Source organism: Streptomyces sp. UW30 (assembly GCF_008042075.1).
Lineage (GTDB): Bacteria > Actinomycetota > Actinomycetes > Streptomycetales > Streptomycetaceae > Streptomyces.
The window spans coordinates 1093000-1135880 of the sequence record NZ_RDBN01000053.1 but is presented as its reverse complement, the minus strand read 5'-3'; the positions used below and the strand labels follow the sequence as shown (position 1 = coordinate 1135880).

33 protein-coding genes and 1 pseudogene are annotated in these 42881 nt (G+C 71.1%); 19 read left to right on the top strand and 15 right to left on the bottom strand.

Annotation, left to right across the window (positions count from 1 at the left end; genetic code table 11):
- Together EAO75_RS39445 and EAO75_RS39440 are read right to left on the bottom strand one after the other, a co-directional pair.
- A partial coding sequence (locus EAO75_RS39445; RefSeq protein ID WP_222724019.1) for a Zn-ribbon domain-containing OB-fold protein occupies nt 1-229 on the bottom strand: 229 nt, incomplete at its 3' end.
- 7 nt (nt 230-236) lie between these two features.
- The gene (locus EAO75_RS39440; RefSeq protein WP_187284761.1) at nt 237-1394 is read right to left on the bottom strand and encodes a lipid-transfer protein; all 1158 of its coding nucleotides are present in this window, start codon (nt 1392-1394) and stop codon (nt 237-239) included.
- A gap of 95 nt (nt 1395-1489) precedes the next feature.
- Here EAO75_RS39440 and EAO75_RS39435 point away from each other — a divergent pair, with 95 nt between their 5' ends.
- Nucleotides 1490-3055, top strand: coding sequence for a FadD3 family acyl-CoA ligase (locus EAO75_RS39435; RefSeq protein ID WP_147999867.1), 1566 nt, complete (start codon nt 1490-1492; stop codon nt 3053-3055).
- A gap of 24 nt (nt 3056-3079) precedes the next feature.
- Here EAO75_RS39435 and EAO75_RS39430 read toward each other — a convergent pair whose 3' ends face one another.
- The 3 genes from EAO75_RS39430 to EAO75_RS39420 form a co-directional block, all read right to left on the bottom strand.
- Nucleotides 3080-4441 (bottom strand): O-antigen ligase family protein, encoded by a 1362-nt coding sequence (locus EAO75_RS39430; protein WP_147999866.1) that lies wholly within the window; start codon nt 4439-4441, stop codon nt 3080-3082.
- A 181-nt stretch (nt 4442-4622) separates the two neighbouring features.
- Nucleotides 4623-4817, bottom strand: a complete 195-nt coding sequence (locus EAO75_RS39425) for a hypothetical protein (protein ID WP_147999865.1) — start codon at nt 4815-4817, stop codon at nt 4623-4625.
- Nucleotides 4818-5032: 215 nt separating this feature from the next.
- Complete coding sequence (locus tag EAO75_RS39420) at nt 5033-7993, bottom strand: AfsR/SARP family transcriptional regulator (protein WP_147999864.1); 2961 nt, start codon at nt 7991-7993, stop codon at nt 5033-5035.
- 186 nt (nt 7994-8179) lie between these two features.
- On the opposite strand from EAO75_RS39420, the gene EAO75_RS39415 reads away from it, so the two are divergent.
- Nucleotides 8180-9418, top strand: a complete 1239-nt coding sequence (locus tag EAO75_RS39415) for an amidohydrolase family protein (protein ID WP_147999863.1) — start codon at nt 8180-8182, stop codon at nt 9416-9418.
- 95 nt (nt 9419-9513) lie between these two features.
- Here EAO75_RS39415 and EAO75_RS39410 read toward each other — a convergent pair whose 3' ends face one another.
- The gene (locus EAO75_RS39410) at nt 9514-10392 is read right to left on the bottom strand and encodes a hypothetical protein (protein ID WP_147999862.1); all 879 of its coding nucleotides are present in this window, start codon (nt 10390-10392) and stop codon (nt 9514-9516) included.
- Between the two features lie 323 nt (nt 10393-10715).
- Here EAO75_RS39410 and EAO75_RS39405 point away from each other — a divergent pair, with 323 nt between their 5' ends.
- The 6 genes from EAO75_RS39405 to EAO75_RS39380 all read left to right on the top strand — a co-directional run bounded on the left by EAO75_RS39405 (nt 10716) and on the right by EAO75_RS39380 (nt 17749).
- Nucleotides 10716-11621 carry an LLM class F420-dependent oxidoreductase gene (locus EAO75_RS39405; RefSeq protein ID WP_148000546.1) on the top strand — a complete coding sequence of 302 codons (906 nt, stop codon included), beginning with the start codon at nt 10716-10718 and terminating at the stop codon, nt 11619-11621.
- Nucleotides 11622-11629: 8 nt separating this feature from the next.
- A complete protein-coding gene (locus EAO75_RS39400) occupies nt 11630-12400 on the top strand; it encodes an SDR family NAD(P)-dependent oxidoreductase (RefSeq protein ID WP_147999861.1) in 771 nt (256 codons plus the stop codon).
- Between the two features lie 102 nt (nt 12401-12502).
- On the top strand, nt 12503-13621 hold the full coding sequence (locus EAO75_RS39395) for an LLM class flavin-dependent oxidoreductase (RefSeq protein ID WP_147999860.1): 1119 nt from the start codon (nt 12503-12505) through the stop codon (nt 13619-13621).
- 83 nt (nt 13622-13704) lie between these two features.
- Nucleotides 13705-15435, top strand: coding sequence for an N-acyl-D-amino-acid deacylase family protein (locus EAO75_RS39390; protein ID WP_147999859.1), 1731 nt, complete (start codon nt 13705-13707; stop codon nt 15433-15435).
- The gene (locus tag EAO75_RS39385) at nt 15432-16895 is read left to right on the top strand and encodes an aldehyde dehydrogenase family protein (RefSeq protein ID WP_147999858.1); all 1464 of its coding nucleotides are present in this window, start codon (nt 15432-15434) and stop codon (nt 16893-16895) included. Before EAO75_RS39390 ends, EAO75_RS39385 begins: the two co-directional genes overlap by 4 nt.
- A 62-nt stretch (nt 16896-16957) precedes the next feature.
- Nucleotides 16958-17749 carry an alpha/beta fold hydrolase gene (locus EAO75_RS39380; RefSeq protein WP_147999857.1) on the top strand — a complete coding sequence of 264 codons (792 nt, stop codon included), beginning with the start codon at nt 16958-16960 and terminating at the stop codon, nt 17747-17749.
- A gap of 15 nt (nt 17750-17764) precedes the next feature.
- Here EAO75_RS39380 and EAO75_RS39375 read toward each other — a convergent pair whose 3' ends face one another.
- Nucleotides 17765-18160 carry a nitroreductase/quinone reductase family protein gene (locus tag EAO75_RS39375; RefSeq protein WP_147999856.1) on the bottom strand — a complete coding sequence of 132 codons (396 nt, stop codon included), beginning with the start codon at nt 18158-18160 and terminating at the stop codon, nt 17765-17767.
- Between the two features lie 113 nt (nt 18161-18273).
- Between EAO75_RS39375 and EAO75_RS39370 the strand changes: the two genes are divergently transcribed.
- Complete coding sequence (locus tag EAO75_RS39370) at nt 18274-19101, top strand: endonuclease/exonuclease/phosphatase family protein (RefSeq protein WP_147999855.1); 828 nt, start codon at nt 18274-18276, stop codon at nt 19099-19101.
- 19 nt (nt 19102-19120) lie between these two features.
- On the opposite strand, the gene EAO75_RS39365 is transcribed toward EAO75_RS39370, so the two are convergent.
- Complete coding sequence (locus EAO75_RS39365; protein ID WP_147999854.1) at nt 19121-20638, bottom strand: CehA/McbA family metallohydrolase; 1518 nt, start codon at nt 20636-20638, stop codon at nt 19121-19123.
- Nucleotides 20639-20859: 221 nt separating this feature from the next.
- Here EAO75_RS39365 and EAO75_RS39360 point away from each other — a divergent pair, with 221 nt between their 5' ends.
- The 4 genes from EAO75_RS39360 (at nt 20860) to EAO75_RS39345 (ending at nt 26280) form a co-directional block, all read left to right on the top strand.
- The gene (locus tag EAO75_RS39360) at nt 20860-21711 is read left to right on the top strand and encodes an LLM class F420-dependent oxidoreductase (RefSeq protein WP_147999853.1); all 852 of its coding nucleotides are present in this window, start codon (nt 20860-20862) and stop codon (nt 21709-21711) included.
- 38 nt (nt 21712-21749) lie between these two features.
- Complete coding sequence (locus EAO75_RS39355; protein ID WP_147999852.1) at nt 21750-24347, top strand: bifunctional FO biosynthesis protein CofGH; 2598 nt, start codon at nt 21750-21752, stop codon at nt 24345-24347.
- 124 nt (nt 24348-24471) lie between these two features.
- Complete coding sequence (locus tag EAO75_RS39350) at nt 24472-25023, top strand: hypothetical protein (RefSeq protein WP_147999851.1); 552 nt, start codon at nt 24472-24474, stop codon at nt 25021-25023.
- Between the two features lie 93 nt (nt 25024-25116).
- Nucleotides 25117-26280: a DUF418 domain-containing protein gene (locus EAO75_RS39345; RefSeq protein WP_147999850.1), complete on the top strand. Its 1164-nt coding sequence runs from the start codon at nt 25117-25119 to the stop codon at nt 26278-26280.
- Between the two features lie 7 nt (nt 26281-26287).
- Here the strand turns inward: EAO75_RS39345 and EAO75_RS39340 are convergent, their stop codons facing one another.
- Nucleotides 26288-26782: a DUF2165 domain-containing protein gene (locus EAO75_RS39340; protein WP_147999849.1), complete on the bottom strand. Its 495-nt coding sequence runs from the start codon at nt 26780-26782 to the stop codon at nt 26288-26290.
- Between the two features lie 38 nt (nt 26783-26820).
- A complete protein-coding gene (locus EAO75_RS39335; protein WP_261989605.1) occupies nt 26821-27633 on the bottom strand; it encodes a pentapeptide repeat-containing protein in 813 nt (270 codons plus the stop codon).
- A 373-nt stretch (nt 27634-28006) separates the two neighbouring features.
- Here EAO75_RS39335 and EAO75_RS39325 point away from each other — a divergent pair, with 373 nt between their 5' ends.
- Nucleotides 28007-30517 (top strand): tetratricopeptide repeat protein, encoded by a 2511-nt coding sequence (locus EAO75_RS39325; RefSeq protein WP_147999848.1) that lies wholly within the window; start codon nt 28007-28009, stop codon nt 30515-30517.
- 221 nt (nt 30518-30738) lie between these two features.
- Here the strand turns inward: EAO75_RS39325 and EAO75_RS39320 are convergent, their stop codons facing one another.
- Nucleotides 30739-31725, bottom strand: coding sequence for a hypothetical protein (locus tag EAO75_RS39320; protein ID WP_147999847.1), 987 nt, complete (start codon nt 31723-31725; stop codon nt 30739-30741).
- Nucleotides 31726-31889: 164 nt separating this feature from the next.
- Here EAO75_RS39320 and EAO75_RS39315 point away from each other — a divergent pair, with 164 nt between their 5' ends.
- Nucleotides 31890-32237 carry a DUF6247 family protein gene (locus EAO75_RS39315; RefSeq protein ID WP_147999846.1) on the top strand — a complete coding sequence of 116 codons (348 nt, stop codon included), beginning with the start codon at nt 31890-31892 and terminating at the stop codon, nt 32235-32237.
- 380 nt (nt 32238-32617) lie between these two features.
- Complete coding sequence (locus EAO75_RS39305) at nt 32618-33733, top strand: ADP-ribosylglycohydrolase family protein (protein WP_147999845.1); 1116 nt, start codon at nt 32618-32620, stop codon at nt 33731-33733.
- A 96-nt stretch (nt 33734-33829) separates the two neighbouring features.
- On the opposite strand, the gene EAO75_RS39300 is transcribed toward EAO75_RS39305, so the two are convergent.
- Together EAO75_RS39300 and EAO75_RS39295 are read right to left on the bottom strand one after the other, a co-directional pair.
- Nucleotides 33830-35404: a sodium:solute symporter family protein gene (locus EAO75_RS39300; RefSeq protein WP_147999844.1), complete on the bottom strand. Its 1575-nt coding sequence runs from the start codon at nt 35402-35404 to the stop codon at nt 33830-33832.
- Between the two features lie 151 nt (nt 35405-35555).
- Complete coding sequence (locus EAO75_RS39295) at nt 35556-36341, bottom strand: SDR family oxidoreductase (protein ID WP_147999843.1); 786 nt, start codon at nt 36339-36341, stop codon at nt 35556-35558.
- 95 nt (nt 36342-36436) lie between these two features.
- Here EAO75_RS39295 and EAO75_RS39290 point away from each other — a divergent pair, with 95 nt between their 5' ends.
- Nucleotides 36437-37276: a hypothetical protein gene (locus EAO75_RS39290; RefSeq protein WP_147999842.1), complete on the top strand. Its 840-nt coding sequence runs from the start codon at nt 36437-36439 to the stop codon at nt 37274-37276.
- A gap of 14 nt (nt 37277-37290) precedes the next feature.
- Here the strand turns inward: EAO75_RS39290 and EAO75_RS39285 are convergent, their stop codons facing one another.
- Both EAO75_RS39285 and EAO75_RS39280 read right to left on the bottom strand, forming a co-directional pair.
- Nucleotides 37291-39147 (bottom strand): MFS transporter, encoded by a 1857-nt coding sequence (locus tag EAO75_RS39285; protein ID WP_147999841.1) that lies wholly within the window; start codon nt 39145-39147, stop codon nt 37291-37293.
- Between the two features lie 196 nt (nt 39148-39343).
- Nucleotides 39344-40480 (bottom strand): serine hydrolase, encoded by a 1137-nt coding sequence (locus EAO75_RS39280; RefSeq protein ID WP_410092699.1) that lies wholly within the window; start codon nt 40478-40480, stop codon nt 39344-39346.
- Between the two features lie 11 nt (nt 40481-40491).
- Here EAO75_RS39280 and EAO75_RS39275 point away from each other — a divergent pair.
- Nucleotides 40492-40677: pseudogene (locus tag EAO75_RS39275) on the top strand (D-alanyl-D-alanine carboxypeptidase); the annotation flags it as partial.
- A gap of 1299 nt (nt 40678-41976) precedes the next feature.
- Entirely contained in the window at nt 41977-42732 is a 756-nt protein-coding gene (locus tag EAO75_RS39270) for a GOLPH3/VPS74 family protein (RefSeq protein WP_147999840.1), read from the top strand.
- Nucleotides 42733-42881 lie beyond the last annotated feature (149 nt).

Genomic DNA, 42881 nt, shown 5'->3' with positions numbered 1-42881 from the left:
GCCCGAGTACGCCGAGCAGCAGGGGCGGGTGGGGGACGACGTACGACCAGATCCGGCCGTGCCCGCTCATCCGCCGCCATTCGCTCGCGAAGGACTGGCAGTGCGGGCAGCAGGGGCGGGGCGGGAAGCGGAGTTCGCCGCAGTCGGCGCAGCCCTGGACGCGCAGCTCGCCCTGGGCGGCGTACTGCCAGAAGGGGGCGCCGTCGGGGTCGGTGACGGGGGAGAGCATCCTTCGATCAACTCCTCAGGAGCAGCGCGGAGGTGGGGACGCCTTCGCCGGCGGTGACGAGGCAGGTCGCGGCGCCGGGGACCTGGGCGGTGCTGGTGCCGCGCAGCTGCTTGACGCCCTCGTTGATGAGGTTGAACCCGTGGACGTAGGCCTCGCTGAGCCCGCCGCCCGCGGTGTTCATCGGCAGCCGCCCGCCGATCTCCAGGGCGCCGCCCTCCGTGAACGCCCCTCCCTCGCCCCGGCCGCAGAAGCCGTACCCCTCCAGCGAGAGCGGTATGAGCGCCGTGAACGCGTCGTAGATCTGGGCGACGTCCACATCCTGTGGAGTGAGGTCGGCGTGCTTCCACAGATGGCGGGCGGCGGTCCAGGCGGGGCCGGTGAGCGGGTCGTCGTTCCAGTAGTTGACCATGCCGTGGTGCTGGGCGGGCAGGCCCTGGGCGGCGGAGTGGACGTAGACGGGGGTGTGCCGGCAGTCGCGGGCGCGTTCCCTGCTGACGATCACGCAGGCCAGGGCGCCGTCGGTCTCCAGGCAGTTGTCGAAGAGGCACAGGGGTTCGCTGATCCAGCGCGAGGTCATGTACATCTCGCGGGTCAGCGGCCGGTCGTACATGATCGCGTCCGGGTTCTGGTTGGCCCGGTTCCGGCAGGCGAGGGCGACGTTGAACAGGTGGTCCCGCGTCGCGCCGTACTCGTGCATGTAGCGGCGGGCGAGCATGGCGATCTCGTCGACGGGGCGCAGCAGGCCGTAGGGCCGGGTCCACTGGGCCGGGGTGGGCAGTTGGGCGGTGGTGTTGCGCCAGGGCCGGGGCCCGCTGCCCCTCTTCCGCGACCGCCAGGCCACCCCGACCGTCGCCTGCCCGGCGGCGATGGCGGCGGCGAGATGCGCGACGGTGGCACACGAACCGCCGCCGCCGTAGCCGACCTTGCTGAAGAAGGTGAGGTCGCCGAAGCCGACGGCCTTCGCCAGCTCGACCTCGTCGGTCTCCTCCATGGTGTAGCTGGCGAGTGCGTCGACCTCGCCCGGGGATATTCCGGCGTCGTCCAGAGCGGCGACGACGGCACGGCAGGCGAGGGTTCTCTCGTCCTCGTCGAGCCGTTTGGCGAAGGGGGTCTGTCCTATGCCGACGATCGCGGTGGCGTCCTTGAGGCCGATGCCTGACGACATGCTGCGCGCACCTCCGCATGCTGAAGCGGCTGCTGACAGGGCGTCAGGCTACAGCTAATCTGACGGGTAGTCAGCTAGTGGGTCTGGAGGCTGTGGTGCGCGGTGACTTGGAGTGGGGCAGCATCCCGGAACTCGTCCGGTCCGCGGCCCGGCGGTACGCGGACGTCGAGGCGGTCGTGGAGGGCCGTACGAGGATCTCGTACGCCGAGCTCGGTGCCCGCGTCGAGCGCTCCGCGGCGGCGTGCGTCGCGAACGGCATCGAGCCCGGCGACCGGGTCGCCATCTGGGCCCCGAACACCCTGGACTGGATCACGGCCGCGCTCGGCGCGGTGTCGGCGGGGGCGGTGCTGGTGCCGCTGAACACCCGCTTCAAGGGCGGGGAGGCGGCCGATGTGCTGCGCAGGAGCGGGGCGCGGCTGCTGTTCGTGACGGGCACGTTCCTGGGGACGTCGTATGTGGCGTCGCTGCGGCGGGCGGTCGCGGAGGGGCCGGGGCTGGAGGAGCTGGAGCAGGTGGTGGTGCTGTCCGACGACGCCCCGGCGGACTTCCGTACCTGGAAGGACTTCCTGGCGAGCGGGGACGCGGTGGGCGAGGCGCGGGTGCGGGCGCGTGCCGAGGCCGTCGAGGGCTCCTGGGCGTCGGACATCGTCTTCACGTCCGGCACGACGGGCCGCCCGAAGGGCGCGGTGATCACGCATGCGCAGACGCTGCGGGCGTACGAGGTGTGGAGCGACCTGGCGGGCCTGCGACAGGGCGACCGCTACCTCATCGTGAACCCCTTCTTCCACACCTTCGGCTACAAGGCCGGGGTGATCGCCTGCCTCATGCGGGGCGCGACGATGATCCCCCAGCCGGTGTTCAACGTCGGCACGGCGCTGGCGAACATCGCGGCGGAACGGGTGTCGGTGCTGCCGGGGCCGCCGACGCTGCATCAGTCGCTCCTTGACCACCCGGCACGGGACACGCACGACCTGTCCGCGCTGCGGCTGGTGGTGACCGGCGCGGCGGTGGTGCCGCTGCGGCTGGTGGAGCGGCTGCGCGGGGAACTGGGCGTGGAGACGGTCCTGACGGCGTACGGCCTGTCGGAGGCCAGCGGCATCGTGACGATGTGCCGGCGCGGCGACGACCCGACGGTGATCGCGTCGACGTCGGGCCGCGCGATACCGGGCACCGAGGTCCGCGTCGAGGCCCCGCCCGGCGAACCCGGCGAGGTCCTGGTCCGCGGCTTCAACGTCATGCACGGCTACTACGAGGACGCGGCGGCCACGGCCGAGGTGGTGACACGGGACGGCTGGCTGCGGACCGGGGACGTGGGCGTGCTGGACGGCGAGGGCAACCTCCGGATCACCGACCGCATCAAGGACATGTTCATCGTCGGCGGCTTCAACGCGTACCCGGCGGAGATCGAACAGATGCTGGGCCTGCACCCCGATGTCGCGGACGTCGCGGTGATCGGCGTACCCGATCCCCGGCTGGGGGAGGCGGGGAAGGCCTTCGTGGTGCGTCGTCCGGGTGCCGTGCTGACCGGGGACGACCTGATCGCCTGGGCGCGGCGGGAGATGGCCAACTTCAAGGTCCCGCGGACGGTGGAGTTCGTGGGCGAGCTGCCGCGGAACGCGAGCGGGAAGGTGGTCAAGGGGGAGTTGCGGGGGAGGAGTTGACGAGCCGGCCGGACCGGGTGGTCGTCAGCTCGCGGCGCCGATGCGCTGCGGGGCCCCGTGCCGTGGGCGCTTGAGCTGGGTGGGCACGGGCGCGGGCAGCGTCTCGGTGGTTCCGCGCCAGGTGGCCGGGGCCTGCGCCATGACCACCGCCAGGGCGCACCAGAGCAGGGCGTCCATCCGGTCCAGGTTGGCCGGGTGGTCCATCATGCTCATCAGGAAGAAGCCGGTGAGAGCCGCCAGGCCGACCGTGCCGATCACCGACTTCGCGCGGGCGGCCCGGGCCGCGGACGACACGGCGATCACGGCCACGGCGGTGATGGCGAGGAGCCCGAGAGGGCCCGCCTCCACCAGCCAGTTGAGCCACAGGTTGTGGGCGTGGACGAAGGCCCGGTCGCCGGGCGCGGCGGCGGATATGACCGCTCCGGAGCGGCCGAGTCCGACGCCGAGGGGGTTGTCGGCGGCCAGCCCGAGCGCCGCCTCCCAGGCCTGGCCGCGCACGCCCAGTGCGTTCCCGGCGCGGGACACGGCCCAGATGGCGCCGGCCGCGGCGAGCAGGGCCAGTGTGCCGAGGGCGGCGAACAGCCGGCGTTGCGCACGGTCGGCGAGGCGGGGCGCCAGCCAGTAGGCGCCGCCGAGCACGAGGAGGCCGGCGGCGCCGGCGACGTACCCGGCGCGCGAGAAGGTGGTCAGCAGGGCCCCGTAGCCGATGACCACGAGCAGGACGACGGCGGTGCGGGCCGTGCGCTCGTCCACAAGGACGGCGGCGAGCAGGGCGAACGGCAGGAGCAGTACCAGGAACGCGGCCAGCAGGTTCGGGTTCGAGAAGGTGCCGGTGGCGCGGATGAGGATGCCGTCGCCGCCCGCGTCGCAGGCGATGTCGGTGAGCAGTCCGGTGCGGCAGAAGCCGGTCGGGGTGTCGTTGGTGAACTGGGAGAAGGCACTCGTGGCGGCCGCCGCCACGCCGGTCAGCGCGAGGAGTCCGATCGCCCGCCACGACTCGGGCTGTGCGCGGCGCACGCCCACGACCAGGTAGTAGCAGGCGATGACGGTCAGCAGGCCGCGCAGGGGCGCCGTGGGCTGTCCGCTGCGATACGTCGCCACGACCGAGGCGGCGATCAGCAGCCCTGTGGGAAGGTCCAGCCGCGTCCGGAAGTCCCGCAGCCGGGCCCGCGTACGGCCCCGTACAGGGACCACGAGGGCCAGCAGGCCGAGCAGCAGGGCGAGCCGCGTCGGGGTCAGGATCCCCGCGAGCGGGTCGTCGGGGAAGAAGTCCGTGGCGGAGTCGAGCAGCACGACGGCCACCGCGCCCAGCGGGACGAACTCAACGAACCTGACGATCGCCGACGGCTGTCCGGGGCCCACCGCCGCGCTCTGCTCGGATGCCATGACACCCGAGCGTGGCGGCCGGGTGCGAAGGTGGGGTGTCGGGAGGGGGAACGGCGCGCAGAGGCTGCGGGGACGCGTTGGTGCGCCCGCCTCACGCCGGGACCCGCGGGCACCCCGGACACACCTCGGCCGCGGTGGCTCCCCCTCCGAGCCGCCGCGGCCGATCCCCGTGTGCTGAGGCCTACTTCTTGCCCAGGTCGAAGGCAGGCCCGGCCGGCATCGCGTTGTTGAGGGTGGTGATCTTCTCGTCCTCGGTGGCGGGCCCGCTGGGCATGGCGTTGTTGAGCGTGGTGATCTTCTCGTCCTCGGCGGCCGGCTCACTCGGCATCGCGTTGTTGTCCGGAGAGACGGGCGCGTCCTTCTTCTTGTCGCTCATGGGCTCGTGTTCCTCTGTTCGGTGATGAGTGAGGAACGCCCGCCCGGGGATTCCCCCGCGGATCGCCGGACGGGCGTTCGGAGCCGCACAGTAATCGGTCGGGCTCCGGGTCGGACCGCCTGCCCCCCGACGCGACGGTCTGACCCGTACGAGACTGCCGGGCGCCGATAAACGAACGCTGAACGCCCCCAATCCCCAGGTCAGGGAGGCCAGTCCTAGGCGGCCGCGGCCGAGCTGAGCAGTGCGCGCACCGCGTTGGCCTCCGCGGCGCCGTTCTGCTCGAAGAGGTTGAGCGCCTCACGCCAGCACGCCGAGGCCCGGTCCGCCTGTCCGAGGGCGGCGAGCGAACGCCCCAGGAGCGTCAGCACGTTGCCCTGCATCCGGTCCCCGCCGATGCAGCCCAGCGCGAGAGCCTGTTCGGCGTGCTGGGCGGCCTGTGACGGGCGGCGGTCGGCTGCGTGCACCTCGGCGATGCGGAAGTGGGTGACGCCCTCCCAGAGCCGCTGCCGATGGTCGTTGAAGATGCCGAGGGCGTCGGAGAACTGGCTGAGCGCCTCGGTGTAACGGCCCGCCCGGGTCAGGGCGACGCCCAGCGCGAAGTGTCCGTTGGCCAGGCGTACCGTCCGGCCGATCTCGGTGTGCACGGCGAGACCGCGCTGCGCGATCTCCACGGCCTTCACGATGTTGCCCATGCCCAGGTGGGCCCGTGACAGGTTGCCCAGGACGGTGGCCTCGAAGGGCCGGTTCCCCGCTGCCCGCAGACCTTCGAGGGCCTGGTCGAAGAAGACCTTGCCCTCGGCGAACCGGCCCTCGTGCAGGCAGATGAGCCCCCGGTTGTTGGCCACCCAGCTCACCGCGGTGGCGTCCTGCGCGCTTCCCGCGAGCTCCATGGCGACGCGGGCCTCCTGCTCGGAAGGCTGAATGCGTCCGGAGACCAGCAGCACATCGCTGAGGACCGTACGTGCCCGGCCCTCCGCCCGCTCGTGGCCCACGGCCCGCGTCGCCTCACACGTGGCCCGCGCCGTCATCTCGTACTGATGCGAGTTGGCCCCCGACTCGGTCAGGTCCTTCGCCGCCCAGAGCAGATCGACGGCCCGGGGCAGCCGGTCCGTGCCCGCCGCCTGCCGTACGCAGGCCAGCAGCTGCCCCGCCTCCGTGTACAGCCAGTCGAGGGCCGCAGTCGCCTCCGAGAAGCTCAGGCCCGGATAGCGGGTGGGCTCCAGGTCGTCGGTCAGCCGGTCCCCGGGGTGCTCGATCTCGTACACCAGCGCGGTCGTGGCCAGATAGAAGTCCAGCAACCGCGACAGCGTCGCGTCCCTCTCGTTCGGTGGCCACTCGTCCCGTTCCGCGCACGCACGCGCGTAGAGTCGCACCAGATCGTGGTACCGGTAGCGGCCGGGTGCCGCCGACTCCAGCAGTGAGGTGTCGACGAGGGCCTCCAGCAGGTCCTCGGTGTCCTCCGGCGGAAGGTCGAGCACCGCGGCGGCCGCGGCGAGCGAGATGTCCGGGCCGTCCGCCAGGCCCAGCAGCCGGAAGGCGCGGGCCTGGGCGGGGTCCAGGGCGCCGTACCCCAGCTCGAAGGTGGCCTTGACCGCGAGGTCGCCGGCCTGGAGTTCGTCCAGGCGGCGGCGCTCGTCGGCGAGCTTCGCAGCCAGCACCGACACCGTCCACGTGCGGCGCGCCGCCAGCCGCGACGCCGCGATACGGATCGCCAGCGGCAGGAACCCGCACGCCGCGACCACGTCCAGCGCGGACTCGCGCTCGGCCGCCACGCGCTCCTCGCCCACGATCTTCGTGAACAGGGACAGTGCCTCGTCCGGGGACATCACGTCCAGGTCGACCAGGTGGGCGCCGGCGAGGTCCACCATCCGCACCCGGGACGTCACCAGCGCCGCGCAGCCCTCCGTGCCCGGCAGCAACGGCCGTACCTGGGCGGCGTCGCGCGCGTTGTCCAGCAGCACCAGGACCCGCCGGCCGTCCAGCAGCGAGCGGTACAGCGCCGCCCGCTCCTGGAGCGAGTCCGGGATCGCCGAGTCCGCAGTGCCCAGCGCCCGCAGGAAAGCGCCCAGCACCGTCTCCGGCTCCGCCGCGCGCGGGCCCGCGCCCTGGAGATCGACGTAGAGCTGCCCGTCGGGGAAGGCCGCGCGCGCCTGGTGGGCCACGTGCACCGCCAGCGTCGTCTTGCCCACCCCGCCGATGCCGGCCAGCGCGGAGACCGCCATCACCCGGCCCTCGGCCGAGGCGAGGACCTCGCTCAGCTCCGAGACGAAGGTGGCACGGCCGGTGAAGTCGGGGACGGTGGCGGGCAGCTGGGCCGGGCGCACCGGGACGGACGGCGCTTCGGCCGCCGGTGCCGACGGCTCCGCCAGGGCCGGGTCCGCCTGGAGGATGCGCTGCTGGAGCTCCTTCAGACCGGGACGCGGGTCCACTCCCAGCTCGTCCGCGAGCAGGCGCCGCGTGTCCGCGTACACGGCCAGCGCCTCCGCCTGCCGGCCGCTGCGGTACAGCGCCAGCATCAGCAGCTCCCGCAGCCGCTCGCGCAGCGGATGCTCCGCCGTCAGCGCCGTCAGCTCCGAGACCGCCTCCGCGTGGCAGCCCTGCTCCAGGTCCATGTCGAGGCGGGATTCGAGGAGTTGCAGGCGCCACTCCTCCAGGCGGACGCGCTGCGCCTCGGCGTACGGCCCCGGAACCCCCGCCAGCACCTCGCCGTCCCACAGCGCCAGCGCCCGGCCCAGCACGTCCCGCGCATGGCACAGATCCCCGGCGCTGCGCGCCTTCTCCGCCTCCGACGCCAGCTCCTGGGCCGCCGCCAGATCCAGCGCGCCCTCGGCCAGCCCGCGCACCGCGTAGCCGCCCGACTCGCTCACCAGGACCCCGGGGTCCAGTACCTTGCGCAGCCGGGAGGCGTACGTCCGGACCGCCGCCAGCGCCTGCGAGGGCGGCTCCTCGCCCCACAGCGCGTCGATCAGCTCCGCCGCGGTCGCCGTACGGCCCTCGCGCAGCAGCAGGGCGGCGAGCAGGGCGCGTTGCTGGGGTGAGCCGGTCGGAAGTTGTTCCTCGCCCCGCCAGGCGCGCACCGGACCGAGCACGCCGAAGCGCAGCGCCGCCGCCGGCTCCGCCGCATCTGTCGAGGAGGCGGGACGCCTCTGCTCCGGCACTCGCGGTACCCCGTCCATCGCAGTCCCCCTAGGACCCGTTTACATCTCCGCCAGTTTGCCTTGTTCATGGCAGATGCGTCAGCCGTGGAGAGAGTGATCACAGCCAGGCGCGCGGGATATCACAAGGCCCTCACGCGCTCTTCGCACGGCAGCGGCCCCTCCGGCATAGCTGACGGACCGTCAGATCGGCGCTACCGTGACGCCATGGACACCGAGACGACGTTTCCCCTGATCATCTCCGTCGACGACCACACGGTGGAGCCGCCCACGGTGTGGCAGGACCGACTTCCGAAGAAGTACCAGGACATCGGACCGCGCATAGTCCGCGCCCCGCTGAAGGAAATGACCTTCCTGGGCGGGCGGTTCAAGCCCGTCATGGGCCGGCCCGGCGACGACGGGCCGATCGGCGACTGGTGGGTGTACGAGGACCTGCACCGGCCCCTGACCCGCCTCGACACCGCCGTCGGCTACAGCAGGGACGACATCAAGCTGGAGGTCATCACCTACGGGCAGATGCGGCCGGGTTCGTACGACGTGCCCGCCCGCCTCGCCGACATGGACGTCAACCACGTCCAGTCCGCGCTCTGCTTCCCGACCTTCCCCCGCTTCTGCGGCCAGACCTTCACCGAGGCGCAGGACCACGAGCTGGGCCTGCTGTGCGTGCGGGCCTACAACGACTGGATGGTGGAGGAGTGGTGCGGCCCGGACGCGCGGGGCCGGCTGATCCCGCTCACCCTCATCCCCCTGTGGGACGCCGAGTTGGCGGCTGCCGAGGTCCGCCGCAACGCGGCCCGCGGGGTGCGCGCCGTCGCCTTCTCCGAGATACCCCCGCACCTCGGGCTGCCCTCCGTCCACACCGAGGACTGGGACCCCTTCCTCGCCGCCTGCGACGAGACCGGCACGGTCGTCGCCATGCACATCGGTTCGTCCAGCCGCATGCCCTCGACCTCCGCCGACGCCCCGCCCGCGGTCGGTTCGACGATCACCTTCGCCAACTGCTGCTTCTCGATGGTCGACTGGCTGATGAGCGGCAAGTTCGAGCGCTTCCCGAACCTCAAGGTCATGTACGCCGAGGGCCAGATCGGCTGGATCCCGTACATCCTGGAGCGCGCCGACGTGGTGTGGGAGGAGAACCGGGGCTGGGGCGGGGTCGCCGACAAGGTGCACCGTCCGCCGTCCGAGCTGTTCGCCGACCACGTCTACGGCTGCTTCTTCGACGACGCCTTCGGGCTCAGGAACCTGGACGCGATAGGGGTCGGCAACGTCCTGTACGAGACCGACTACCCGCACTCCGACTCCACCTGGCCGAAGTCCCGCGAGGTCGGCGAGGCACAGATGGGACACCTGGACGCCGACGTGGTCGACCGGATCGTACGGCGCAACGCGATCGAACTGCTGGGGCTGACCGACGACGGGCTGTGGCCGGGCGGCGCGTGTGTGTGACTGSCTGGTCGGCGGCGGGGTGTGGTCGGGCGGTGCATGGCGGAGCCGCGGCCCCCGGGAGGGGACCGCGGCGCGCGTGTGGTCGTCGGGTGGCGTCAGCCGAGGAACACCGATGAGATCGTGTCGTCGAAGCCGACGGTGGCCAGGTCGGCGATGTTGCCCTGGACCACCTTGGACTCGCCCTTGCAGTCCTTCTCGGACCAGATCTTCAGGGAGCCGGAGGCCTGGAGGGAGGAGGCGGCGTCGTCCCGGCCGACGTTCTGGCACCCGGCGCCGGCCAGGCCCTCGGACGGGTCGCCGAAGTTGATCTCGTCGGAGAGCGTGACGCTGGTCGCGGGGGCGGCGGAGCTCCCGTCGCCCTGCTCCGGCTGCTCGGCGGCGGCGCCCGCCTTCTGCCCGTCCGGAGTCACACCGAACCAGGTGCCGCCCACGCCCTGCCCGTTGGTGTCGCCGGGCTTCAGGTCCTTGCTGAAGCGGTAGACCGGCCAGCCGCCGACGGTCACCTGGAGGTTGCCGTCGTCCCGCTTGACCACGCCGACGTCGGACTTGTTCACACCGTCGATGAAGATCTTGCCGCCGGGGGCGACCAGGACCGGCGGCCAGGTGGTGGCGCACTCGCCGGAGCAGTTCGACTTGGACGGGTCCGCGGTGTCCTTGTCGAAGCGGTAGAGGGTGAATCCGGCGCCGTTGACGACGACCGGGTTCAGGTCGCCCGCCTGCGACGCGCTCAGCTGCACCCACTTCTTGGCGACCGGCTTGCTCGCGGGCTTGCCCGGGCTCGTGGCCCAGTCGCCGGTGCCGGGGGCCGCGTTGTTCTGCTTGGCCGTGCCGCTGTCGAAGTTCAGGCTCTGCAACGCGAGACCGGCGCCCTCCTTGGCCGCGGAGGCGGCGTTGTCGGCGCCGTTGCACGCGGTCAGCAGCAGGGCCGCGGCGGCTGTGGTGGCGGCGATCGCGGCGATGCGGTTGCGGATCATTTCGGACTCCCCGTGTTTCGGACCGTGTTGCGGGGCCCGGACCTCCCGAGCCGCCACCCAGTACGAGCCCCGCTCGGGCCGCCCTCACCCGGTGACACGCCTGAGACACGAACCGGACGGACCCCGGTCAATCGCACGAAGGTCGCAATATTCCGGGCGCCGCCGATACAGAGAGCGCCGCCCCGACCCTTGTCTGTTGCGGCGCCAGACCGGACGATGGCGCCCGAGCACGAAGGTGACGGTCCGTCAGTTCCTGAAACTCCGGAGTCCGAGGAGGATGCGTGTCCATCCAAGTCCCGCCGGACGGGCGGACGCTGTTCGGGATGCAGCTCCCCGTCCAGTCGCAGAGCACGATCTACGCGGAGTCGTGGGAGGCGGGTGCCGGCCCCGACGACCTCGTCGCCATCGCCCGCGCCGCCGACCGCGCCGGCTTCGCCTACGTCGCCGCCTGCGACCACGTGGCCATCCCGCGCCGTCTGGCCTCCGCGATGAGCACGGTCTGGTACGACCCGGTCGCCACGCTGGCCTTCCTGGCGTCCGCCACCGAGCGCATACGCCTGCTCAGTCACGTCGCGATCGTCGGCCTGCGCCACCCCCTGCTGACCGCGAAGCAGTACGCCACCCTCGACCACCTCAGCGAAGGGCGGCTGATCCTCGGCGTCGGGGCCGGGCACGTACAGGAGGAGTTCGAGGTGCTCGGCGTCGACTTCGAGCGGCGCGGGTTCGTGCTGGACGAGACGATCGACGCCCTGCGCGCCGCGCTCGGCCCGGACGAGTTCCCCGAACACCACGGCAAGCTCCACGACTTCGAGGGCCTGGGCCAGCTGCCGCGCCCCGCACAGGAACGCGTCCCGGTCTGGGTCGGCGGATCGTCCCCGGCCGCCTTGCGCAGGGCCGCGCTGAAGGGCGACGGCTGGCTGCCGCAGGGCGACCCGCGCGACCGGCTGCCCGCACAGATCGCGCGGATCCGGCGGCTCAGGGAGGAGGCCGGCATCAAGGGGCCGTACACCGTCGGTGCCATCGCCGAGCCCCTGTACGTCGGCACGCCCGCCTGGGACGTGGGGCGCCGGACGCTGACCGGGCGGCCGGAGGCCCTCGCCGAGTCGCTGCGGGCGTACCGGGCGATGGGCGTGGACCAGATCCAGGTGCGGCTGCGCAGCCGGGGCCGCAGCGAGCTCGTCGACCAGATCACCGCGTTCGGGGCCGAGGTCGCGCCCCGCCTCGACTAGGGAGACCCATGGGCAAGCTGGACGGACGGACGGTCATCGTCACGGGTGCCGCGCGCGGACAGGGGGAGCGGGAGGCGCGGCTGTTCGTGGCGGAGGGCGCGAGCGTCGTCGTGGCCGACGTGCTCGACGATCAGGGCCAGGCGCTGGCGAAGGAGCTGGGGGCGCACTACGTCCACCTCGACGTCGGCCGGGAGGAGGACTGGCGCGCCGCGCTCGCGGCCACGAAGGAGACGTACGGCCGTGTCGACGGGCTCGTGAACAACGCCGGCATCCTGCGGTTCAACTCCCTCGTCGACACGCCCCTGGATGAGTTCATGCAGGTCGTGCGGGTGAATCAGGTCGGCTGCTTCCTCGGCATCAAGACCGTGGCCCCGGAGATGGAGGACGGCGGCACGATCGTCAACACCGCCTCCTACACCGGGGTGACGGGCATGGCGGCCGTGGGCTCGTACGCCGCCACCAAGCACGCCATCCTCGGCCTCACCCGCGTCGCCGCGCTGGAGCTGGCGCCGCGGGGCATCCGGGTCAACGCGATGTGCCCCGGCGCGATCGACACCGCCATGTCCAACCCGGCGCAGCTGGACCCGGAGGCGGACGCGCAGGAGACGAGCCGGGCCCTGGACGCGCTGTACCGCAAGCTCGTGCCGCTCGGCCGGATCGGCAAGCCGGAGGAAGTGGCCCGGCTCGCGCTGTTCCTGTCGAGCGAAGACTCCTCCTACATCACCGGGCAGCCGTTCGTGATCGACGGCGGCTGGCTCGCCGGCGTCAGCGTCATCTGACTGGCCATCAGCTATTGACCCGTCATGCGGGTGATGCGACAGTCGGCCCATCGAAAACTGACGGTGTGTCAGAAACATCTGGACCGGGGACGGTGAACCTCCTTGGAATTCGGGCTGTTCGTACAGGGATACGTGGGCAAGCGCGCCGAGACCGACCCGCTCGCCGAGCACAAGGCGCTGATGGAGGAGACCGAGTACGTCATCCAGGCGGACAGGTCCGGCTTCAAGTACGCGTGGGCGTCCGAGCATCACTTCCTGGAGGAGTACTCGCATCTGTCGGCGAATGACGTGTTCCTGGGGTACCTGGCGCACGCGACGGAGCGCATCCACCTGGGCTCGGGCATCTTCAACCCCCTCGCGCAGGTCAACCACCCCGTGAAGGTCGCCGAGAAGGTCGCCATGCTCGACCATCTCACCGGCAACCGCTTCGAGTTCGGCAGCGGGCGGGGCGCCGGGTCGCACGAGATCCTCGGGTTCATACCGGGCGTGACCGATATGAACTACACCAAGGAGATCTGGGAAGAGACGATCGCCGAGTTCCCGAAGATGTGGCTCCAGGACGAGTACGTGGGCTTCCAGGGCAAGCACTGGCAGCTGCCCCCGCGCAAGGTGCTGCCCAAGCCGTACGGGAAGTCGCACCCGGCGATGTGGTACGCGGCCGGGTCGCCCGCCTCGTACGCCATGGCGGCGAAGAAGGGGCTCGGGGTCCTCGGGTTCAGCGTGCAGAAGGTCGCTGACATGGAGTGGGTGCTGGAGCAGTACAAGACGGCGGTCGTCGACGCGGAGCCGGTCGGGGACTTCGTCAACGACAACGTGATGGTGACGACGACGGCGATCTGCGCGCCGACGCACGCCGAGGCGATCGAGACCGCGGTGAACGGGGGGCTGCACTATCTGCCCTCGCTGGTGTTCCGGTACCACGACACGTTCCCCCGTCCCGAGGGGTTCCCGGTGTGGCCGGAGACGCTGCCCGAGTACACGCCGGAGTTCGTGGAGCTGCTGATCGAGGAGGAGTTGCTGATCTGCGGTGACCCGGACGAGGTGCTCACGCAGTGCAAGCGGTGGGAGCAGGCCGGAGCCGATCAGTTGTCGTTCGGGCTTCCGGTGGGGGTGGCGAAGGAGGAGACGCTGCGGACGATTCGGTTGATCGGGGAGCACGTGATTCCGAAGATCGACACGGATCCCGTACATCGGACGTCCCGGTTCCGGGCGGCCGGGTAATCGCCGTTGCGGGGTGCGGGTCGTTGGTGGCTGCCCCGCACCCCTGGGTAGGTCGGATCACCGCAGCTCCAGGAGGCGAGCCCATGCTCGATCACGTCATCAAAGGCGCCAGCGTCGTCGATGGGACGGGTGCGCCCGGCTACACCGCTGACGTCGGCATACGCGACGGTCGTATCGCCGTCATCGGCACCGTCACCGAAGAGGCCCGCACCAGCGAGGACGCCACCGGGCTCGTCCTCGCCCCCGGCTTCGTCGACCCCCATACCCACTACGACGCCCAGCTGTTCTGGGATCCCTATGCGACGCCCTCGTTGAACCACGGGGTGACGACCGTCGCCGGCGGGAACTGCGGGTTCACGCTTGCGCCGCTGAACCCGTCCCGTCCCGACGACGCCGACTACACCCGTCGCATGATGTCCAAGGTCGAGGGCATGTCGCTGGTGGCGTTGGAGGAGGGGGCGCCCTGGAGCTGGAGTTCGTTCGGGGAATATCTGGACGCGCTCGAAGGGCGGATCGCGGTCAACGCGGGCTTCATGGTGGGGCATTGCGCGCTCAGGCGGTACGTCATGGGGCCCGACGCGATCGGCGGGCAGCCCACCGACGAGCAGCTGGCCGCCATGCTCCGGCTCTTCCACGACGCCATGGACGCCGGTGCCTGGGGGTTCTCCACCACCCAGTCCTCCACCCACTCCGACGGCGACGGGAAGCCGGTGGCCTCCCGGCACGCCGGGCCCGCCGAGCTGCTCGCGCTGTCGAAGGCCGTGGGTGAGCACGAGGGCACACAGATCGAGGCGATCGTCGCGGGCTGTCTGGATCAGTTCAGCGACGCCGAGATCGACCTGTTCGTGGAGATGAGCGCCGCCGCCGGGCGGCCCCTGAACTGGAACGTGCTGACCATCGACTCGGCGGTTCCCGAGCGGGTGCCCCGGCAGTTGCTGGCCAGTGAGCAGGCGCGCAAGGCGGGCGGCCGGGTCGTGGCGCTGACCATGCCGATCCTCACGCCGATGAACATGTCGCTGGGCACGTTCTGCGCACTGAACCTGATCCCCGGGTGGGGGCCCGTCCTCGGGTTGCCCGTGCCCGAGCGGATCGCGAGGCTTCGTGACCCCGATGTGCAAGTCGAGCTGCTCCGGCACGCCGGGTCCAAGGAGGCCGGTGTCTTCCGGCGGCTGACCAACTTCGGGCGGTACGTCATCGGCGACACCTACAGCGAGGCCAACCGCGGGCTGACCGGGCGGGTCGTGGACGACATCGCCCGCGAACGCGGCCAGGAACCCTTCGAGTGCCTGGTGGAGATCTGCGCCGCCGACGATCTGCGGACGGTCCTGTGGCCCATGCCCACCGACAACGACCCCGCGTCCTGGGCCATGCGCGCCGAGGCCTGGCAGCACGAGGACGTCATGCTCGGCGGCTCGGACGCCGGGGCGCATCTGGACCGGATGTGCGGGGCGCCGTACACGACCCGGTTCCTCGGTGACTGTCTGCGCGGGCGCGGCCTCGCGAGCCTGGAGCAGGCCGTGAAGATGCTGACGGACGACCCCGCACGGCTCTTCGGGCTGCGCGAGCGCGGCCGGATCCAGGAGGGCTTCCATGCGGACCTGGTGCTCTTCGACCCGGAGCGGATCGACGCCGGCAAGGCCACCCTGGTGCACGACCTGCCGGGCGACAGCCCACGGCTGGACTCCAAGGCGATCGGAGTACGGGCCGTGTGGGTCAACGGGGTCGAGGCGATCCGGGACGACGTGGTGAGCGGGGCCGTGCCGGGGCGTGTGCTGCGCTCGGGGCGGGACACCAGGACGGTGGCCACGAGGTGAGCGGCCAGGGCGGCGGTCGGCAGCGGTTGTTCGTGGGGGGCTCCTGGGTCGAGCCGGACGGTGGCGACTACGCCGTCATCGATCCGGCCACCGAGGAGACCGTCGGGCGGGCTCCGGAGGCCTCGCCGGATCAGGTGCTCGCGGCCTGTGCCGCGGCCCGCGAGGCCTTCGGGGCGTGGTCGCGCACGGCGCCTGAGGAGCGGGCGGCCGTGCTGGCGCGGGCGGCGGACATCATCCACGCCCACTTCGTGCCGTACGCCGAACTGGCCCAGGCCGAGACCGGCGCGACCACGGGCACGGCCCGCGCCATGCAGGTCGGTGTCGGGGCGGCCCGGTTCCGGCGCTACGCGCGCGTGGAGCCCGCCGAGTGGGCCGTCGCGCCGCAGATCAACGAGGCCGGGCCGATGGGGAAGGCCGGTGTCATGGGTGCGCTGGCTGTGCGGCAGCCCGTCGGGGTGGTCACCTGCATCACCTCGTACAACAACCCCTGGGCCAATCCGGCGGGCAAGATCGCGCCCGCGCTGGCCATGGGCAACACCGTGGTCGTGAAGCCCGCCCCGCAGGATCCGCTGTCCGTCTACCGGATGGCGGAGGCCCTGGAGGCGGCGGGCGTGCCGGCGGGTGTGGTGAACGTGGTCTCCGGGCGCCGCGTGGAGGTCGGTGAGGCCGCAGTGTCGTCCCCGGACGTCGACATGGTGAGCTTCACCGGGTCCACGGCCGTCGGGCAGCGCATCGCCGAGGCGTGCGGGCGGGACATGAAACGGCAGTTGATGGAGCTCGGCGGGAAGGGCGCGGCCCTCGTCTTCGACGACGCAGACCTCGGGTCGGCGGTGGCCGGGATCGGGACGACGTTCTCCTTCTACAGCGGGCAGATCTGCACCGCGCCGACGCGGGTGCTGGCGCAGCGGGGCGTGTACGACCGGCTCGTCGAGCAACTGTCGGCGTATGCGGGGCGGTTGACGGTCGGGGATCCGCGCGAGGCGTCCACGGTCGTCGGGCCGGTGATCTCGGCCGAGCACCGGGACCGGGTGGAGTCGCATGTGGAGACCGGCCGCAAGGAAGGCGCCGTGGTGGTGGCCGGAGGTGAACGGCCGCCGTACGAGCGGGGGTTCTATGTCGCGCCGACCCTCCTCGCGGACTGCACCAACGACATGCGGGTCGCCCGGGAGGAGATCTTCGGGCCGGTCGTCTGCGTGATCCCCTTCGAGGAGGAGGAAGAGGGCATCGCCCTCGCCAACGACACCGACTACGGGCTGATCGACTACGTCTGGTCCGGTGACGTCGCCCGCGCCTTCCGGGTCGCGCGGCGGCTGCGGGCCGGCGGGGTCGGGGTCAACACCGTCGGGCGCAACATGGAGGCGCCGTTCGGCGGGTTCAAGCAGAGCGGGGTGGGGCGCGACGTCGGGTCGTACGCCCTGCACGCCTACAGCGAGGTGCAGGCGATCGTCTGGCCGGGGTGAGCCGCGGGGATTGACCGGACGGTGACTGTCGCCCGGGCGGCGAGGCGGGCAGAGTCTGCCGTATGGGACACATGGTGCAGGTCAAGGGCGGCGAGGTCTGGGCGCAGGACTCGGGGTCGGACGACGGGGCGCGGCCGCCGGTTGTGCTGCTGCACTCGGGGGTCGGTGACTCCCGGCTGTGGGAGCCGGTCCTGCCCGGCCTCCCCGCCGGACATCGGGTGATCCGGTACGACGCCCGCGGCTTCGGGAACTCGCCGGCGCCCACGGTCTCCTACTCCCAGGCCGAGGACCTCAGGAGCGTGCTGGACCACTTCGAGGTGCGCCGAGCGGTCCTGGTCGGCTCCAGCATGGGCGCCCGCACGGCCATCGACCTGGCGCTGGACGATCCAGGGCGGGTGGCGGCCCTGGGCCTGTTCGCGCCCGGCGTCGCCGGATACGAGGGCCTGGAGGTGCCGGAGCTGACCGAGGAGATCGGCCGGCTGGCGACGGCCCGTGACATGGACGGCCTGATCGCGCTCGCGGCCCGGGTGTGGGGCGCGGCGGGCCCCGACCCCGACCCCGAGGCCGAGACCCTGCTGCGGGCGGCGATTCCGGCCTGGTTCACGACGTACGGGCACGAGACCGAGGGCGCCCCGGCCTTCGGGCGGCTCGGCGAGCTCGACCTGCCCTGCACGCTCCTGCTCGGCGAGAAGGACCAGCCCGAGGTGATCCGCTGCAACGAGGCCATGGCCGAGGCCATCCCCGGCTGCCTGCTGGTCCGGCACCCGGACTGCGACCACTTCCCGACGCTGCGGGCACCGCAGGACGTCGCACGGCTGGTGACGGAGCTGTGCGAACGGGCACCGGCCGCCTGACCGGTGCCGTAGGCGTCAGTCGGTGAGGTCCACCCGGATCGTCAGCAGGTCCGCCCCGAAGGTGCGCACCCCGGCGCTGTTGAACCGGGGCAGGCCGCGCAGGCGGGCGATCGGGTCGTCGTCGGGAAGCAGGTGGGCCGTGCCGGTGTGCCAGCGCCCCTTGATCCGCACCCGCACCCGCGGATCGGCCTTGATGTTGCGCACGTACTGGGACCGCTCCCCGAACTCCGACACCAGCCAGAAGGAGTCCCCGACCCGGCGTCCGCCGAGCGGTGTGCGGCGGGGCAGGCCGGAGGCGCGGCCCGTGGTCTCCAGCAGGGTCTGGGTCGGCAGCCGGCGCATCACTGCGTTGAGCCGCCGCTGGAAGGCCCTGACGTTCCGGTACCTGGTCTCTGCACTGCCGCGCGACATGGTTCGCGGGTCTCCTGTCTCGTCATGGTGCTGATGCATTTCAATGTCTCTCACCGGGGGGATCGAACGAGCAGCGGGACCTCGAACGGTTCCACTACGAGAGACGGTGCCCCATGCGCGTGGTGACCTGGAACCTGTGGTGGCGCTTCGGGCCCTGGGAGGACCGGCAGAAGGCCGTCCTCGCCGTGCTGCGCGACCTGCGCCCCGACGTCGTGGGCCTGCAGGAGGTGTGGGCGGCGAACGGCGAGAACCAGGCCGAGTGGCTGGCCCGCGAGCTCGGCATGCACTGGGCCTGGGCCCCCTCACCGGCCCCCGACCGCTGGCGCCGGCGGATCGGCGACCCCACGGTCGACATCGGCAACGCCGTGCTGAGCCGCTGGCCGGTGACCGCTCAGCGCACGCTGCGCCTGCCCGCCCCCGCCGACGTCGACGACGGCCGCCTCGCCCTCTTCACCCGCCTGACCACGCCCTCGTACGACATCCCGTTCTTCACCACCCACCTCACCTCCGCCCTGCACGCCTCGGCGGTGCGCTGCCGGCAGGTCACCGCGCTCGCCGAGTTCGTCGCCGAGAACCGGGGCGACACGCCCTTTCCGATGATCGTCACCGGCGACTTCAACGCCTGGCCGGACTCCGACGAGATCCGCCTCTTCGGCGGCTACCGCACCGCCCCGGTCGTGCCCGGCCAGGTCTTCTTCGACGCCTGGCAGTACGCCGACCCGGACGCCCCCGCCGTCACCTGGGACCGCGCCAACCCCTACGTCGCGGCCGGCCTGGAGCCGAGCGTGCGGATCGACTACATCCACGTGGGCCCGCCCGGCCTCGGCGGCCTGGGGCATGTGCGGGGGGCGCGGCGGGCGGGAGACGGCCCGGTCGACGGCATCTGGCCGTCCGACCACGCGGCCGTCGTCGCCGACCTGGGCGACGCGCCGTCGGACTGACGGCGCGTCGCACTCGTGCCTACGAACGCCCCAGGAAGATCGGGTTCGTGAAGGCCGCCAGGGCTCCCGGCAGGGGGCCCACCGCCGCCTCGTGGCGCAGTTCCGCTCGTACATAGGCCGCGTACGACGGCGTCGTACGCCACTCCACGACGCCCGAACCCGTCACCGGCAGAGGGGCGCTCGTGAACAGGACGCCCTGGTCGGTGACGAAACGGACCACGCAGCGCGGGGCGCCCGAGACCTCCAGGCGGACCGTGACCGGGGTCTTCGGGCCGACCTCCAGCCGCTCGCCGATGCCCGCCTGTTCGGCGCGGCCGCCCGAGGCCGTGAAGGTCAGGGAGACGTTCTTGGACTCGGCGATGTAGGAGCGGCCCGCGCGGATGCCCTCCTGGATCGCCTCGCGGGTCAGGTCGTCGGCGAGGACGACCGTCTGCGGGGAGCCGACCGGGTCCGGGCTGCGGTGGGCGTCGCTGTTGCCCATCGCCGGGATCCAGTCGCGGCCCTTGTCGCGGGTGGACGCCACCAGCATGCCGTCCCAGTCCGCCAGGGCCACCTCGTCGTCCGGCGTCCACGGGCCGTTCCAGACCTCGACCGCGTCCGCCTCGCCGAAGCCGAACTTCCAGTTGCAGCCGACGCAGGTGGCGTGCGGGTGGGCGGGCACGACCAGGCCGCCGGAGCGGCGGATCTGGCGGGCGAACTTGCCGAAGCGGTTGTCGCGGGCCCGGTAGCGCCAGTCGATGAACGTGCCCGGCTCGACCCCGAGGGCCACCACGTGGCCGTTGCGCGTCGTGACCTCCTCGCCCAGCATCACGAGCAGGTCGTCGCCCGCCACGTCGGCCCAGTGCGCGTGCGCCGAGTGCGTGTTGTGCTCCGAGCTGTTGATGAAGTCCAGGCCGGCCTCGCGTGCGAGCGCCGCGATCTCCGCGGGGGTGCGGCGGCCGTCCGAGTACCAGGAGTGCAGATGGCAGTCGCCCCGGTACCAGGCGCGGCCCCGGCCCTTGGCCCGCTCCGGCGGGTACACCGGCCGGGCGGCCTCGGCCTGCTCGCCGTAGGTCAGCGTGATCGTGACCTCGTAGTTCAGTCCCTGCGGCGCCACCGTGTAGGGGCCGAGGGCGATCTGCCAGGTGCCTTCCTCGATCCGCCCGGGGATGTAGCCCGGCGTGGCGTCGTCCGCGCGGATGAAGAACTCCGTGCGCGCACCGCCCGACCAGCCCCGGAAGCCCTTGCCGCCGAGCTCGGTGCCGTGCTGGTCGAAGATGCCGATGTCGAGGCCGTTGCCCGTGGTGCCGGCCGGGACGGAGGGCCGGTCGTAGGTGTAGGAAACCTTGATCTCCCGGACCCCGTCGGGGACTTCGACGGGCAGGTACACGAAGTCGGGCGCTCCGGGCGGCAGTGTCCCGCGGACCGTACGGGTCTCGGCGTCGTGCATGTCGTCCGCCCCTCTCGCAAAGGTCACGTTTCCCAACGTAAGCGCGGCCGCGGCGCCCGTCACGAACAGGGCGCGTCTGCCCAGGCCGGCGTGGTTGTCCTCGCACATGCTGCTGCTCCCCAGGTCGTCGTGCGTGACAGGGCATGGGTGGTGCAGTGGTGGTGCGTGCAACTGTCGTATTGAGCCGTGAACGGCCGGGCAAGGGAAGGGAATCGGCAGCCAATCACCAGCCGATCGTCAGCTGACGAAGCCCGGCCGGTCGCGGGGGATCGATTTAGGCCGACCGGTCGGTATGGACATCGTGGCGTTCACGCGGTACAGATGCGGTCATGCGCATCTCCGTGACGATCTTCCTCACCGACGAGACCATCACCCCGCTCCGGCTCGCCCGTGAGCTGGAGCAGCGGGGGTTCGCCGGGCTGTATCTGCCCGAGCACACCCATATCCCCGTCGAGCGGGTCACTCCGTACCCGGCGGGCGGTGACCTGCCGCCCGAGTACGGCCGCACCCTCGACCCCTTCGTCGCCCTCGGCCAGGCCGCCGCCGTCACCGAACGGCTCGGGCTCGGCACCGGCATCACGCTGGTCGCCCAGCACGACCCGATCGACCTGGCGAAGCAGATCGCGACCCTGGACCATCTGTCCGGCGGCCGGTTCACCCTCGGGCTGGGCTTCGGCTGGAACGTCGAGGAGGCCGCCGACCACGGGGTGGAGTGGCGGACGCGGCGCGAACTCGTCCGGGACCGGATGGCGCTGATGCGGGCCCTGTGGGCGGACGAACCCGTGGCGTACGAGGGGGAGTTCGGGTCGGTACGGGCGAGTTTCGCCTATCCCAAACCCGTACAGAAGCCGCGCGGGTCGAAAGTCAACGGTCCCCGCACGCTCATCGGCGGTGCGGCCGGCCCGAAGCTCTTCGCGCACATCAGCGAGTACGCCGACGGATGGCTGCCGATCGGTGGGCGCGGATTGTCCGAATCCCTACCCCGGCTGCGGGCGGTCTGGGCGGACGCCGGGCGCGACCCGAACGCTCTCCAGGTCGTGCCGTACGCCGTGTTCCCCAGCCCCGGCAAGCTCGCGCACTACGCGGAGCTCGGGATCGAGGAGGTCGTGGTCCAGTTGCCCCCGGCCGGGGAGGCGGAGGTTCTGCGGGCGTTGGACGGCTACGCGGCCTTCCTCGACTGACCTCCCGGCCCTGATCAAGTCGACCGTATGCTCGAAGAATGACGACTTCCGCGACCTCCGGAACCGGCTCGACACCTGGCCCGACCGAGAACTCCCTGCGTCGCGCCCTCAAACGCGCCCGGGACGGTGTCGCGCTCGACGTGTCCGAGGCGGCCGTACTGCTCCAGGCCCGCGGCGAGGCGCTCGACGACCTCGCCGCGTCCGCCGCCCGGGTGCGTGACGCGGGCCTGGAGGCCGCCGGCCGGCCCGGCGTGATCACGTACTCGAAGAGCGTCTTCATCCCCCTCACCCGGCTGTGCCGGGACAAGTGCCACTACTGCACCTTCGTCACGGTGCCCGGCAAGCTGCGCCGCGCCGGGCACGGGATGTTCATGTCCCCGGACGAGGTCCTCGACATCGCCCGCAAGGGCGCGGCCCTCGGCTGCAAGGAAGCCCTCATCACCCTCGGCGACAAGCCGGAGGACCGCTGGCCCGAGGCGCGGGAGTGGCTGGACGCGCACGGCTACGACGACACCATCGCCTACGTCCGCGCCATCTCCATCCGGATCCTGGAGGAGACGGGCCTGCTGCCCCACCTCAACCCGGGCGTGATGACCTGGACCGACTTCCAGCGCCTGAAGCCGGTCGCCCCGTCGATGGGCATGATGCTGGAGACGACCGCGACCCGCCTGTGGTCCGAGCCCGGCGGCCCGCACCACGGCTCCCCCGACAAGGAACCGGCCGTGCGCCTGCGGGTCCTGGAGGACGCGGGCCGCTCGTCGGTCCCCTTCACCTCCGGGATCCTGATCGGCATCGGCGAGACGTACGAGGAGCGGGCCGAGTCCCTCTTCGCGCTCCGCAAGATCTCGCGGTCGTACCACAGCATCCAGGAACTGATCATCCAGAACTTCCGCGCCAAGCCGGACACCGCGATGCGCGGCATGCCGGACGCGGAACTGGACGAACTGGTCGCCGCGGTCGCCGTCGCCCGGCTCATCATGGGCCCGGCCGGCAACATCCAGGCCCCGCCCAACCTCGTCGACAGCGAGTACGCCCGCCTGATCGCGGCCGGCATCGACGACTGGGGCGGCGTCTCCCCGCTCACCATCGACCACGTCAACCCCGAACGCCCCTGGCCGCAGATCGAGGAGCTGACGCGGCAGTCCGCGGACGCCGGCTTCGAGCTGCGCGAACGCCTCTGCGTCTACCCGGAGTTCGTCCAGCGCGGCGAGCCCTGGCTGGACCCGCGGCTGCGTCCGCACGTACGGGCGCTGGCCGACCCGCAGACGGGCCTCGCGCGCCCCGACGCCGTGGTCGAGGGGCACCCCTGGCAGGAACCGGAGGAGGCGTTCGTGCCCTCCGGCCGTACAGACCTGCACGCCACCATCGACACCGAGGGCCGTACGACCGACCGCCGCGACGACTTCGACGAGGTGTACGGCGACTGGGGCGCCCTGCGCGAGGCCGCCGCGCCCGGGATGGTGCCGGAGCGCATCGACACGGACGTACGCCAGGCACTGGCGACCGCGGCCGACGACCCGACCCGGCTCACCGACGCCGAGGCGCTGGCGCTGCTGCACGCGGACGGCCCGGCGCTGGACGCGCTGTGCCGGGTGGCGGACGACGTCCGTAAATCGGCGGTCGGCGACGACGTGACGTACATCGTCACGCGGAACATCAACTTCACCAACGTCTGCTACACGGGCTGCCGCTTCTGCGCCTTCGCGCAGCGCCGCACGGACGCCGACGCCTACACGCTCTCCCTCGACCAGGTCGCCGACCGCGCCCAGCAGGCGTGGGAGGTGGGCGCGGTGGAGGTCTGCATGCAGGGCGGCATCCACCCCGATCTGCCCGGGACGGCGTACTTCGACATCGCGAAGGCGGTGAAGGAGCGGGTGCCCGGCATGCACGTGCACGCCTTCTCGCCCATGGAGGTCGTCAACGGCGCGACCCGCACCGGCATGTCCATCCGCGAGTGGCTGACGGCGGCCAAGGAAGCCGGGCTGGACTCCGTCCCCGGGACCGCCGCCGAGATCCTCGACGACGAGGTCCGCTGGGTCCTGACCAAGGGCAAGCTGCCGGCGGCGACGTGGATCGAAGTGATCACGACGGCCCACGAACTCGGCATCCGGTCCTCGTCGACGATGATGTACGGCCATGTCGACCAGCCCCGCCACTGGCTCGGCCATCTGCGCACCCTGGCCGGCATCCAGGAACGCACGGGCGGCTTCACGGAGTTCGTGACCCTGCCGTTCATCCACACCAACGCGCCGGTGTACCTGGCGGGCATCGCGCGCCCCGGCCCGACGATCCGGGACAACCGGGCGGTCACGGCGATGGCCCGCCTCCTGCTGCACCCGCACATCCCCAACATCCAGACGAGCTGGGTGAAGCTCGGCACGGAGGGCGCGGCCGAGATGCTGCGCTCCGGCGCCAACGACCTCGGCGGCACGCTGATGGAGGAGACGATCTCCCGGATGGCGGGTTCGTCGTACGGCTCCTACAAGTCGGTACGCGACCTGGTGGCCGTCGCCGAGGCCGCGGGGCGTCCGGCGAAGCCGCGCACCACCCTGTACGGCGAGGTGCCGGAGGAACGGCAGCGGGCGGCGGCGGCCTCGGACGGGCATCTGCCCGAGCTGTTGCCGGTGCTGGACTGAGACGGAGACGGAGCAGGACCGTGTCGCGGGGGTCGGTACGATGATCCGACCCCCGCTGGAGGGGGTGGTTCCACAGCTTTCCGTCGCTTCCATAGCTTTTCCGTAGCCGAGGAGATGCGTGCCCGTGCCTGCTTCCAAGGTCTGGGTGACCGGTCTGACGGTGGGCGCGATAGCCGCCGTCGCCGTCCTCGCCGTGCAGGCCGAGAAGGGGCCGCACCCGACGGCCGCGAAGGCCCGCCCGAGCGCGTCGGCGCCGGGCGGCGCGAGCCCCGCCCCGACGAAGTCCACCGGACCGGTGGCCGTACCGGACGGCTCGGGCACCGGACGCCGGGTCGTCTACTCCCTCGGCGGGAAGCGGGTCTGGCTGGTCGACGCGAGTGACGCGGCCCGCCGTACGTTCGCCGTCTGGCCGGGCACGGTGAGCCCGGACCCCGGCTCCTACACCGTGTCGTCGCGCAACATGGCCACCACCGGCTCGGACGGCGTGCAGATCGAGAACATCCTCTACTTCGCCGCGAAGTCCGGCATCTCCATAGCCTTCTCCAACGCCGTGGACGGCTCCTCGCCCCCGCCCGCCGGGGGCAAGCAGACCGGCGGGATCCGGATGCGCGCGGCGGACGGGGAGTCGTTGTGGACGTTCGGGGAGACGGGCACGAAGGTCGTCGTGGTCAAGTAGGAGAGCCGTAAGGGTCCTCTGCATCCTTCGATGTAGGGCGGATTCGGCTCCACTCACGACGATCCGGGCCGATTCCGCCGTGACGATGAATGCATGACGCACACGGACGCGACGATCCCGCTGGCATCGGAGTCTGCGCAGCCCACCGGACGACGGCTTCCCCTCCTCGACGTACTACGCGGAGTGGCCATCCTCGGCACGCTCATGACGAACGTCTGGATCTTCACCGGTCCGGGCGCGGAGTGGGGAGCCCTGCAGTCCGGGATGTCCACGGGGGCTGTCGTAGGCACGTTCAGCGTGCTGGCGAACGGCAAGTTCCTGTCGCTGCTGACGATCCTGTTCGGCGTGGGGCTGGCCATCCAGTACGCCTCGGCGGAGCGGCGCGGGCAGCCGTGGCCGGGGCGCTACCGGTGGCGGGCGCTGTTCCTGTTCGCCGAGGGCACGGTGCACTTCGTGCTGGTCTTCGCGTGGGACGTACTGATGGGATACGCGGTCACCGCACTCCTCGTCGCCCGGCTGCTGACCCGCTCGGAGCGTGCGCAGCGGCGGGTGATGTGGTGGGCGGCGGGCATCCATCTGACGGTGATCGGCCTGCTGACGGCGGCCCTGACTTTGGCGGACGACGACTCGGGCGGCACGGTCTCCCGTGAGGTCGTGGACCTGTACGCCCACGGCAGCTACGCGGACCAGATCGCCTTCCGCCTGGAGAACGCGATAGCGCTGCGCATGGAACCGGTGCTGACCTTCTTCCTCCTGCTCTTCCTCTTCCTGCTCGGCGTACGGCTGTTCCGAGCGGGGGCGTTCGGCGCGGACGAGAAGGGACGCCGGCTTCGGTCCCGCCTGCTGGCGTGGGGGCTGGGCCTCGGGCTGCCCCTCAACGTCGCGGCGACGCTGGGCGGCCCGGACCTGGTCCTGCTGGCCAGGTACGGCGCCGCCCCGCTGCTGGCGCTCGGGTACATCGGCCTGATCGGCGCGGTGGTGGACCGAGTACGCCGGCCGGGCCCGCTGATGACGGGCCTGTCCTCCGTCGGCCGGACGGCCCTGTCCGGTTACGTCCTCCAGAACGTGCTGTGCGTCCTGGTCTCCTACGGCATCGGCCTCGGCCTGGCGGAACGGCTGGGCGACTCGGGGCCGTGGTGGGTCGTGGGCCTGTGGGTGGCGGTCTGCGCGGTGCTCATGGTGGGCTCCACGCTGTGGCTGCGGCGATTTTCGGCAGGGCCCCTGGAGTCGGTCCAGAAATGGGCCCTGCGCCACTGACGAAGTGTCAATTGTCTTTCTGCGGCAGGTGGTTGACGATCAGCACGATCCCGCTGAACAGGAACACCCGGGTCGCCGCGTCCAGCCCGTTCCAGTCCCCGGACTGCCACATCGAGAACCACTCACCGCCGATCGCGATGAACCCGACGCCGAAGAGCAGCATCAGCATCAGCAGGCCGTACGTGGAGAAGCGGCGGGCGCGGGCGTCGTCGCGGCGGAACCAGAGCCAGGTGCCGAATATGAGGACGAGGGCGGCGAGGGTCTCCCAGACGATGATCGCGACGTACGCCGCGTCCTGAAGTCCCTTGCTGGTGACGGCTCTCCACATCAGGTCGTCGTCCTTGAACGTGGTGTCCATCGCCAGGACGTGCCGTACGAACTGCTGGTTCGTCCCGAAGTCGGTGATGTTCCCGAAGGCGACGAGGGCGATGTAGAGGGCGACGGTCGCGGTGAGGAGGGTGGCGGCGACGTGGAGTGCGGGGCGTGGGGGTGTGGTTGACATGGTGGTCATCTTCCCTGTGCGGGCGCTGTGTTCGGAACTCATTGAGCCAGTTCCGTCGGGAGTTGGCGCGGCGGAGTGGGGGTCGGGCTCGATGTCGGCAGATCCCCTTCCGGACGACGCACGCTGGTCAGGTCCGCTCCGTCCAGCTTCACGTCCGTCAGGTCCGCCTCCCGTAGGTCCGTCTTGTGGAGAGAGGCGTTGCGCAGGTCCGCCTTCTCCAGGTCGGCGGATTTCAACTGGGCGGAGTCCAGGCGGGCGCTGGACAGGTTCGCCTCGATCAGGACCGCGTCGTTGAGGGCGGCAGCGCCGAGGTTCGCACCGGAAAGGTCGGCACCTGTCAGGATCGTCCCGCTCAGCGAAGCGCCACGAAGGTCCGCGCCGGAGAGTTCCGCGCTTTCCAGGTTGCCGTGGGAGAGGACTGCGCCGGCGAGGTTCGCCCGGCTCAGGTCGGCTCCGTGAAGATCGACGCCGGCCAGCTGCACGCCTCTGAGGTCGATGGGGCGGTCACCGTCGTGGGCGGGGTCGCGCTGGCCGAGCACGGACAGTGCCGCCTCGATGTCGGGAGCCTTGTCCGCCTTTGAAGGTTTCTTGATGGCGTGGCTGCGGATGTACTCGGCCAACGCGTAGATCACGGCCGGCTGCTGGCGCGGAGAGTCCTCCATGATGCCCTGGAGGGAGAAGATCGCCCCTCTGCGGATGTTGGCGGATCCGTGGTCCAGCCGTTCCATGGCCTTGTCGTACCGGTCCGCGATCTGCCCCTGCTCGGAGATGGTCAGCTCTTCGGACACCTGCGATACAGACACCCAGGTGAAGAGGAGCGTCGCGACCGCGGCGACCCCGGGGAGCATCATCGCGACGAAAACCGCCCGCTGTCCCCAACCCCCTCCCTCTGTGGGCACTTCGGCCGCCGTTCCCGACACGACGCCGGTGCTGCTCCGCTGCGGTGCCCTGCGGCGGTGTCCCGGGCGACGCGCTCCCAGCGGAGCTGCCGGGCTCTGCCCGGTCTGCCGACCCGCTCGCGCCCGACGGTCCGCGATCCTCCGAAGTTGCCGGCTCCGTGCCCCCGCCCGCGGTATGCCTCTCGTCATGGATGCCATTTGAACCGACAGTGGCCTGAGGGACAAAGGAGATCGGTCGGGTTCACACGACCCCCACTCGCCGCGCGCATCAAGGGAGTTGAGCCAGAATGAGGGGAGGCGGTCGGCGAAGGAGAGGGGACCTCGGATGGCGCAGGCGCGGCCGTCGATGCAGGAGCTGATCCGGCAGCGCAGGCGGGCCGGGTTCGTGGGGCGGGGAGCTGAACGGGCGGCGTTCCGGGGGAACTTCGACGTTCCGCCGGAGGACGAGCGGCATCGGTTCCTGTTTCATGTGCACGGGAACGCAGGGGTTGGAAAGACCTTCSTGGTAAGGGAATTGGAGCAATTGGCCCGGGAGAAGGGCGCGCTGACCGCATACGTCGACGAGACCGTCGGCAGCGTGCCGGAAGCGATGGCGGCGATCAGTCGCCAATTCGCCGCTCAGGGCCACAAGTTCAAGGAACTTGAACGGTTGCTCGCCGCTCATCGGGAACGACGGCATGAGGCGGAGGCCGCTGTCGCCGCGCTGGAGCCGGCGCCGCAGGCACCTTCGGCCGGCAGTACGGCGGTGATGCGGGCCGGGCTGGTGGGGCTGGGCATGGTGCCGGGGGTCGGTGCCTTCGCCGGGGCACTGGACGCGGCCCAACTCGCACAAGGCGCCGACCGTGTGCGGGCGGGGCTCAGTTCCCGCTTCCGTAGTCAGGACGACGTGCAACTGGTGCTGTCGCCGGAGCGCGTGCTCACACCGGTGCTGCTCACCGAGCTGTCCGAGGTGGCATCGGCGGCTCCGTGGATTGTCCTGTTCTTCGACACGTACGAGCGGACGGGGGCGTTCCTCGACGGGTGGCTGCACGAGCTGATGACGACTGACCGGCACGGCGCGCTGCCCGCCACGGTCATTGTGGTCACCGCCGGCCAGCACCCTTTCGACACCACCCGCTGGGGCGGCTTCGCGGACTTCGTGGCGGACATACCGCTCGGGCCCTTCACGGAGGCGGAAGCGCGAGGCCTGCTCGCGGACAAAGGCGTGCGCGACGAGCCGGTCGTCGCGGAGGTGCTGCGGCTCACCGGAGGCCTCCCGGTACTCGTCTCCACCCTCGCGCAGACGCGCCCCGCCGAACCTCAGGACGTGGACGATCCGAGCGGAACGGCCGTGGAGCGGTTCCTGAAGTGGGAGCAGGATCCGGTGCGCAGAGCGGCCGCACTGGCCTGTGCTCTGCCGCGCACACTGGACGCGGATGTGTTCCGTGCGGTGATCGACTGCCCGGAAGAGCAGTTCGACGAGCTGTACGCGTGGCTGGAAGGGATGCCGTTCGTCAGCGAGCGGGGGAACCGGATGCGGTACCACGACCTCGTCCGCGCGCCGATGCTGAGGTTGCAGCGCAGGCAGTCGCCCAGGAGGTGGACGGAGCACCACAGACGGATCGCGGAGGCGTTCACGAGGTGGCGGGAGCAGGCCGAAGCCGATTTGGATCCAGGGGAGTTCTGGAAAGAGGAGGACTGGCGGGAGCTTCGGCTCGCAGAGATGTATCACTCCCTGTGCGCTGGGCCCCGTGCCGCGATGCCCATGGCCCTGACCGACGTCGCCACCGCCTGTGACTACGGGGACGACGTCCTGCGGAGGTGGGTGCGACTCATCGTCGAGGCCGGCGAGGACGCCGACGCGGAAGCGGTACGGATGTGGGGAGACGGGCTGGCGGAGGCACACACGGAGGGTGGAGCGGCCGAAGCCCTCCAGCTCCTGCTGCGCCGAGCCCGCGGTGACGAGGAGTGGCTGGCGAGGGCACGGGCGACGCGGGGCGATGTGCTGGCGCGGGGTGGCGACCACCAGATGGCCCTGGAGGAGTACGACCGGGCCCTCGCTCTCGATCCGGACCTGGTGCGGGCCTACCGAGGCAAGGTCCTGACCCGCAGCGCGCTCGCCGACTACCGAGGTGCCCTCGACGACCTCCGCAGGGTTCTCGAACTGGAGCCGGACAACCCGTACAACGTGTTCCTGCGCGGTGAGCACCAGCGGATCCTGGGCCGCTACGACGAGGCGATCCGGGACCTGGGCAGGGGCATCCGGCTCGACCCGAACCAGGAATTCGCGTGGGCCTCCAGGGGCGCTGCCCGCCTCGGTCGCGGTGAACTCGACGAAGCCCTCGCGGATCTGAACCGCGCCCTCGAACTCAAGCCGGACTACGCCTGGGCACTCGCTCGCCGAGCCCGCCTGTGGCGCGCTCGTCGGGACCATGCGCGACAACTGACCGACCTCGACCGTGCCCTTGCCCTGCAACCCGACTGGGCCTGGGGACGCTGTGAGCGCGGCGACGCACTCCGCGTGGCTGGACGTGACGAGGAGGCCCTCGTCGACTACGACCGGGCCCTGGCTCTGGACCCCGAGTACGCGTCGGCGTTCGCGAGCCGCGGTGCCTCCCTGTCCAAGCTCGGCCGCTACGAGGAGGCACTGACCGACCTCGACCGCGCTGTGGAGCTCAACCCCTCATACGTCTGGGCCCTGGAACGCCGGGCGGCCGTTCACCGCCGGCGCGGAGCGGACGACATGGCGGAGGCGGACGAGACCCTCGCGGCCCGCCTGGCCGAACCCATGCCTACCAACACGATCAACGGCGCCGCGCTGTTGACCGGACGAACACCACCCACGAGCCGTCCGTGAACGACCTGTCCCGCGCCCTCGACCTGGTCCCTGACGATCCCCGCAGCCTCGCCCTGCGCGGCGAGTACCTCCGCGTCCTGGAGCCAGGTCCTGCAGGGGAGGCCGACGTACACCTGGGCGCTCATGCAGCGGGCTGCTGTGCACCTGCACCTTGGCGCCCACGACAAGGCTGCGGCCGACGAGGCATACGCGGCCCGCCTGGCCGGCCCCGGCGAAGAGCCCTAGCGGCCGGTCCCGTTCTCGGCTCGGTCCAGGAGTTCGTCGCGCCGTGCGCCCAGGGCGCTCAGCGACTCCCTGGCGATGTCCGCAAGGGCGACCGGGCACAACAGGTGCTCCAGCGGAGCCTTTTGCCCGCGGTTTCGTTCATAGAGAGCCCGCCCTCCAGGACTGCTCAGCCTGATACCGAGCGCGGCGGCGTTCGGGCCGCTGCGAGGCAGGGCCGGGTGCCCGTCGTGTACGCACGTAGCGTCGGCATAGTGGGGCAGCGTCATCTCCAAGGCCGCGATCAGCGCGTCGACTGTGCCGGGGTTCCGTACGAAGTCGGAGACGGCGTACCAGGCGACCGCCATGACGACCAGCAGGCGTCCAGGGCGATCGTCAGGGGCGGCGGACCGCAGTTCCCCCGCCTGACAGGAGATCTCCTCGTTGATGTCGGTACCCGGCTGCGGATAGCCGTGCAACAGGGCGGACAGCGTCTCGATGGTGTCCTGGGCTCCCACCGGCAGACGGGGTGGGACATCCACGGCCGAGCCGGGTTCGATGATGTCCAGGGCGATCCGCGCGAGCCCGGCGACATTGCGCGGGCAGAGCCACTGCTCACGTGGATGGTCCTCATCCCATGCGGCGTGCCGGTCGTGGAGGCCGCACAGCTGCCGGGAGAGGTCCTCGTCGAACTCGGGTTCATGCTCTCGGTAGGGATGTGTCTCGTGCTCGCACGGCCGGTCACGCAATGCGCAGTCGGCCGCCGCCAGTGCCGCCCTGGCCTCCGGCACCACGCTGTCGCCCGGCGCCCAGGCCGCGTAAGGGGCCATCATCAGGAGACCGATCGTCCACACGTAGGCCGACTCTCCGCCGGGGTCGGCGGCGAGCCGCGCGGCGCAGTCGAGGATCCTCCGGTCGTACGCGTCGTTGAGCGCGTCGTAGTACTCCTCGCGGACCTCGTCCCAGGCGCGGGCGAGTTCATCGAGCGGCAGGTCGTCGGTGATCACCGAGTGAGCCTAGATGATCGATTCCAAGGGATGGCTGGCTGCAGCAGGCTTCCTCGCACCAGTGGAGCAAGGACTTCGGGTGCCACTCGGCAGCAAGTGATCTGGCACCAACCGGCCTGCTCCAACTAGGTTCTCCAACCGAGCCCCCCGCACCGGAGGTCACCGTGAGCGCCCGGACCGACGGCCCGTACGGACCGCTGATCCCCATGCCCGAGCTGACCCCGGACACCTTGCGGGCTGCGGTCGCGCGCATCGCGCCGAGCCGGATCCCGGCCCTCACGCAACACCTCTTCGAGGCCACGACGAACGCCCAGCAGACACAGAGCCTCGCCCCGCTGCGAGCCTTCGTGCACTCCTGGGCCGTGTCCGTTGCGATCGAACGGCATCCGGAACGCGCCGCACGGCTGCGTGAGCTGGAGCGCGTCGTGGACGCGGGGGAGCAGGACCCGACGGAGGCCATCGCCGAGATCCGCGCGATCAGGGAGACCGCTGAGGCAGAGGCGGGGCTGTGACGGACTGGGCATGGGACTACAACCGAGTGCCGACTAGGTCACCGCAGGGCTGCCGCCCGGAGTGGTGGCGGAGGTGGAACGGCTCGCCACTGAGCTCGCGGCGCTTGGGCATGACTCGGTGAACGTAGGCAGACCGGTCGACCGGGAGGGTGGGCTGCGCGAGTTCGACATCCTTGGCGGACGCGGCTTCATCAGCTTTCTGGCCGTACCCCGTCATGCGTGTGTCTACGTCTGCAATGTCACTTGGTACGGGTGATAACTGACCACTCTGGTCCACTTCGGTCACATTTCGCATACCGATCCGCCCCCTGAACCGACCGTCCCTGGTCGATTACAGTGGCGAACTGTCGTACGGACGGACGCTGACAGGGGAGGTCTTGGTGAGTGCGACAGCAGGCGCTGTCTGGGGCCGAACCGAGCAGCAGGACTTCCGTAGCCGGGTCCGCGGCACGCTGCTCGGCGTGGCCGTCGGGGATGCCCTCGGGGCGCCCGTCGACGGGCTCGGGCTGGAGGAGATCCAGGAGCAGCACGGCGCCGAGGGGCTCGTCGACCTGGGGTTCGGGTACGGGCGGCGCGGTGCCGTGAGTCATCTCACGCAGCTCACCCTCTTCTCCGTGGACGGGTTGATAAGAGCCCAGGTCAGACGGGACACCGGTGCCTGGCATCCGCCGACCGACGTGCACCGGGCGTATCTGCGCTGGGCCGCCACCCAGCGCGACTGGGGGCCCGACGAGCGCCGTAAGGATGATGGCTGGCTCGCCCGCGAGGAGTGGCTCTACGCCCGCCGCGACCCGACCCGCGCCCTCCTGATCGGCCTCGGCGACGAGAGCATGGGCACGCTGGAGGCCCCCAAGAACACCACCGAGCTCGGTCCCGAGGCCGTCGCACGTTCCGCGCCCTTCGGACTCCTCGTCGGCTGGGAGCCGCAGCTCGTCGTCCAGCTCGCCGTGGAGTGCGCCGCGCAAACCCACGGCCACCCGATCGCCTATCTGTCGGCGGGCGCGTACGCCGTCATCGTGCACGGCCTGGCCTGCGGGGAGAGCCTCGACGGGGCCGTACAGCGGGCGCTGGCGCTGCTCGCCCTGCGGCCCGGGCACGAGCCCGTGTCGGACGCCCTGCAGCATGCGCTCGGTGCCGTACGGCAGGGCATGCCCACCCCCGCGCGGGTGGAGGAACTCGCGGCCGACGGCTCGGCCGACGGGCTGCTCGCGGCGGCCGTGTACTGCGCCCTGGTCGGCGAGGACGTCCGGCACGGACTGCGCCTCGCCGTGAACCACGACGGCCCCTCCGCCGCCGCGGCCGCCCTCACCGGCGGCCTGCTGGGCGCCCTGCACGGCGAGACGGCCCTGCCCCCGGCCTGGCTGGCCGAACTGGAGGGCCGCCCCACGATCCTCGAACTCGCCGACGACTTCGCCATGGAGATGACCCAGGGCCCGGCACTGCACGGACCGGCCGGATCCTCGCCGGGGTGGCTGGCCAGGTATCCGCGGGCCTAGCTTCCGGCCAGGCGCGGACGGCGCAAAACGCGGCGCCGCGCGCGGGACGTCCTGCTGTCCCGCGCGCGGCGTGTTCGCAGACTCGGCCCCTGGGGCTCAGTCCTTCGCTCGCGTCCCCACCGCGTCCTCCACCTCACCCGCCGGCGCCGGCACCGCGGCCGCCGCGGCTCCGTCGTCGTCGGTGTTGATGCGCTCGACGACCGCGAGCCGCTCCGGGGTGTCCTCGGGCTTGATGAAGCCGATGAGGATGTACAGGACCAGCGAGACCGCCAGCGGGATGGAGACCTGGTACTGCAGCGGTACGCCGCCCTCGACCTGCCAGCTGATCGGGTAGTTGACCAGCCAGAAGGCGAGCAGGCCCATCGACCAGCTGGTGAGCGCTGCCGTCGGGCCGGAGCGGCGGAACTGGCGCAGCAGGCCCAGCATCATGGGGATGGCGATCGGGCCCATGAGGCCGGCGACCCACTTGATCACGACGGTGATGATGTCCTTGAAGGTGGGGGAGTTGACCTGGGTCGCCACGGCCATCGACAGGCCGAGGAAGACGACCGTGGTCACCCGTGCCGCGACCAGGCCGGACCGCTCGCTCCATGCCCGTGCCTGCTTCGACAGCACCGGCGCCACGTCCCGGGTGAMCACGGCCGCGATCGCGTTGGCGTCGGAGGAGCACATGGCCATCGTGTGCGAGAAGAAGCCGACGATGACGAGGCCCAACAGGCCGTGCGGCAGCAGCTGTTCGGTCATCAGGCCGTACGAGTCGGAGCCGTCCGGCTTCTGCGACTCGACCAGCAGCGGCGACATCCACATCGGGAAGAACAGCACCACCGGCCAGACCAGCCACAGGATCGCCGAGAGGCGTGCCGAGCGCTCGGCCTCGCGCGGGGTGGCCGTGGCCATGTAGCGCTGGGCCTGGTTGAGCATGCCGCCGTTGTACTCGAAGAGCTTGATGAAGAGGAACGCGAGCAGGAAGACCGTGCCGTACGGCCCGACCAGCGGCTCACCGTGGCCCTGGAGCTCCGGCCGGTCCCAGGCGTCGAGGAAGCCGATGCCCTTGTCGTTCAGTTCCATGATCACCGCGATGAACATCGCGACACCGGCCAGCAACTGGATGATGAACTGGCCGAGTTCGGTGAGCGCGTCGGCCCACAGGCCGCCGATCGTGCAGTAGATGGCGGTGATGCAACCGGTGATGAGGATGCCCTGGTTCAGCGACACACCCGTGAACACCGACAACAGGGTGGCGATCGCGGCCCACTTCGCGCCCACGTCCACGATCTTCAGCAGCATGCCGGACCAGGCCAGCGCCTGCTGGGTCTTCAGGTCGTAGCGGTTCTTCAGGTACTCCAGCGGTGAGGCCACATGGAGCCGCGAGCGCAGCCGGTTGATGCGCGGCGCGAACAGCTTCGAGCCGATGGCGATGCCCAGCGCGATGGGGAAGGACCAGGTGACGAAGGACGTGACGCCGTAGGTGTAGGCGATGCCCGCGTACCCGGTGAACATCACCGCGCTGTATCCGGACATGTGATGCGAGATGCCGGACAGCCACCACGGCATCTTGCCGCCCGCGGTGAAGAAGTCGCTGACGTTGTCCACCCGCTTGTGCGACCAGACTCCGATCGCCACCATCACGCCGAAGTAGCCGATGAGCACGGCCCAGTCGAGACTGTTCATGAGACCCCTTCCCCGGGTTCCGTCCTGTGAACGGCTTGCCCATGGTGGGTAGGGTGCCGCGGGCACGACAAGCTCACGTCAGGTCAACAGAAGGTAAAATTGTTCTGAGTGATGACCTGCGTTCACACACATGAACATCCCAAAGCATGCCTCAGCGCATCAACTCCCCCGCATTCACCAACAGTGACTGCCCCGTGATCGCCCGCGCCAGATCCGACGCGAGGAACACCGCGGCGTTCGCGACATCCCCGTCCGTGGCCAGTTCCGGAAGCGCCATCCGCTCCGTCAGCCGCTTCAGTACGTCCTCCTCCGCTGCGCCCTCCGTATGCGCCGTGAACTGGACGAACGCCTGCACCGGCGGCCCCCACATCCAGCCCGGCAGCACGGTGTTGACCCGGATCCGATGCGGCCCGAGCTCCCGGGCCAGGGAGTACATGGCGCTGGTGAGGGCGCCCTTGGACGCGGCGTAGGCGGCCTGCCGCACCTGGGAGGGGGCCGCCACGGAGGACTGGGTGCCGATGAACACCACCGAGCCCCCGCCTTCCTTCAGCGCCGGCAGACAGGCCCGCGTCATCCGCAGCGACCCCAGCAGGTTGACGTCGATCACCGACAGCCAGGTGGCGAAGTCGGCGTCCTGAAGGCCGCCGAAGTGGGAGTCCCAGGCGGCCACATGGACCACCCCGTCGATCCCCCCGAACCGCTCGCGCGCCAGCGCGGCGAGCTCCTCGCACTGTCCCTCGTCGGTGATGTCGGTCGGCCGGTACGCCGTGTGCGCCCCGTCGGGATCGATCTCGGCCGCGCTCTTCGCCAGGTTCGCCTCCGTGCGCGCCCCGAGCACGGCGTTCCCGCCGTCCCGTACGACCGCCGCGGCGACCTGGTGACCGAGCCCCGCGCCGACTCCCGAGACGACGACGGTCTTGCCGGTGAGCAGTGACATCCGGTCCTCCCTGACTGTGTCCTGACCCTGGCGATTTATCTGACGGGGCGTCAGAGTATGGGCGTCCGAGGGAGGAAGGAAGGGAAGGGGTTCGTATGAGCGAGGACACCCGCAGCGAGACGTACGCCGAACTGGCCGCCGTCGGCCCGTACGGAGTCCACCCGGGCCACGCCCTGATCACCATGGTCGAACCGCACCCGGGCCACGAGTACGCCTACAACCGCTGGTACGAGGACGATCACTACTACGCCGGCGCGATGGCGATGCCCTGGATGTACGCGGGCCGCCGCTGGGTGGCGACCAGGGACCTGCAACTCCTGCGCTACCCGGAGAAGTCGGCCGTCGCCCAGCCGGTCACCGCCGGCTGCTACATCTCCACGTACTGGATCACCGCCGGCCGCTACGCCGACCACATGCGCTGGACGGTGTCCATCAACAAGCGCCTGAACCGCGACGCCCGCGTCTACCAGGACCGCACCCACGTCTTCACGGCCTTCCAGGACCTCGAGACGACCGTGTACCGCGACGGCGCGGCCGGCCCCCGCGACTTCCACGCCCTGGACCACCCCTACGCGGGCCTGGTGGTGCAGGTCATCGACGCCGAGTCACCGGAGCGGCGCACCGAACTGCTGGAGTGGCTGCGAGCCCGTCACCTCCCCAAGCGCCTGACGGGTTCCCCGGCCGCCATGGTGACGATCTTCCGGCCCACGCCGCTTCCCCTCGACCGGATGTCGTACGTCAAGCAGGTCGAGGGGGTGGACACGCGGCTGACCCTGCTGTGGTTCCTGGAGGCGGATCCGAGGGAGTGCTGGGAGGACCGCTTCACGGGCCTGGACGCGATGGTGGAGGAAGCAGGGCTGGGGCGGGTGGAACTCGTCGCGCCCTTCATCCCCACGGTGCCCGGCACGGACCGGTATGTGGCCGACCTGCGCTGATCAACGCAGGCCGGTCAGCGCAGCTCCTCCGGACACGCCGTCCCGCGCGAGAACGTGTACGGCGCCGCGAGCCGGTACTCGCCCGCCCGCGGAGCGATCAGCGTCGTCCACTTGTCGCCCATCGCGTCCTCCTCCGTCTCCATCAGACAGCCGTTGACGTTGTCGTACGACTTCGGCCCGCCGTCGGGACGGTTCTTGGACGCCTCTGTCTCCTGCGGCGGGTCGAGCTTCTTGCCGTCCGCGTCGACGAGGCTCAGCCAGGGCGAATAGGGGATCCGGATGAGAACATGGCCCGGCTTGCTGACCCGCATCGTCATCTCGCCCTGCTCGGCACGCTCGACGACGGCGTTCGGCTCGGCGAGCGGCGCCGGGTCGGTCACCTGGAACAGCTGCCAGTTCGCGTCGCCCCACACCTGCGTCAGATACGGCATGCCGCGCTGCACCAGCTCCCGCTCGCGCTCCGCCGCCGAGGGGTCCGGCTCGTCCTTGGGCAGCACCACGAAGTGCACGGCCCAGCGCTTGAGCCACTCGCGGTAGTTCGCGGAGTTGAGGGTGTCGTCGTAGAAGAGGGGGTTGCGCTCCATGTCGGCCTGGCGGTTCCAGCCGCGGGCCAGGTTCACGTACGGCGCGAGCGCGGAGGCCTCGCGGTGGGAGCGGGCCGGCACGACCTCCACCCGGCCCTTCTCGGCGCCGACCTCCTGGAGCTCGTTGACCAGCGGCGCCAGCTCGCGTGCCCAGGACGCGGCCGGGGCGGCGTGGATGATGTCGTCGACGGTCTTGTATCCGATCCAGCCGGCGAAGGTGATCAGCGCCAGCACGCCCGCGTACCACTTGCGCGAGCGCGGCACCGTGTAGGGCAGCGCGGCCACCAGGGCCGTCCCGGCGAACAGCATCGCCAGCCGCGTGATGTTGGAGCCGATCTGCGAGCTGACCACCCAGACCAGGACGACCGAGAGTCCGTAGACGGCGGACACCAGCCGGACCGTCTTCCACTCCGCGGGCACGATCGCGAAGGTCACGACGGCACACAGCAGCGGCAGGAGCACCGAGCCGATCACCATCGGCTGGGTGCCGGAGAAGGGGAACAGCCAGGCCGAAACGGCCACGACCGCGGTCGGCGCGATCCCCAGCGCCCAGGCGCCCGGCCGCCGCTTCTGCAGGAACAGCGCCACCGCCACGAAGCCCACGAACAGCCCGGCGACCGGCGACGACATGGTGGCGAGCGCGGCCAGCGGGGCCGCGCACAGCGCCTTCGCCCAGCGTTTGTAGCGCCAGCGGTACGGCCAGCAGAAGACGACGGCGAGAGCGCCCAGCGCGAACATCGTGCCCAGGGCGAAGGTCACCCGCCCGGAGATCGCGTTGGCGATCAGCCCGAAGACCCCGGCGAGCGCGGCCCACAGCGGGTTCTTCACCGACCGGCTGCGGATGAGCACCAGCGTCAGCAGGCCCGCGGAGATGGTCCCCGCGATCATCATCGTCGTACGGACACCGAGGACCGACATCAGATACGGCGAGACCACGCTGTACGACACCGGGTGCATACCGCCGTACCAGGCCAGGTTGTAGGCCGAGTCCGGGTGCCGGCCGACGAACTCGGCCCAGGCGTCCTGAGCCGCGAGATCGCCGCCACTGTTCGCGAACGTGAAGAACCAGATGATGTGGAGCAGCCCGGCCAGGGTCGTGATCGACAGCACCGGGTGACGCAGCAGACGCTCACGCAGGGTGCCGACGGCGGCGGTCAGACGAGACGGCGGTCTGTCCTGCGCCGGGCTCCGGCTCTCTCCCGAGCGTGGCGCGGGTACGCGTATTCGCGGACCGGCTCCCCGTCCCGGATCGGCGTCGTCGGCGCGTGTCGGCTCCGCTGTGGCCACGTCTGAGGCACTCCCCGTGCTGTCCCGTCTTCTGTTCTGGCCGCGTCCCGTTTCCCGCGCGTTGTCGGCTCAGACCCTGAAGGTTCTCCGGCCGCGCCTTGTGAGCGACGACCTGCCCGTTTCGTGACGCTAGCACGCAGCCCGCCGACGAGCGCCGTCGGCGGGCTGCGCGGGGGTACCTTCCGATGCCCCGGGGTCAGCCGATACGGGTCAGCTTGTCCGCGAAGCCCGGCTCGGTCAGCTCGGTCTGGAGGGCGACCGGGATCTTGACCGCGCCGTTGCTGCCGTCGCCCACGGTGAGCGTGCCCACCTTGGTGCCGGCCTTCGCGGTGTGCGGCACCTCGTCGGGGGCGAAGGTCAGCTTCACCTTCAGGCCCGACCAGCCGACCGCCGTGACGTCCTTGGTGGCGACGACCGCGGTGCGGTTGCCGAGGCCGTCGTCGACGTATCCGACGACGTCGCCCTTCTTCAGGATCGTCGCCGACTCCAGCGCTCCCTGGGCGGCGCGGATGAGCTGGTCACCGCCGTCCAGCGCGGCGCTGAGGATGGTGTTCTCCGGGCCGCCGGCGGGCTGGCGGACGATGGCGCCGACGATGCGCCGGGTCTCGCCGCCGACCTCTTCCTTCGCCGCGAAGACGAGGTTGCCGAGGGCGGAGGTGGTGGTGCCGGTCTTGATGCCGACGACGTTGTTCTTGCCGACCAGGGCGTTCCAGTTGGAGTGGTTGACGCCCTTGTAGTCGTCGTACGACATCATCGCGGCGACCTCGCGGAAGGCGGGCTCCTCCATCGCGGCCTTGGCCAGCTTCACCTGGTCCACGGCCGTGCTGACGGTGGTGTCGTTCAGGCCGGAGGGGTCGGTGTACGTCGTGTTCGTCATGCCGAGCTTCTCGGCGGCGGCGTTCATCTTCGCCACGAAGGCCTTCTCGGAGCCGGCGTCCCAACGGGCCAGCAGGCGGGCCACGTTGTTCGCGGATGCGATCAGGATGCTCTCCAGGGCCTCGCGCTGGGAGATCTCGTCGCCCTTGGTGACGTTGACGGTGGATTCCTGGCCCGCGTTCGACTGGTCCTCGGCGGCCTGGTCGATCTTGATGTTCGGGCCCTCCTCGCCGCTGCCCAGCTTGCGGTCCTTGAGGATGACGTACGCCGTCATGACCTTGGCGACGCTGGCGATCGGGACGGGCTTCTGGTCGCCGGAGGAGCCGAAGGTGCCGATGCCGTCGACGTCCAGGGCGGCCTGGCCGTCGGCGGGCCACGGGATGTCGATCTTGCCGCCGTCGAAGGTGTAGGAGTCCTTGGCGGTGAGGTCGAGGGTGGGGGCCGGGAGGGGGCGCACGGACTGGACGGGCCCGTTGGGACGCCGGCTCCGAGAAGGCCTTCGTGGCGAAGATGAACGCCGCCGCCGAGAAGCTCGGCATGACGAACACGACGTACACCGACCCCTCCGGCCTGAACGACACCACCGTCAGCACGGCCGTGGACCAGGTGAAGCTGGCCAAGGCCGCGATGGAGGAGCCCGCCTTCAGCATGGTGGTGGGCTGGTCTACGTGCGGCTTCGTGGGGCGTACGGCCTTGAAGATGGCGGTCGGCTGATCGACGGCCTCGGCTTCGCCCTCGGCCTCGGTGTTCCTACCCGCACCACCCGTGCGGCTCTCGTCGCCGGCTGCGGGTGGCCCCTGAGGGCCGTCCTCGCCGTCGGCGGGTGCGGCTGCGTCGGCTTCGCCGGAGGCGCCGGGCTTGGCGTCCGTGACTTCGTTCGTGTCGGCGGGCTTGGCGTCCGTGACTTCGTTCGTGTCGGCGGGCTTGGCGTCCGTGACCTCGGCCGTGTCCGCGGGCCTGGCGTCCGTGACCTCGGCCGTGTCCGCGGGCTTCGCGTCCCTGACTTCGGCCGTGTCCGCGGGCTTGGCGTCCGTGACCTCGGCCGTGTCCGCGGGCTTCGTGTCCGCGACTTCGTCGGTGTCCCTCGTGGATTCACCGTCGGCGGTGTCGGCGGCCTGGGCGGCGTCGGCCGCGGGCTTGGCGACCTCTGCCGCGTCGGCCGGCTCACCGGCTTCCGTCGCGTCGGCTGCCGTGGCCCCGGCGGAGTCCTCCGAGGCGGCGTCAGCGGCCTCGTCGGCGCCGGCGGTGGCCTCGGGTGTCCCAGGGGCCTCAGGGGCCGCAGAGGGCTCATCCGTGGCGCCCTCGGCGGGCTCGGCGTCGTCCTTGGCGTCGTTCTTGGTGTCCTCGCCGTCCGTGGAAGCCACCCAGGCCGCCACGGCCGCCTTCAGTCGATCGTCGTTCGACGCGGACTCGGCGTTACCCGAGGCCTCGCCCTTGTCCGCATCCTGAGTGTCCCCGGCGTCCCCGGACTCCGCCGGTGCGCCCTCCGCGTCCTCGGACTCGGCTGCCGCCAGCTCGGCCCGTACGGACTCCAGCTCGCGGCGGGACAGGACTCGGGTTGCCGTGTCCACCGCGCCTCGGGATGTCGTGGTCTCCCGGGCCACCGCGAGGCGCGGGTCGCGCTTCTCGGCGCCGCCCTCGGGTTCGGGCCTGGATTCGGGAACCGGAATCGCGCTCCCCGACGTCGATTCTGCCGACGACTCGCGCTGCTTGGACCTGTCGGGGGACTCGCCCGCCACCGATGCCTCCTCCATGTGCCGCCGCCCGGACACAGTGTCCGCACGACCCCGTGCCGCTGTCCGAACCATGTACCAGTGTCCTGTGCGCGGCGCTCAACTGACGCGGTAGACGAGAACGACATACCTACCGGTTCCCTCACGAACCGGTCACGCACCCTCGACAGATGAATGTGAGAGGGGTCACCCTGTCTTTCATCCACGCGGGGAGGCATGGATGGGCAGGAGCCGCAGAACACTTCCGGAGGAGCTTCTGCTGCTGGCGTTGGACCCGGCCACGGGTACCACCGCACAGCCGCAGTCGCTCGACCTCGGTCTGGCCGGAGCACAGCTAGTGGAGCTGGCGCTGGCCGGACGGATAGCCCCAGACGGGGATCGTATCGCCGTGGTGGCACCACGGCCGACTGGAGATCCAACACTGGACTGCGCGTTGGAGTTGCTGCGAAGGCGTGGCGCTCCCGTGCGTGCCGTCCACTGGATTGGCGGGCCCCGGCTGGGGCTGCGCCAGACCTATCTCTCGCATCTGGAGAGGTGCGGCATGGTGCATGCCGTGGCCGGCCAGATGTGCGGGGTGTTGCCGACGACTCGCTACCAAGCGACGGACAACGAGATCAGCCGGGAGATCAGGGCCCGTCTGGACTCGGCGATCCGCACCGGCGTACCGCCGGACCCGCGGACCGCGGCGCTCGCCGCACTGGCACACGCGGTAGGCCTCGGCAAGCACCTGTACCCGGGGAACGAGGGGCGATCCTCTCGGTCCCGGCTCAGGGATCTGATCAGGCACGACCCCATGGGCGGTCTCGTCGCGCACGCCGTGATGGACGTCCAGAACGGCGCGGCGGCGCAGCCGCGTCGCAGCCCGGCACCGGCCGGCCGGCAGGCCGCACCCGGAGGCAGGGCCGCGGCGGAACCCGCCCGTGGCGTTCCGGTGCAGCCGCGCCGCGGATCCATGGCACGAGTCGTGGCCCACTGAGCCGCAGTCCCACGACCCGCGTCACCGGATCCGGCGCACGCACCGTCTGATCCACGCACGACAGGCACGACCCGCACTTCACGCACGTCCCGTGCAGCGCCGCACCGCCGTCCCCAAGACCGGTTCGGGAGCCGCTGGTCCGCGCGGGG

Excerpts from the sequence above, each read along its gene's own strand:
- EAO75_RS39440 (WP_187284761.1), bottom strand. The coding sequence starts at position 1,394 with ATGTCGTCAGGCATCGGCCTCAAGGACGCCACCGCGATCGTCGGCATA.
- EAO75_RS39430 (WP_147999866.1), bottom strand. The coding sequence starts at position 4,441 with ATGGCATCCGAGCAGAGCGCGGCGGTGGGCCCCGGACAGCCGTCGGCG.
- EAO75_RS39425 (WP_147999865.1), bottom strand. The coding sequence starts at position 4,817 with ATGAGCGACAAGAAGAAGGACGCGCCCGTCTCTCCGGACAACAACGCG.
- EAO75_RS39420 (WP_147999864.1), bottom strand. The coding sequence starts at position 7,993 with ATGGACGGGGTACCGCGAGTGCCGGAGCAGAGGCGTCCCGCCTCCTCG.
- EAO75_RS39415 (WP_147999863.1), top strand. The coding sequence starts at position 8,180 with ATGGACACCGAGACGACGTTTCCCCTGATCATCTCCGTCGACGACCAC.
- EAO75_RS39410 (WP_147999862.1), bottom strand. The coding sequence starts at position 10,392 with ATGATCCGCAACCGCATCGCCGCGATCGCCGCCACCACAGCCGCCGCG.
- EAO75_RS39405 (WP_148000546.1), top strand. The coding sequence starts at position 10,716 with ATGCAGCTCCCCGTCCAGTCGCAGAGCACGATCTACGCGGAGTCGTGG.
- EAO75_RS39400 (WP_147999861.1), top strand. The coding sequence starts at position 11,630 with ATGGGCAAGCTGGACGGACGGACGGTCATCGTCACGGGTGCCGCGCGC.
- EAO75_RS39390 (WP_147999859.1), top strand. The coding sequence starts at position 13,705 with ATGCTCGATCACGTCATCAAAGGCGCCAGCGTCGTCGATGGGACGGGT.
- EAO75_RS39380 (WP_147999857.1), top strand. The coding sequence starts at position 16,958 with ATGGGACACATGGTGCAGGTCAAGGGCGGCGAGGTCTGGGCGCAGGAC.
- EAO75_RS39375 (WP_147999856.1), bottom strand. The coding sequence starts at position 18,160 with ATGTCGCGCGGCAGTGCAGAGACCAGGTACCGGAACGTCAGGGCCTTC.
- EAO75_RS39370 (WP_147999855.1), top strand. The coding sequence starts at position 18,274 with ATGCGCGTGGTGACCTGGAACCTGTGGTGGCGCTTCGGGCCCTGGGAG.
- EAO75_RS39365 (WP_147999854.1), bottom strand. The coding sequence starts at position 20,638 with ATGTGCGAGGACAACCACGCCGGCCTGGGCAGACGCGCCCTGTTCGTG.
- EAO75_RS39360 (WP_147999853.1), top strand. The coding sequence starts at position 20,860 with ATGCGCATCTCCGTGACGATCTTCCTCACCGACGAGACCATCACCCCG.
- EAO75_RS39355 (WP_147999852.1), top strand. The coding sequence starts at position 21,750 with ATGACGACTTCCGCGACCTCCGGAACCGGCTCGACACCTGGCCCGACC.
- EAO75_RS39345 (WP_147999850.1), top strand. The coding sequence starts at position 25,117 with ATGACGCACACGGACGCGACGATCCCGCTGGCATCGGAGTCTGCGCAG.
- EAO75_RS39340 (WP_147999849.1), bottom strand. The coding sequence starts at position 26,782 with ATGTCAACCACACCCCCACGCCCCGCACTCCACGTCGCCGCCACCCTC.
- EAO75_RS39335 (WP_261989605.1), bottom strand. The coding sequence starts at position 27,633 with ATGATGCTCCCCGGGGTCGCCGCGGTCGCGACGCTCCTCTTCACCTGG.
- EAO75_RS39295 (WP_147999843.1), bottom strand. The coding sequence starts at position 36,341 with ATGTCACTGCTCACCGGCAAGACCGTCGTCGTCTCGGGAGTCGGCGCG.
- EAO75_RS39290 (WP_147999842.1), top strand. The coding sequence starts at position 36,437 with ATGAGCGAGGACACCCGCAGCGAGACGTACGCCGAACTGGCCGCCGTC.
- EAO75_RS39270 (WP_147999840.1), top strand. The coding sequence starts at position 41,977 with ATGGGCAGGAGCCGCAGAACACTTCCGGAGGAGCTTCTGCTGCTGGCG.